At 52.7% G+C, this 54,725-nt stretch carries 59 protein-coding genes (2 of these 59 running past the window's edge); 32 read left to right on the top strand and 27 right to left on the bottom strand.

Going from position 1 to position 54,725, the window contains the following annotated elements; genetic code table 11:
- The 6 genes from J4E70_RS19280 to J4E70_RS05275 all read right to left on the bottom strand — a co-directional run.
- Positions 1 to 478: the 5' portion of a MerR family transcriptional regulator gene (locus J4E70_RS19280; RefSeq protein ID WP_246531617.1), read on the bottom strand. Its footprint begins 236 nt before the window's first position; the window shows 478 of its 714 coding nt (coding positions 1–478); it begins with the start codon at positions 476 to 478; its stop codon lies off the left edge, out of view.
- A gap of 15 nt (positions 479 to 493) precedes the next feature.
- The gene (ihfA, locus tag J4E70_RS05295; RefSeq protein ID WP_213888043.1) at positions 494 to 796 is read right to left on the bottom strand and encodes an integration host factor subunit alpha; all 303 of its coding nucleotides are present in this window, start codon (positions 794 to 796) and stop codon (positions 494 to 496) included.
- Between the two features lie 88 nt (positions 797 to 884).
- Positions 885 to 1,856, bottom strand: a complete 972-nt coding sequence (locus J4E70_RS05290; protein WP_213888042.1) for a beta-ketoacyl-ACP synthase III — start codon at positions 1,854 to 1,856, stop codon at positions 885 to 887.
- Complete coding sequence (gene plsX, locus J4E70_RS05285) at positions 1,853 to 2,977, bottom strand: phosphate acyltransferase PlsX (RefSeq protein WP_213888041.1); 1,125 nt, start codon at positions 2,975 to 2,977, stop codon at positions 1,853 to 1,855. The genes J4E70_RS05290 and plsX overlap by 4 nt, the downstream gene beginning before the upstream one ends.
- Before the next feature lie 23 nt (positions 2,978 to 3,000).
- Positions 3,001 to 3,210 carry a 50S ribosomal protein L32 gene (gene rpmF, locus J4E70_RS05280; RefSeq protein WP_213888040.1) on the bottom strand — a complete coding sequence of 70 codons (210 nt, stop codon included), beginning with the start codon at positions 3,208 to 3,210 and terminating at the stop codon, positions 3,001 to 3,003.
- A gap of 177 nt (positions 3,211 to 3,387) precedes the next feature.
- On the bottom strand, positions 3,388 to 3,948 hold the full coding sequence (locus tag J4E70_RS05275) for a YceD family protein (protein WP_213888039.1): 561 nt from the start codon (positions 3,946 to 3,948) through the stop codon (positions 3,388 to 3,390).
- Between the two features lie 87 nt (positions 3,949 to 4,035).
- Between J4E70_RS05275 and J4E70_RS05270 the strand changes: the two genes are divergently transcribed.
- From J4E70_RS05270 to J4E70_RS05260, 3 genes are all read left to right on the top strand, one after another.
- On the top strand, positions 4,036 to 4,497 hold the full coding sequence (locus J4E70_RS05270; protein WP_213888038.1) for an outer membrane protein assembly factor BamE: 462 nt from the start codon (positions 4,036 to 4,038) through the stop codon (positions 4,495 to 4,497).
- Between the two features lie 99 nt (positions 4,498 to 4,596).
- Complete coding sequence (locus tag J4E70_RS05265) at positions 4,597 to 5,379, top strand: GNAT family N-acetyltransferase (protein ID WP_213888037.1); 783 nt, start codon at positions 4,597 to 4,599, stop codon at positions 5,377 to 5,379.
- Positions 5,380 to 5,410: 31 nt separating this feature from the next.
- Positions 5,411 to 7,225, top strand: a complete 1,815-nt coding sequence (locus J4E70_RS05260; RefSeq protein ID WP_213888036.1) for an ABC-F family ATP-binding cassette domain-containing protein — start codon at positions 5,411 to 5,413, stop codon at positions 7,223 to 7,225.
- Between the two features lie 6 nt (positions 7,226 to 7,231).
- Here J4E70_RS05260 and J4E70_RS05255 read toward each other — a convergent pair whose 3' ends face one another.
- From J4E70_RS05255 to J4E70_RS05225, 7 genes are all read right to left on the bottom strand, one after another.
- Entirely contained in the window at positions 7,232 to 7,987 is a 756-nt protein-coding gene (locus tag J4E70_RS05255) for an SDR family NAD(P)-dependent oxidoreductase (protein WP_213888035.1), read from the bottom strand.
- Positions 7,988 to 8,074: 87 nt separating this feature from the next.
- Complete coding sequence (locus J4E70_RS05250) at positions 8,075 to 9,382, bottom strand: branched-chain amino acid ABC transporter permease (RefSeq protein WP_213888034.1); 1,308 nt, start codon at positions 9,380 to 9,382, stop codon at positions 8,075 to 8,077.
- Positions 9,379 to 10,389, bottom strand: coding sequence for a branched-chain amino acid ABC transporter permease (locus tag J4E70_RS05245; RefSeq protein WP_213888033.1), 1,011 nt, complete (start codon positions 10,387 to 10,389; stop codon positions 9,379 to 9,381). The genes J4E70_RS05250 and J4E70_RS05245 overlap by 4 nt, the downstream gene beginning before the upstream one ends.
- A 3-nt stretch (positions 10,390 to 10,392) precedes the next feature.
- The gene (locus J4E70_RS05240) at positions 10,393 to 11,106 is read right to left on the bottom strand and encodes an ABC transporter ATP-binding protein (RefSeq protein ID WP_213888032.1); all 714 of its coding nucleotides are present in this window, start codon (positions 11,104 to 11,106) and stop codon (positions 10,393 to 10,395) included.
- On the bottom strand, positions 11,103 to 11,891 hold the full coding sequence (locus tag J4E70_RS05235; RefSeq protein WP_213888031.1) for an ABC transporter ATP-binding protein: 789 nt from the start codon (positions 11,889 to 11,891) through the stop codon (positions 11,103 to 11,105). The genes J4E70_RS05240 and J4E70_RS05235 overlap by 4 nt, the downstream gene beginning before the upstream one ends.
- A 98-nt stretch (positions 11,892 to 11,989) precedes the next feature.
- Positions 11,990 to 13,177 (bottom strand): ABC transporter substrate-binding protein, encoded by a 1,188-nt coding sequence (locus J4E70_RS05230; protein ID WP_213888030.1) that lies wholly within the window; start codon positions 13,175 to 13,177, stop codon positions 11,990 to 11,992.
- A gap of 237 nt (positions 13,178 to 13,414) precedes the next feature.
- The gene (locus J4E70_RS05225; protein ID WP_213888029.1) at positions 13,415 to 14,419 is read right to left on the bottom strand and encodes a GlxA family transcriptional regulator; all 1,005 of its coding nucleotides are present in this window, start codon (positions 14,417 to 14,419) and stop codon (positions 13,415 to 13,417) included.
- Between the two features lie 189 nt (positions 14,420 to 14,608).
- Between J4E70_RS05225 and J4E70_RS05220 the strand changes: the two genes are divergently transcribed.
- Positions 14,609 to 15,979 (top strand): class II 3-deoxy-7-phosphoheptulonate synthase, encoded by a 1,371-nt coding sequence (locus J4E70_RS05220; RefSeq protein ID WP_213888028.1) that lies wholly within the window; start codon positions 14,609 to 14,611, stop codon positions 15,977 to 15,979.
- A gap of 41 nt (positions 15,980 to 16,020) precedes the next feature.
- Here the strand turns inward: J4E70_RS05220 and J4E70_RS05215 are convergent, their stop codons facing one another.
- The gene (locus J4E70_RS05215; RefSeq protein WP_213888027.1) at positions 16,021 to 16,689 is read right to left on the bottom strand and encodes a PAS domain-containing protein; all 669 of its coding nucleotides are present in this window, start codon (positions 16,687 to 16,689) and stop codon (positions 16,021 to 16,023) included.
- 157 nt (positions 16,690 to 16,846) lie between these two features.
- On the opposite strand from J4E70_RS05215, the gene J4E70_RS05210 reads away from it, so the two are divergent.
- Genes J4E70_RS05210 through J4E70_RS05195 form a run of 4 tightly spaced genes read left to right on the top strand, consistent with a single transcriptional unit; the run spans position 16,847 to position 20,121 of the window.
- Complete coding sequence (locus J4E70_RS05210; protein ID WP_246531616.1) at positions 16,847 to 17,725, top strand: YicC/YloC family endoribonuclease; 879 nt, start codon at positions 16,847 to 16,849, stop codon at positions 17,723 to 17,725.
- Between the two features lie 2 nt (positions 17,726 to 17,727).
- The gene (gene gmk / locus J4E70_RS05205; RefSeq protein WP_213888025.1) at positions 17,728 to 18,381 is read left to right on the top strand and encodes a guanylate kinase; all 654 of its coding nucleotides are present in this window, start codon (positions 17,728 to 17,730) and stop codon (positions 18,379 to 18,381) included.
- Positions 18,381 to 18,899: a gamma carbonic anhydrase family protein gene (locus J4E70_RS05200; RefSeq protein ID WP_246531615.1), complete on the top strand. Its 519-nt coding sequence runs from the start codon at positions 18,381 to 18,383 to the stop codon at positions 18,897 to 18,899. The genes gmk and J4E70_RS05200 overlap by 1 nt, the downstream gene beginning before the upstream one ends.
- Before the next feature lie 28 nt (positions 18,900 to 18,927).
- A complete protein-coding gene (locus J4E70_RS05195; protein WP_213888024.1) occupies positions 18,928 to 20,121 on the top strand; it encodes a trans-sulfuration enzyme family protein in 1,194 nt (397 codons plus the stop codon).
- A 72-nt stretch (positions 20,122 to 20,193) separates the two neighbouring features.
- Here J4E70_RS05195 and J4E70_RS05190 read toward each other — a convergent pair whose 3' ends face one another.
- Positions 20,194 to 20,496, bottom strand: coding sequence for a hypothetical protein (locus J4E70_RS05190; RefSeq protein WP_213888023.1), 303 nt, complete (start codon positions 20,494 to 20,496; stop codon positions 20,194 to 20,196).
- Positions 20,497 to 20,668: 172 nt separating this feature from the next.
- Here J4E70_RS05190 and J4E70_RS05185 point away from each other — a divergent pair, with 172 nt between their 5' ends.
- From J4E70_RS05185 to phoB, 7 genes are all read left to right on the top strand, one after another.
- Positions 20,669 to 21,721, top strand: a complete 1,053-nt coding sequence (locus J4E70_RS05185) for an ATP-binding protein (RefSeq protein ID WP_246531614.1) — start codon at positions 20,669 to 20,671, stop codon at positions 21,719 to 21,721.
- A 148-nt stretch (positions 21,722 to 21,869) separates the two neighbouring features.
- Entirely contained in the window at positions 21,870 to 22,898 is a 1,029-nt protein-coding gene (locus J4E70_RS05180) for a substrate-binding domain-containing protein (RefSeq protein ID WP_213888022.1), read from the top strand.
- 62 nt (positions 22,899 to 22,960) lie between these two features.
- Complete coding sequence (gene pstC, locus J4E70_RS05175) at positions 22,961 to 24,442, top strand: phosphate ABC transporter permease subunit PstC (RefSeq protein WP_213888021.1); 1,482 nt, start codon at positions 22,961 to 22,963, stop codon at positions 24,440 to 24,442.
- Positions 24,439 to 25,776 (top strand): phosphate ABC transporter permease PstA, encoded by a 1,338-nt coding sequence (pstA, locus tag J4E70_RS05170; protein WP_213888020.1) that lies wholly within the window; start codon positions 24,439 to 24,441, stop codon positions 25,774 to 25,776. The genes pstC and pstA overlap by 4 nt, the downstream gene beginning before the upstream one ends.
- An 11-nt stretch (positions 25,777 to 25,787) precedes the next feature.
- Positions 25,788 to 26,585 (top strand): phosphate ABC transporter ATP-binding protein PstB, encoded by a 798-nt coding sequence (gene pstB / locus J4E70_RS05165; RefSeq protein ID WP_213888019.1) that lies wholly within the window; start codon positions 25,788 to 25,790, stop codon positions 26,583 to 26,585.
- Positions 26,586 to 26,596: 11 nt separating this feature from the next.
- A complete protein-coding gene (gene phoU / locus J4E70_RS05160; RefSeq protein ID WP_213888018.1) occupies positions 26,597 to 27,316 on the top strand; it encodes a phosphate signaling complex protein PhoU in 720 nt (239 codons plus the stop codon).
- Positions 27,316 to 28,005 carry a phosphate regulon transcriptional regulator PhoB gene (phoB, locus tag J4E70_RS05155; protein WP_213888017.1) on the top strand — a complete coding sequence of 230 codons (690 nt, stop codon included), beginning with the start codon at positions 27,316 to 27,318 and terminating at the stop codon, positions 28,003 to 28,005. Before phoU ends, phoB begins: the two co-directional genes overlap by 1 nt.
- A 24-nt stretch (positions 28,006 to 28,029) precedes the next feature.
- On the opposite strand, the gene J4E70_RS05150 is transcribed toward phoB, so the two are convergent.
- From J4E70_RS05150 to J4E70_RS05130, 5 genes are all read right to left on the bottom strand, one after another.
- Positions 28,030 to 29,382, bottom strand: coding sequence for an MmgE/PrpD family protein (locus J4E70_RS05150; RefSeq protein WP_213888016.1), 1,353 nt, complete (start codon positions 29,380 to 29,382; stop codon positions 28,030 to 28,032).
- A gap of 117 nt (positions 29,383 to 29,499) precedes the next feature.
- The gene (locus J4E70_RS05145) at positions 29,500 to 30,252 is read right to left on the bottom strand and encodes a CDP-alcohol phosphatidyltransferase family protein (protein ID WP_213888015.1); all 753 of its coding nucleotides are present in this window, start codon (positions 30,250 to 30,252) and stop codon (positions 29,500 to 29,502) included.
- Complete coding sequence (locus tag J4E70_RS05140) at positions 30,249 to 30,941, bottom strand: phosphatidylserine decarboxylase (protein ID WP_213888014.1); 693 nt, start codon at positions 30,939 to 30,941, stop codon at positions 30,249 to 30,251. The genes J4E70_RS05145 and J4E70_RS05140 overlap by 4 nt, the downstream gene beginning before the upstream one ends.
- A 22-nt stretch (positions 30,942 to 30,963) precedes the next feature.
- Positions 30,964 to 31,368 (bottom strand): diacylglycerol kinase, encoded by a 405-nt coding sequence (locus J4E70_RS05135; protein ID WP_213888013.1) that lies wholly within the window; start codon positions 31,366 to 31,368, stop codon positions 30,964 to 30,966.
- Positions 31,369 to 31,572: 204 nt separating this feature from the next.
- The gene (locus tag J4E70_RS05130) at positions 31,573 to 31,935 is read right to left on the bottom strand and encodes a coenzyme F420 hydrogenase/dehydrogenase beta subunit N-terminal domain-containing protein (protein ID WP_213888012.1); all 363 of its coding nucleotides are present in this window, start codon (positions 31,933 to 31,935) and stop codon (positions 31,573 to 31,575) included.
- Positions 31,936 to 32,511: 576 nt separating this feature from the next.
- On the opposite strand from J4E70_RS05130, the gene aroQ reads away from it, so the two are divergent.
- Together aroQ and J4E70_RS05120 are read left to right on the top strand one after the other, a co-directional pair.
- Entirely contained in the window at positions 32,512 to 32,955 is a 444-nt protein-coding gene (aroQ, locus tag J4E70_RS05125) for a type II 3-dehydroquinate dehydratase (protein WP_213888011.1), read from the top strand.
- On the top strand, positions 32,955 to 33,713 hold the full coding sequence (locus tag J4E70_RS05120) for a LuxR family transcriptional regulator (protein ID WP_213888010.1): 759 nt from the start codon (positions 32,955 to 32,957) through the stop codon (positions 33,711 to 33,713). Before aroQ ends, J4E70_RS05120 begins: the two co-directional genes overlap by 1 nt.
- Positions 33,714 to 34,018: 305 nt before the next feature.
- On the opposite strand, the gene tsf is transcribed toward J4E70_RS05120, so the two are convergent.
- A complete protein-coding gene (gene tsf / locus J4E70_RS05115; protein ID WP_213888009.1) occupies positions 34,019 to 34,894 on the bottom strand; it encodes a translation elongation factor Ts in 876 nt (291 codons plus the stop codon).
- A 76-nt stretch (positions 34,895 to 34,970) separates the two neighbouring features.
- Positions 34,971 to 35,813 (bottom strand): 30S ribosomal protein S2, encoded by an 843-nt coding sequence (gene rpsB, locus J4E70_RS05110; RefSeq protein WP_213888008.1) that lies wholly within the window; start codon positions 35,811 to 35,813, stop codon positions 34,971 to 34,973.
- A 224-nt stretch (positions 35,814 to 36,037) separates the two neighbouring features.
- Here rpsB and J4E70_RS05105 point away from each other — a divergent pair, with 224 nt between their 5' ends.
- The 4 genes from J4E70_RS05105 (at position 36,038) to J4E70_RS05090 (ending at position 38,977) form a co-directional block, all read left to right on the top strand.
- A complete protein-coding gene (locus tag J4E70_RS05105; RefSeq protein WP_213888007.1) occupies positions 36,038 to 36,373 on the top strand; it encodes a cupin domain-containing protein in 336 nt (111 codons plus the stop codon).
- A complete protein-coding gene (locus J4E70_RS05100; RefSeq protein ID WP_213888006.1) occupies positions 36,374 to 37,267 on the top strand; it encodes a PfkB family carbohydrate kinase in 894 nt (297 codons plus the stop codon).
- Entirely contained in the window at positions 37,264 to 38,178 is a 915-nt protein-coding gene (locus J4E70_RS05095; protein WP_213888005.1) for a pseudouridine-5'-phosphate glycosidase, read from the top strand. Before J4E70_RS05100 ends, J4E70_RS05095 begins: the two co-directional genes overlap by 4 nt.
- A gap of 82 nt (positions 38,179 to 38,260) precedes the next feature.
- Positions 38,261 to 38,977 (top strand): DUF502 domain-containing protein, encoded by a 717-nt coding sequence (locus J4E70_RS05090; protein ID WP_213888004.1) that lies wholly within the window; start codon positions 38,261 to 38,263, stop codon positions 38,975 to 38,977.
- Between the two features lie 74 nt (positions 38,978 to 39,051).
- Here J4E70_RS05090 and J4E70_RS05085 read toward each other — a convergent pair whose 3' ends face one another.
- The gene (locus tag J4E70_RS05085) at positions 39,052 to 39,825 is read right to left on the bottom strand and encodes a 3-hydroxybutyrate dehydrogenase (protein WP_213888003.1); all 774 of its coding nucleotides are present in this window, start codon (positions 39,823 to 39,825) and stop codon (positions 39,052 to 39,054) included.
- Between the two features lie 268 nt (positions 39,826 to 40,093).
- Here J4E70_RS05085 and J4E70_RS05080 point away from each other — a divergent pair, with 268 nt between their 5' ends.
- From J4E70_RS05080 to J4E70_RS05065, 4 genes are all read left to right on the top strand, one after another.
- Positions 40,094 to 41,908: an extracellular solute-binding protein gene (locus J4E70_RS05080; RefSeq protein WP_213888002.1), complete on the top strand. Its 1,815-nt coding sequence runs from the start codon at positions 40,094 to 40,096 to the stop codon at positions 41,906 to 41,908.
- Positions 41,909 to 41,910: 2 nt separating this feature from the next.
- Positions 41,911 to 42,024: an entericidin, EcnA/B family gene (locus J4E70_RS05075; RefSeq protein WP_213888001.1), complete on the top strand. Its 114-nt coding sequence runs from the start codon at positions 41,911 to 41,913 to the stop codon at positions 42,022 to 42,024.
- 104 nt (positions 42,025 to 42,128) lie between these two features.
- A complete protein-coding gene (locus J4E70_RS05070) occupies positions 42,129 to 42,605 on the top strand; it encodes an arsenate reductase ArsC (protein WP_213888000.1) in 477 nt (158 codons plus the stop codon).
- On the top strand, positions 42,602 to 43,252 hold the full coding sequence (locus tag J4E70_RS05065) for an MIP/aquaporin family protein (protein ID WP_213887999.1): 651 nt from the start codon (positions 42,602 to 42,604) through the stop codon (positions 43,250 to 43,252). The genes J4E70_RS05070 and J4E70_RS05065 overlap by 4 nt, the downstream gene beginning before the upstream one ends.
- On the opposite strand, the gene J4E70_RS05060 is transcribed toward J4E70_RS05065, so the two are convergent.
- Positions 43,249 to 43,872 carry a helix-turn-helix domain-containing protein gene (locus tag J4E70_RS05060; protein WP_213887998.1) on the bottom strand — a complete coding sequence of 208 codons (624 nt, stop codon included), beginning with the start codon at positions 43,870 to 43,872 and terminating at the stop codon, positions 43,249 to 43,251. The two genes, J4E70_RS05065 and J4E70_RS05060, sit on opposite strands and share 4 nt — an antisense overlap.
- 67 nt (positions 43,873 to 43,939) lie before the next feature.
- Here J4E70_RS05060 and J4E70_RS05055 point away from each other — a divergent pair, with 67 nt between their 5' ends.
- The 3 genes from J4E70_RS05055 to J4E70_RS05045 are packed head-to-tail and all read left to right on the top strand — an operon-like array spanning position 43,940 to position 47,320.
- Positions 43,940 to 45,472 carry a class I adenylate-forming enzyme family protein gene (locus tag J4E70_RS05055; protein ID WP_213887997.1) on the top strand — a complete coding sequence of 511 codons (1,533 nt, stop codon included), beginning with the start codon at positions 43,940 to 43,942 and terminating at the stop codon, positions 45,470 to 45,472.
- The gene (locus J4E70_RS05050; RefSeq protein WP_213887996.1) at positions 45,459 to 46,097 is read left to right on the top strand and encodes a DsbA family oxidoreductase; all 639 of its coding nucleotides are present in this window, start codon (positions 45,459 to 45,461) and stop codon (positions 46,095 to 46,097) included. The genes J4E70_RS05055 and J4E70_RS05050 overlap by 14 nt, the downstream gene beginning before the upstream one ends.
- Positions 46,098 to 46,102: 5 nt before the next feature.
- Positions 46,103 to 47,320: a multidrug effflux MFS transporter gene (locus tag J4E70_RS05045; protein WP_213887995.1), complete on the top strand. Its 1,218-nt coding sequence runs from the start codon at positions 46,103 to 46,105 to the stop codon at positions 47,318 to 47,320.
- Here the strand turns inward: J4E70_RS05045 and J4E70_RS05040 are convergent.
- Positions 47,317 to 48,033: a helix-turn-helix transcriptional regulator gene (locus tag J4E70_RS05040; RefSeq protein WP_213887994.1), complete on the bottom strand. Its 717-nt coding sequence runs from the start codon at positions 48,031 to 48,033 to the stop codon at positions 47,317 to 47,319. The two genes, J4E70_RS05045 and J4E70_RS05040, sit on opposite strands and share 4 nt — an antisense overlap.
- Positions 48,034 to 48,145: 112 nt before the next feature.
- Here J4E70_RS05040 and J4E70_RS05035 point away from each other — a divergent pair, with 112 nt between their 5' ends.
- On the top strand, positions 48,146 to 48,682 hold the full coding sequence (locus J4E70_RS05035; RefSeq protein ID WP_213887993.1) for a peroxiredoxin-like family protein: 537 nt from the start codon (positions 48,146 to 48,148) through the stop codon (positions 48,680 to 48,682).
- A 4-nt stretch (positions 48,683 to 48,686) separates the two neighbouring features.
- Here the strand turns inward: J4E70_RS05035 and mfd are convergent, their stop codons facing one another.
- Together mfd and J4E70_RS05025 are read right to left on the bottom strand one after the other, a co-directional pair.
- The gene (mfd, locus tag J4E70_RS05030) at positions 48,687 to 52,148 is read right to left on the bottom strand and encodes a transcription-repair coupling factor (RefSeq protein ID WP_213887992.1); all 3,462 of its coding nucleotides are present in this window, start codon (positions 52,146 to 52,148) and stop codon (positions 48,687 to 48,689) included.
- A gap of 36 nt (positions 52,149 to 52,184) precedes the next feature.
- Positions 52,185 to 52,742: a component of SufBCD complex gene (locus tag J4E70_RS05025; RefSeq protein ID WP_246531613.1), complete on the bottom strand. Its 558-nt coding sequence runs from the start codon at positions 52,740 to 52,742 to the stop codon at positions 52,185 to 52,187.
- A gap of 82 nt (positions 52,743 to 52,824) precedes the next feature.
- Between J4E70_RS05025 and hemB the strand changes: the two genes are divergently transcribed.
- From hemB to J4E70_RS05010, 3 genes are all read left to right on the top strand, one after another.
- Entirely contained in the window at positions 52,825 to 53,823 is a 999-nt protein-coding gene (gene hemB, locus J4E70_RS05020; protein ID WP_213888153.1) for a porphobilinogen synthase, read from the top strand.
- 130 nt (positions 53,824 to 53,953) lie between these two features.
- Entirely contained in the window at positions 53,954 to 54,514 is a 561-nt protein-coding gene (locus J4E70_RS05015; RefSeq protein WP_213887991.1) for a lipid-binding SYLF domain-containing protein, read from the top strand.
- 192 nt (positions 54,515 to 54,706) lie between these two features.
- On the top strand, positions 54,707 to 54,725 hold the 5' end (the start) of the coding sequence (locus tag J4E70_RS05010; protein WP_213887990.1) for a penicillin acylase family protein. The gene runs 2,444 nt beyond the window's last position; only the first 19 of its 2,463 coding nucleotides appear in the window; the start codon lies at positions 54,707 to 54,709; its stop codon lies off the right edge, out of view.

The raw sequence follows: 54,725 nt of genomic DNA, 5'->3' as shown, positions 1-54,725 counted from the left end.
TGGCGACTTTTGTTTCCGGCTCAATATCAACGACGTGTTCTGACGCAGTCTCTTCAGAGGCATCGGATGGGTCTTGTTTGGTTTCCGCTTTCGTTGCCGGTTTCACGACAGGCTCTGTTGTTTCGGCCGGCGTGGCTTTTGTCACCGGCATATCGATGACATTATTGTCAGAGCTTGAGGATTTTGAGATTTGGGTCAAATCGTCCAAAGGTTGAGACTTGGCGGCGACTGATTTCACGCCTTCGGCTTGCAGCAGTTTCTGCACACCTTTGATCGTCATCCCATCTTCATGCAATAACCGCTTGATACCGCCTAGCAGTAACATATCGTTTGGTCGGTAATAACGCCGTCCGCCAGCACGCTTAACAGGTTTGACCTGTGAAAACCGGCTCTCCCAAAAACGAAGAACATGCGCAGGCGTATCTAACCAATCAGCGACTTCACGTATTGTTCGAAAGGCGTCAGGCGATTTTGCCATGCCTGGGAATCCTACCTAGCGCTTGTTCCCGGAGGCGACCCTGTCCTTCATCAAATGTGAAGGGCGAAAAGTCATCACGCGGCGCGGATGAATCGGAACTTCCTGGCCAGTTTTGGGATTGCGTCCTATTCTGGCCGCTTTGTCACGGATGCTGAATGTTCCAAATGACGAAATCTTTACAGACTGACCTGCAACCAAAGCGTCCGACATATGGGACAACACACTTTCGACGAGCTGTGCAGAGTCATTACGGGAAAGACCAACCTCACGAAAAACGGCTTCGCTCAGATCCATACGTGTAAGTGTTTTGTCGCTCATTACGCCCCCCTTTGGTTTCGGCCAGCATAGAGGGAGGTAAATTTCCGAGTCAATATCAATGGCTTGTGGGATGCCCTTAAAACAGCATTTACCAGCGGATTACCACCGATCCCCACGCCAAACCGCCGCCAATTGCCTCTGTGACCACCAAATCACCCTGTTTTATCTGCCCGCGCTCTTTGCCGACCGACAAAGCCAAGGGAATCGATGCGGCGGAGGTATTGCCATGATCCTGAACAGTTACAACCACACGGTCCATCGGAACCTGCATGCGTTGGGCCGTGCCTTTGATGATCCGCAGGTTGGCTTGGTGGGGTACGATCCAGTCAACGTCACCACTGCTTAAGCCGGCTTTTTCAAGCGCTGCGTGAGCGGTTGCAGCCAGCTTTTCCACTGCGTGGCGGAACACTTCTTTGCCCTGCATCCGCAAATGGCCGGTTGTGCCTGTTGACGTTCCACCGTCCACATAAAGCAAGTCTTTGTACTGACCGTCAGAATGTAAATCTGACGACAGAATGCCGCGATCATCCGGAGTGCCCTTGCCATTCTCAGCCACTAAAACCAACGCCCCCGCACCATCACCAAACAGAACGCTGGTCGTGCGATCAGACCAATCCATCAGACGGCTGAAGGTTTCTGCGCCGATAACCAAAACCCGCTGCGCCTGGCCTGATACGATCAGCGCATTGGCATTGGACAATGCGTAGACAAAGCCTGCACAGACCGCCTGGACATCAAAAGCGTACCCCCGGGTCATTCCCAGAGAGGCCTGAACCATCGTCGCAGTGGAAGGAAAGGTGAAATCTGCGGTAGATGTCGCAAGAACCAACGCGTCGATATCATCGGGCACTAGGCCCGCGTCTTCCAGAGCTGCCTTGGCGGCCCGTGTTGCCAAGTCTGAAGTTGTTTGCCCTTCAGCAGCAAAATGCCGCCGTTCAATGCCCGAACGGGACCGAATCCATTCGTCGCTTGTGTCGATTGTTTTTTCAAATTCGCTGTTCGGGACTACTCGTTCAGGCAAATAATGCCCAACGCCCTTTACGACGGCGCGTATTGTCATTCGGTCCTACCGTTATTGTCCCCAATTGAAGGGTTATCTTGTCTTTCAACCAACACGGATGCAACCCGCGCCGCGATTTTCTCTGAAAATTCGGACTGCGCGAGCGTGAATGCAAGCTTTATCGCTGCTGAAACGCCGGTTTCATCCGCTGCACCGTGCGATTTGATCACAGTGCCGTTCAGACCGAGAAATACACCGCCATTCACGCGGCGCGGATCTATGCGTTCTGTCAGGCGGCGCAAAGACGTCAGCGCGAAAAGAGCGCCGAGACGTGACAGGGGGCTGTGCCTGAACGCAGCATTCAGAAATTCGCGGATCAAGGTGGCCGTCCCTTCGCCGGTCTTAAGGGCGATGTTTCCGGTAAAGCCGTCTGTCACAATCACATCAACCCGGTTTGAGGGAATGTCGCCGCCTTCAACGAAACCGACATACTCAAAATTTGCGCCTTTTGACGCTTCGCTGATCAGGTCGTTTGCAACTTTCAGTTCTGCACGACCTTTGTGTTCTTCTGTCCCGACGTTCAGCAAACCGATTCGGGGTCGCTTGATATCCATACCGTTACGGGCATAAGACGCGCCCATAAGCGCATATTGAAGCAGGTCTTCCTGATCGGCGCGAATATCCGCTCCGACGTCCAGCATGATGTTAAAGCCGCCAGGGTTGCGAGACGGCCAAAGACAGGCGATTGCAGGTCTGTTTATGCCGGGGAGTTTGCGCAACCTGATCATCGACAACGCCATGAGCGCACCGGTGTTGCCACAGGAAACTGCAACGGTCGCTTCGCCATTTCGGACAGCTTCGATCGTTGACCACATGGAACTGTCTTTGCCGTTGCGGACAACGTTGCTGGGTTTGTCATCCATCGTGACAACGCTGTCAGAATGGCGAACCTCACAGACATCAGCAAGTCCGTGGCGCTTGCTGATCAGCTGTTCCAGCTGTGTCTTATCGCCGTGTATGATAAAGCCGATTTCTGGATTTTTCTCAGCAGAAAGCGCAATACCGGCGACAACTGCCGCCGGTCCATGATCTCCGCCCATAGCGTCAACAGAAATAACTGTGAGCTGCGAAACGGTGCCTGAGGCACCCGAGCTAGTTTGATTGGAAGTTTCCGTCACCATGCCCGGTCTGCCAGAAGACGGGCTTAAGCCGCGTCTTCTTCGTCCAGGTCAACTTCGTCTGCCAGTGCGACAACTTCACGGTCAGCATAGTGACCGCAAGCACCACATACGTGGTGTGGACGTTTCAGTTCGCCACAGTTTGGGCATTCCGCTGGGTTGCCAGCAACCAATGCGTCGTGCGAACGGCGGTTGTTGCGGCGCGACCGCGTAATTTTACTCTTTGGGACAGCCATGTCACTACCTCAGTCATTTGGGGTAAAACCCCGATGTTTCCTGGCGATCAGGTGTTTCTACGCACGTGCGCATCACTGCCAAACCTACCGTATAAAGAGGCCGGGAACATACTGCGTTTCCCAGCCTGCGCAAGACTTTTCTTGACCTAATTCAAAGCTTCGTTACCTGCATCTGTCTTAACTGTCTTTTTGCAGTTTGTCACGCAATGCCGCAAGCCCTGCAAATGGCCGGGCTTCTTCATCGCTCATTGCTTGTTTGCCAGGTTCTGTAAATGCCGATTCTTCAAGTTTTGCGTCAGCCACTTTGGGATATAACGGTAGCGCGAGGGTCAGTGCCTCCTGCATAACCAAGCCAATATCTATGTGGTTGCCAAGTTGCTCAATGGAATCATCTTCCGGGGTCTCTTCAATACTTTCCGCCTCAAAATCCGGAAGCGTTGACATGAAGACCCGTGTTACAGGTTCGTCAATTCGCGTTACGACAGGCGCGAGAGTAAGAATACAAGGTTGAACAACCGTTGCTCCAAGCATCGCTTCCAGTCGCCAGTCAGATTTTCCCTGCGGACTTAGCCGCCCCAAAAGGCGCAGCTTTCGAACTTCGGTAATTCCAAGTGCTTTTGCCAGAGATTTAAGCTCCGGCCCATTGGGCCGAAGATCAAAATGAGTGGGCTTGCGTGTCGGAAGATCAGCCACGCGCAAAAGATGTTCAACCGGCTGAGTATCTGAAAGTTCATTCATAGAGATTGTGCATCCTTTCTTGAACCAAGGCCATTCCTTCTGTAAGCGGGATACGAGGCGAAGACTGGCGTGGCAAGGGGCTCTTAAATGTCAAACATCAGTACCCTGATGAAAAGTGTAATGATCGGGTTGGTTCTTTTGGCACTAGGTGCCTGTGCTGCAACCTATCGAAACCACGGTTATATTCCGACTGATGGTGAGCTTGACCTGATCCTTGTCGGGGTCGACACGCGCGAAACTGTCGCCAGTTCAGTCGGGCGTCCAACGTCGACCGGTGTTCTGGCGGATGGCGGATGGTATTACGCACAAAGCCGTTGGCGGCACCATTTGTACAAAGCGCCTCAGGAAATAGAGCGGCAGCTGGTCGCAATCAGCTTTGATGGAGACGGCGTTGTCGAGAACATAGAACGATTTGCCCTCGAAGACGGGCAGGTCGTGACCTTGTCGCGCCGTGTAACGGAAAGCAACATTCGTGGCGTCACGTTTATCGGCCAGATCCTGAGCAATATCGGTAACTTTGATGCCGGACAGGTCATTGGCGAAAACTAAAAGACGGGCCCTTTGATTTGCGATGGATTTCAACTAGCATCTTGCGCCGGCAACTGTCGTGCACATCTATGAGCTTTAAGGAAGGCTTCGGAGCAAGTGATGGCGACAATCGACAAGGCCCGCTTTACCGCACGTCTGGCTGTTTCAGCGCAGGATGTCAGGGATGCGCAGAGCCTGCGGCATCTGGCCTTTATTGAAGGAACCGGTGCGCCGATGCGGGTCGGTGGGCTAGAGCAAGACAAGTTCGATGATCGGTGCCGGCATGTTCTGATCGAAGAAACCGCAACAGGAAAACTGGTTTGTTGTTTTCGGTTGCTTCCGCTGAAAGACGGCAGTGAGATTGACAAAAGCTATTCTGCGCAATTTTACGAATTGTCAGCGCTGCGGGTTTTTACGCGCCCAATGACAGAGCTGGGTCGGTTTTGCATCCATCCTGATATTAGTGATCCAGATATTTTGCGGGTCGCCTGGGCGGTTTTGACGCGCTTCGTCGATGATGAAGGGGTGGAAATGCTGTTCGGCTGTTCATCGTTCAAAGGAACTGCGGCCGAAAATTATAACGATGCTTTTGCCCTATTAAGGGAACGCCACCTCGCCCCGAAATGCTGGCGCCCAAAGGTAAAGGCGCCAAATGTTTTCCAGTTTGCAAAAAGATTAAGGCGCAAGCCTGATGCCAATCGCGCCTTGTTGGGGATGCCACCATTGTTGCGCAGTTACCTTGCTATGGGGGGATGGGTTAGTGATCACGCCGTCGTTGATCGTGATATGAACACGCTGCACGTCTTTACCGGCCTCGAAATACAGGCGATATCGCCTGCGCGAAAACGCCTTTTACGCGCCGTTGCGGGTCAGGATGTGAATAAGACCGCTTGCAGTGGTTGACCTGCACGAACTCTCAGAGTAGCCCGCTGCCATGGCACGCGCACCTCTTCTTCAGCTTTCGGATATCTCCCTGACTTTTGGCGGAGACCCTATCTTCAAAGACCTCAATCTAATCGTTCAGCCGGGCGACCGCGTTGCGCTGGTCGGGCGCAACGGATCAGGTAAATCTACCTTGATGAAGGTTATGGCCGGATTGGTTGAGCCTGATATGGGTTCAAGGGCTGTGACACCCGGAATTCAGGTAAGTTATATGGAACAACATCCTGATTTGTCCGCATTTAGGACGCTCGGGGAATTTGCATCAAGCGGGCTGGAGCCAGATCAGACTTACCGCGTTGAAATGGCGGCGGAAGGGCTCAAATTTGATCCGACAACGCCTGTTGGCATCGCATCCGGGGGGGAGCGCAGGCGCGCCGCACTTGCGAAACTCCTGGCAGAATCGCCCGATCTCATGCTGCTTGATGAGCCAACCAACCATCTGGATATCGAGGCGATCCAATGGCTTGAATCTCAACTCAAAGAAACACGAACTGCCTTTGTCTTGATCAGCCATGACCGTGCTTTTTTGAATGAACTGACGCGTGCAACACTCTGGATCGACAGGGGAAAAACACGCAGACAGGAAAAAGGGTTTGCCGCATTTGAAGCGTGGCGCGACAAAACCTGGCAAGAGGAAGATGAAGCCCGCCACAAGCTTGATCGAAAACTCAAGGCAGAAGCACGCTGGGCCGCAGAAGGCATTAGCGCGCGCCGCACGCGAAATCAGGGGCGGCTGCGGGCTTTCAAGGAAATGAAAGCAGGGCGTTCCGAACATGTAATGCGGCAGGGCGCCGCGGCGATGGAGCTTGATTCTGGTCAAAAATCCGGCAAACGCGTAGTTGATGCCCAAGATATCTCCAAGATCTTTGATGGGCGAAACATCCTGTCAAACTTCTCTCTCAGAATCGAACGGGGTGATCGTGTTGCTTTGGTTGGGCCAAATGGCGTGGGCAAAACAACATTGCTGAAGATTCTGATCGGAGAGATTGAACCGGACACCGGAAGCGTTGCGCTTGGCACCAATCTTGAGGTTGCAGTTTTTGATCAGAATCGCTCAAAGCTCAGTCCGGAAATGACACTATGGGACAGCCTGACCGGCGACCCTGAAATGCGTGTTTCAGGCAAAGCTGATCAGATTATGGTGCGCGGAACCCCACGGCATGTGGTTGGGTACCTGAAGGATTTTCTGTTTGATGAAAGACAGGCCCGTGCCAAAGTGAAATCGCTCTCCGGCGGCGAAAAAGCGCGACTTTTACTTGCAAAAATTATGGCGAGGCCTTCGAACCTGCTGGTGCTCGATGAACCTACCAACGATCTGGATGTGGAAACGCTTGACCTATTACAGGATATTTTGGCGGACTATGACGGAACGGTGCTGCTGGTCAGTCACGACCGGGATTTCCTGGACAGAGTCGCAGCCACGACAGTAGCAATGGAAGGCGATGGTAAGGCCACGGTCTATGCAGGCGGTTGGTCTGACTACCAAAATCAAAGAGTGGTCAAGGAAAGCCTGACCCACACAAAGCCAAAACCAGCAGAGCTGAAGGCATCCAAGAAAAGCAAACAACAGCCAACAAGGCTTTCCTTTACAGAACAACACCGGCTGGATGCCTTGCCGGAGGAGATTGCGCGGCTTGAGGCTGAGATTGCGAAGCTGGAAGATTATCTTTCAACGCCAGAGCTTTTCAGCACTTCACCTGCGAAGTTCAACAAGGCCACAGAAGCGCTTGTAGAACGTCAGGCTGCGCTTGCTGCAGCAGAAGACGAATGGCTTGCGCTGGAAGAAAAAGCCGCTGAGCAGGCCTAGCGTCTTTTACTGCATTCTGAGAGCACCATCGATGCGAATGACTTCACCGTTCAGATAGGGGTTCTCGACGATGAACTGCGCAAGGCGCGCATATTCGCAAGGTTTGCCCAAACGCTTTGGAAAGGTCACGTCGGCAGAAAGCCCGCTGATAATTTCTTCGCCAAGAGATTCCAGCATTGGCGTCAGGAAAATACCCGGCGCGATCGCCATGATGCGCACTCCGATCGAGGCCAAATCGCGGGCAACGGGCAGGGACAGCCCCGCTATACCAGCCTTGGAGGCCGCATAAGCCGCCTGGCCTTTTTGTCCGTCAAAGGCCGCGATAGAGGCTGTGTTGATAATAACACCGCGTTCGCCATCTTCATTTGGTTCATTCTTTGCCATCTCGTTTGCAGCAAGCCGCAATACGTTGAAGCTGCCAATCAGATTGATCGAGATCGTGCGCTGGAAACTATCAAGCGCATGTGGGCCGTTGCGGCCAAAGGTTTTCTCGCCCGTGGCAATTCCTGCGCAGTTCACACAGGCGTTGATGCGCCCCATTTCAGCGCTGGCCTGTGCAACACCTGCCGTAACAGATGCCTCGTCAGTCACATCCACAATGGCAAATCCTGCGCCAATCTCGGCTGCAACGGTTGCGGCGCGTTCCGCATCCCGGTCAAAGATTGTCACCTGAGCACCCGAGTCGCGAAATGCGCGTGCCGTCGCCTTGCCAAGGCCCGAGGCGCCCCCGGTAACAATCGCTTTGGTATCAGTGATCAGCATGGCAGGTCTCCGAAGAATTGAACATGTGTTCAGATATTCCGTCAAAGCCCATCTGTAAAGGTGTTTGCGTTTGCTCTTTAGCGCGCGCTATTTTTCCGGAATCAGGCCCTTGGGGCTGAATCTGAGAACAAGGATCAGGATCAACCCCATGGTCAGCAGACGCATATGGGCCACTGAATTTTGCAGATGATCCTTTAGCCAATAGCCGTCATTCAGCGGTGCCGTTATCAGTTCCATCAATTTGGCGCCCATTGGCTCTACCTCGACCCAAAGGAACCAGATCAGAAAGCCACCGAGGACGGCCCCCCAGTTATTGCCCGAACCGCCAACAATCACCATCACCCAGATAAGGAAGGTAAAACGCAGTGGTTGATAGGTGCCAAGCGTAAGCTGACTGTCCATAGTTGTCATCATCGCGCCGGCGATGCCGCAGATCGCGGACCCAAGGATAAATATTTGCAGATGTCGCGCGGTTACGTCTTTGCCCATCGCTTCGGCAGCAATTTCATTATCGCGGATGGCGCGCATCATCCGACCCCAGGGCGAATTCAGCGCTTTTTCCGCAAGCCATAGCAGGATCACCAGAACGACAGCGAACAAGCCAGCATACGCGAGCTTTACATAAAGCGTAGAGGCCATGACCGGATCATGGAACCCAAAGCTGGCCGCGCGGTTAAGGAAGGCTTCTGAGGCTTGCAAGTCCACCTCGTAAGGCACAGGGCGCGGAATGCCGACAACGTTTTTAACACCGCGTGTCAGCCAGTCTTCGTTTTTCATGATGGCGATGATGATTTCCGCAATGCCGAGTGTCGCGATCGCCAGATAGTCCGACCGAAGACCAAGCGCGGTTTTACCGATGACCCATGCAGCCCCTGCCGCAAACAACCCGCCAACGGGCCAGGCCAGTAAAACTGGCAGGCCAAGCCCACCCAGATACCCGGTTCCGGCAGGGTTTACCTTTTCGATTGCCAAAACAGCTGGGTCAAACAGGAACCTGAACAGCAGAAAGCCACCAATCAGGAAGACAATCATCGCGAGGGTTCTTTTGTTTCCGGGCGCCATACGCCGATAGAGATTCCCGGCCCCAACAATAGTCGCGACACCGGTAAGCAGTGCAATCCCCATACGCAGACCGCCCACAGCCCACGCCTCGGTTGTGGGGGGCATTGAGACAAGCACAGCGGCGAGACCACCAAGCGCAACAAAGCCCATAACACCAATGTTAAATAGCCCCGCGAAACCCCATTGCAGGTTCACGCCAAGCGCCATGATGGCCGAAATCAGCCCCATGTTTAGGATCAGGAGCGCCGTGTTCCACCCCTGCACAAAGCCAGATCCGAAAATTAAGGCGCCAACGATCAAGAAAAGAGTGATATTTCTCATGCTGATACTCATGCTGTATTCCCCTTGAAGAGACCTGTCGGCTTAAACAAAAGGACGATGATCAGGATCGCAAAGGAAACTGCGAATTTGTAATCGGTCGACAAAAGCTGGACGAGCGTGCTTGGCTCCAGACTTTCCGGAAGCAGATAAATCAGAACCTTCTTGTAGGCGTAGGTAACCGTGACCTCGGAAAAGGCGATCACAAATCCCCCGGCAATTGCACCCAGCGGATTGCCAAGTCCACCCACAATCGCAGAGGCAAAGATTGGCAGCAAAAGCTGAAAATATGTGAAGGGCTTAAACCCTTTATCAAGGCCATAAAGCACACCTGCAATGGTGGCGAGCGCTGCAACGATGATCCACGTATAGGCCACAACGCGTTCCGGGTTGATGCCCGACAGCAATGCAAGGTCTTCGTTGTCAGAAAAGGCGCGCATGGATTTTCCGGTGCGGGTTTTGTTCAGAAACCAGAACAACAGCGCCACCACGATTACAGCTGTGACAATCGTGATTGCCTGACTGGTCCGGAACGCGAGCCCCTCGCTAAGCCCGGTCATTGTCTTAAAATTACGTGCTGAAATGATGAACCGTTCGCCGTCTGCAAACTGCTGACCATCGGGGCCGATGATGAACCGGACAAGCCCGTTCATCACGAACATGACGCCCATGGAAACGATCACAAGGATCACCGGGGCCGCCTTTTGTGCGCGGTAGAAACGGTACACCATACGGTCCGTCGCCAGCACCAGCAATGCAGCCCCAGCAATGCCAAAGGGCAGGGCGAGCAGGGCAGTTGGCATCGGCCCAAGGTTAATACCCATCGACTGGAACCACCATGTCACAAGTATGGTAACCATCGCGCCAAAGGCCATCGTGTCGCCGTGCGCAAAGTTCGAAAACCTGAGGATGCCATAAATCAGCGTGACCCCAAGCGCGCCAAGCGCAAGCTGGCTGCCGTAGGCAATAGCGGGAACGATGACAAAGTTTGAGAATGCCACGAAGGCGTTTAGGAATTCCATCGGTCAGCCCCCCAAAAACGATTTGCGGACTTCTGGGTCGGCCAGCAGGGCCTTTCCGGAGTCGGTGAAACGGTTACGGCCTTGGACAAGGACATATCCTTTATCTGCGATCTCAAGAGCTTGCCGGGCGTTCTGTTCAACCATCAGTATCGAAATTCCGCTCCGTGCAACCTCGATAATCCGGTCAAACAGCTCATCCATCACAATCGGGCTGACCCCGGCAGTAGGTTCATCCAGCATCAGAAGTTTTGGCTTTGTCATCAGCGCGCGGCCCACGGCGACCTGCTGGCGTTGCCCACCTGAAAGCTCGCCTGCCGCCTGATAGCGCTTTTCCTTTAATATCGGAAACAGATCATAAACCTGCGACAAGGTGTTTGAAAAATCGTCGGTACGAATGAATGCGCCCATCTCGAGGTTTTCCTCGACCGTCATTGAGGTGAAGATGTTTTGGGTCTGCGGCACGAACCCCATACCCTTGGCAACACGGGCCTGAGGGGCGAGCTTGGTAATGTCTTCACCGTCCAGTCTTACGCTGCCTTTGTGCAGGTTCAGCATGCCAAAGACTGCCTTCATAGCGGTAGATTTGCCAGCACCATTGGGCCCCACGATTACGGCAATCTCGCCTTTAGCAACAGAGATCGTGCAATCGTGCAGAATATCAGCGCCACGCCCATATCCACCGGTCATGTTTTCACCAATCAGGAAGGGGTTGCTCATACGCCGACCTCTGCTTTGACTTTGTTCTTAAGGCCTGTGCCCAAATAGGCTTCGATCACTGCATCATTTGATTTGATTTCGTCGATCGTGCCTGTGGCCAGCACTTTGCCTTCGGCCATGCAGATCACCGGATCACACAGACGTGCGATAAAATCCATGTCATGTTCGATTACGACGAAGGTATACCCACGCTCTTTGTTCAATCGGATGATCGCATCACCAATTGTGTTCAGCAGGGTGCGGTTCACCCCGGCGCCGACCTCGTCCAGAAACACGATTCTCGCGTCAACCATCATCGTGCGGCCAAGTTCGAGCAGTTTCTTTTGACCGCCGGACAGGTTGCCGGCTTTTTCGTCCTTCAGATGATCGATCGTAAGGAATTCAAGAACTTCATCAGCTTTCTTCAACAGCGCGGATTCTTCTTCTGCAACGCGTGCGCGGTGGAACCACGCATTCCAAAGTGTTTCGCCGGATTGTGCGCCGGGTACCATCATCAGGTTCTCGCGCACCGTCATGGAGCCAAACTCATGCGCGATCTGAAAAGTGCGCAGCAGACCTTTGTGGAAAAGTTCGTGTGGAGGCAGGCCGGTAATGTCCTCGTTTTTCATGAAAACGCGCCCGGATGTGGGTTTAAAAATACCGGCTATCACATTGAAAAGCGTTGTTTTACCTGCGCCATTCGGGCCGATTAGACCCGTTATCGAACCTTCTTCTATGGCAAGGGATGCCCCGTCCACCGCATGGAAACCGCCAAATGCCTTGACGAGGTCGTCTACGACGATCATTCCCAAAATCCCCCTCATTTACGGCTGTTTTTTTCGCCGTATTTTTGCAAGAACAGCCCGGGAAAAACCCGGGCTGCCTGAGTTATCGCTTTGTCAGATTAACGGAAACGTACGGTGACGTTTTTACCATCCTGAACTTCGATTTCACGGTAAGTTCCAGCGCTTTCGCCTGGTCCGATCAGTTCAACAGCTGATCCACCGACATAGTCGATATCACCGCCATTGCGCAGAATTTCGAGACCTTTGGCAAGCTCACCCGGGTAGATTTCTTCGCCCGGGGCGTTCGCAACTTCCAGGATTTTGCCAACGTAGTCGCCTGGTTCTGCTGAACCTGCGGCTTCCATTGCGAAAGCAAACAGGGCAACTGCGTCATAGCTTTCGGGTGCGTATGGCGATGTGCCTTCAAAGCCGTTTGCCGCCCCGAACTCAGCCATGGTTTCCGCGCCGCGGCCGCCGGAACCTGCTATCTGTCCGTAAGACCCGTTAAGCGCTGGTCCAACATTCACCGGAAGCGAGTCACCAATCATACCGCCCGGCAGGACGAATTGATCAAACGCACCTGAATCAAGCGACGCGTTGATTATACCAAGTCCGCCCTGATCAAGATAGCCTGCAACAACAAGAATATCGCCACCCGCTGACGCGAGCGCGCCGACCTCAGCCGAATAGTCCGCTTTCCCATCTTCATGCGCTGCGTTGATAGTGATTTCGCCACCCTCAGCCACAAAAGATTCTGCGAACGCGTCTGCCAGACCCTTGCCATAGTCATTGTTTGTATAGGTCAGTGCGACCGATTTGACGCCGCGGTCCATAAGAATCTCGGTCATCACCTGACCTTCGCGTGCATCCGATGGCGCCGTGCGGAAGAACAGACCCTGATCCTCAACAGTAGAAAGGGCAGGGGATGTTGCGGAAGGTGAAATCATCACCATCCCATTCGGAATGGCAACGTTCTGCAGAACTGCTCCGGTAACACCCGAACAGTCACCACCAACCAGACCTTTGATACCCTCAGCGGCAATCAGGCGTTCAGCGTTAGAGGTTGCGAGGCCGTTGTCGATACAACCGGTGTCGGCGCGAACGCCAGCCAATGTAGAACCACCAAGAATACCACCAGATTCGTTTATTTCAGCGATGGCCAGATCCGCAGCACTCGCCATGTGGCCCGTCAGTGATTCAATAGGACCGGTGTAGCCGAGCAGAAGGCCGAGTTTAATTTCGTCCGCGGATGCAGCATTAGCCGCCATAATGGCAGTGGCGGCAGTCGCCATAAGCAGTTTTTTCATTTTATTCTCCCTGTGAGTGATGGATTGGAATCCAACTGCACAAAAGACTACGCGCGCATTTTTCAAATAGGAAGAGGCATTTTCCTGGGTGCATTTATCGTTGGACCAGATTATTCGTTCCAGACAAATCCACGCAAAAGGTTACTAAATCGTTAACGATCATGGATCGTTTAACATTTTTATACATTGCCTCTTTTGCAGCCTGAACACAGGCTTCAAGGAAAACCAATCAGGGTGTCAGATCGACAATCGAACAGATTGGGCACCGCGTTCGCGGTATGGTGTTGTGCTATAATGTGCGCGATAGCATTTTGAAAAATGCGAGGGCGAAGCGAACCCGCAGGCAAGCGCGATATTGATAACACTCATGTCGGTTTGCATCAGCAGGTTGCGCGCTTTTTGAAGACGAAGCTCCATATAGTATCGCTTAGGAGAGCGATTCAGGTAGCGGCGAAAAAGTCGTTCAAGCTGGCGTGTGGACATGCCAACTTTTTTCGCGAGCACTGACGGTGAAATAGGTTCCTCGATATACTGTTCCATCATCTGAATAACAGCCGACAATTTCGGGTGGCGCACGCCGATGCGTGACGGAACAGAGAGCCGCTGTGTATCCTGATCTGTTCTGATGGATGAGTAGATCATCTGATCGGCGACCGCATTTGCAAGGTCTTCACCGTGATCATTTGCAATCACTTTGAGCATCAGGTCAATCGACGACGTGCCGCCAGCGGTCGTATACCTATTTCCATCCATTACAAAGATCGATTTCGTAAGTTCTATATCGCCGAACTCCTCGACAAAACTATCTTGGTTCTCCCAATGGATTGTTGCTTTCTTTCCTTCCAGCAATCCGGCCTTGGCTAGCGAATAGCTGGCAGTACAAAGCCCAGCGATTATTGCGCCCCGGCGTGCTTCGCGACGCAGCCAGTTGATGAGTTTCTTACTGGTCGTTGCCTGAATACCGACACCACCGCAAACGAGTATCGTGTCATCCCGCAAAATTTCCTCAAAGTCGCCGTCGACTTTCAGCTCTGTCCCAGCAGAGCATTTTACGCTTTCGCCACCCTCTGTCAGAAGTTTCCACTCATAAAGCGGCTTGCCTGACATGCGATTTGCAATGCGCAATGAATCCATTGCTGAAGCAAAACTCAACATTGAAAAATCATTCAGAAGGACGAATACAAAACGCCGTGGTTTTGCTGCGTTAAACTCTACATCAACAAGTTGTCTTGAGTGCGGCATTTAAGCCAACCTTCCGATAATTCGAATTCCCCGAATACAGGTTTCTATCGACCGTTCAAGGGCAATTCAGATCATATTTTGACTATATACACGCAGAAACAACGAATTTGGAGAATTTCTGCTGTTGGCAATGTGCCGAATTAACAGATATATACAAATCTCTCTATTCTCAAAGCTGGAGCTATGACAATGACACGGGTTTGGAACAAGTCTGACTGGCGCACAAAGCCCAGAGTTCAGATGCCCGATTATACGGATGATGCCGCACTAAAAGCAGTGGAAGCGCAGCTTGCGAAATATCCGCCTCTTGTCTTTGCCGGCGAAGCAAGAAAGCTGAAACAATCGCTTGGGGCCGTTTCCCGTGGAGAAGCCTTTTTGCTGCAAGGCGGGGATTGTGCTGAAAGCTTTTCGCAGTTTTCGGCTGATACAATTCGCGACACCTTCAAAGTCATGCTGCAAATGGCGATGGTGCTGACCTATGGCGCGAAGGTTCCTGTGGTCAAAGTGGGCCGTATGGCCGGTCAGTTCGCAAAACCGCGCTCTGCACCAACCGAAGTAAAGAATGGCGTCGAATTACCAAGTTACCGCGGTGATATCATCAACGAGTTGGATTTCACCTCAGGTGCCCGCATGCCTGACCCGCAGAAAATGCTGCAGGCTTACATGCAATCCGCCGCAACGCTCAATCTTGTGCGCGCTTTCAGCCAGGGTGGCTATGCGGATGTGCATCAGGTCCATGCCTGGACGCTTGGGTTTACAGACCGCGACGAGTCGGAAAAATACCGTGATATGGCAAACCGCATTTCCGACACGCTCGATTTCATGACAGCGGCGGGCGTGGACAGCAATAATTCGCATACGCTTCAGACTGTAGACTTTTACACGAGCCACGAGGCGCTGCTGCTTGAATATGAAGAAGCACTTTGCCGGATTGATTCTACGACCGGTCTGCCGGTCGCTGGATCAGGACATATGATCTGGATTGGTGACAGGACTCGCCAGCCTGACGGTGCGCATGTCGAATTTGCACGCGGTGTGCAAAATCCAATAGGTATGAAATGCGGCCCGACAACAACGGCGGAAGACCTCAAGGTGCTAATGGAAAAACTGAACCCGGAAAATGAAGCGGGTCGTTTGACACTGATCGCTCGTTTTGGTGCCGGTTCTGTCGGAGACCACTTGCCGCGACTCATAAAGGCAGTTCAGGAAGAAGGGGCCAAGGTTGTTTGGACCTGCGACCCGATGCATGGCAATACGATCAAATCATCGTCCGGGTACAAAACCCGACCATTTGATTCTGTGCTGCGCGAAGTGCGCGAGTTTTTTGCCCTTCACAAAGCAGAAGGCACGATCCCCGGTGGTGTACATTTTGAGATGACAGGTCAGGACGTAACAGAATGCACCGGTGGTGTACGCGCTGTGACAGACGAGGATTTGTCTGATCGCTATCACACAGCATGCGATCCGCGTCTGAACGCGAGTCAGTCGCTTGAATTGGCGTTTCTGGTTGCAGAAGAGCTTTCGGAAAACCGTAAAGAACAGCAAGCAGCAGTCGTTTAAGATTTCTGATCAGAGCCGCAGCAATACACTTGGCGGCTTTATCAGGTATCTGATTTGACCAATCTAAGGGCCGGGTGCATAGCGTCTGGCCCTTTTTGTTTGTAGGGCATTTGTGTTTCGGTAAAAGCTAGGGCATTTGGGTTCGTTGCGGGGTTTCGTTTCTCGTCAGAAATTATTCGCCTTCTGCTGATCTTCCCGATATGAAAACGGCGTGGCGTGCGCCCCGTTGTGCCTTCGCTGACCAAACACCCTAACACGCGTGAAATTTCTCCAAGATCGCTTTTCATGGGTAAAAGCATTAGCTGCCCATCAATCGGTGGTTTGCCGATCCCTCGTTCGGCAGAAAGCGAGAGCGTGGCTTTTTCAGGTTCCGTAAAAACCTGTTCCAAGGTGTCAGATAAAGGTTTTCTCGCCTTCGGCACAAACAATGTAGCGAGTGGCATTCCGCGCACTTCCATTCCCATTAACGTTACAAGGTGCATACCTGCGATGCGGAAACGTGCGTGCCCCGGCGCAACGCGTTCCAGAATAAATGCGTATTCCAGCGCCTTTTCAATTCCACGTGGGTCAACATCCGCGCGGAAAGGCGCAAGCCGGTTTTTTCGTAAGGCTTCCCAATAGGCATCGACCTGTTGCAGCGCAGGGTGTTTCACCTCCTGAACATAATCGGAAAACGGAATAATATTTTGCCCTTCTGAAAGGTTTTTCATGGTGCCGCACTCTCTATCGATTTACACCCCTGTTATCGGGGTTTGTTGTTCATAGGGGATGGCTCTGTTAACCCTATGTCCACAATGGTTACTCGTAAGTTAACATCGCATAGGTTGCGCAGGGTTTGGGGGATAAAGTTGTTAAATGGTTAACTCTATGACGGGCTTTGCCACGGGACGAGGACAAAACGAGACCTACAGCTGGACCTGGGAATTGCGCAGCGTGAATGCAAAAGGACTGGATCTGAGGTTGCGCGTTCCGGACTGGATATCCGGTCTTGAACAGGCACTGCGTGGTATTTTGAGCAAGCGTATCGCACGCGGTAGCGTGAACCTGACGCTTCGCGTCCTGCGCGAAGATAGCGCTGAAACACAAAGCCTTAATCAAGACCAGATGCGCCGTGTCCTTGCACAAATTGCCGAGGTTGAAATCGCCGCCGCTGAAGCAGATATTTCGCTTGTGCCGACACGGGCCAGTGATGTCATGGCCCAGCGCGGTGTTTTGGAAATGAGTAGTGCCGAAGACGACAGCGGCGCGCTAATGGCGGCTCTGCTAGCTGATTTTGAGCCACTGGTTGCAGATTTCAGCAAGATGCGTGCCTCAGAAGGTGCAGCACTTCAATCTGTGATTTCCGGGCAAATTGACCATATCGGAGAATTGACAAAGCGCGCCAAGGTCGTCGCGGAAGATCGCAAACCAAAGGTTGCTGAACAACTGCGTGCTAATCTTGCGCTGGTGCTTGAAAACATGCAGGGCGTTGACGAAAGCCGCCTGGCGCAGGAACTAGCGCTGCTCGCGGTAAAGGCGGACGTGACCGAAGAAATTGACCGCCTGATGGCCCATGTCGACGCTGCAAACGAACTGCTTAAAACCAAGGGAAGCATTGGGCGTAAGCTCGATTTTCTGATGCAGGAATTTATGCGCGAAGCAAACACGCTGTGCTCAAAATCGCAGTCGGTTGATCTGACCTCTCTGGGCCTTGACCTGAAAGCGACCATCGATCAGATGCGCGAACAAGTTCAGAATGTGGAGTAGGCATGAGCGAGTCAAAACCCAACAGACGTGGTATCCTGATTATTCTTTCATCCCCGTCCGGGGCTGGTAAATCGACACTGGCAAAAAGATTGATGGCGTGGGATCCGAGCCTCAAGTTTTCAGTTTCAGCAACTACTCGCGCACCGCGACCCGGTGAAGAAGACGGGCGAGAATATTATTTCAAAACACATGATGAGTTCCAGAAAATGGTTGAAGAAGGCGAAATGCTGGAGCATGCGCAGGTGTTTGACCATTTTTACGGGTCTCCGAAGGCCCCTGTCGAAGACGCAATCAAAGCGGGCCGCGATGTGCTGTTTGATATTGATTGGCAAGGTGGGCAGCAAATCAGAAATTCAACTTTGGCAGATGACGTCGTGTCGATCTTTGTTTTGCCACCTTCGATAGCCGAACTTGAAAGCAGGCTCCGCTCGCGCGCGCAGGACAGCGACGAGGTGATCGCCGGACGTATGCGCAAAAGCCGTGACGAGATCAGCCACTGGGCCGAGTATGACTACGTTCTGGTCAATACTGATGTGGATAAGGCGGAGCTGCAAATGATCTCGATCGTTTCAGCAGAACGTCAGAGGCGCAGCCGCCAACCCGGGTTGGTTGAACTGGTGCGCGGCCTGAACACAGAATTTGAGGAGCGGACATAATGCTCTATTCACTGGATGGCATATCGCCGGAACTGGATGATGATAGCTGGGTTGCCCCGGATGCAAACCTGATTGGACATGTCCGGCTGGACGCAGGGGCATCCGTCTGGTTCGGGTCCACTTTGCGCGGTGACAACGAACTGATCCATGTCGGTGAAGGCAGCAATATTCAGGAAAATTCAGTGCTGCACACGGATATCGGATATCCGCTGACAATTGGTAAGAACTGCACGATTGGCCATAAGGCAATGCTGCATGGCTGCACAATAGGCGAACAAAGCCTGATCGGTATGGGCGCGATGGTCTTGAATGGCGCGCGGGTCGGCCGAAATTGCCTGATTGGGGCAGGGGCGTTGATCACGGAAGGTAAGGAAATCCCGGATGGCTCACTTGTGATGGGTGCGCCCGGCAGGGTTGTTCGTGCTTTGGATGAAGAGGCAATCGCGGGCCTGCTGGCTTCTGCCCAAGGCTATCAGCAAAACATGCGCCGTTACCGTGACGGGCTAAGCAACGCCTGAACAAATCCCGTCCGAAAGGAACCCCCTAATGTCAGAGTCAAAGTCACCCTCCCTCGTGCGCCGCACACCCTGGCCAGAAAGCACAAGCCGTCCTGTTGGCACACCCATTCAGCCGTCAGTCGTCTATGCGTCTGACTGCCCGGATGCGCTTGACGATCAATATGAGGGGCGGACGTCCGGCTATGCATATTCGCGCGAAGGCCATCCGAACGCCAGCGTTCTTGCTCAAAAGATTGATGGTATGGAAGGTGTGAGCGGCGGCATCATTACATCGTCTGGCATGGCCGCCGTAACCGCAGCGGTTCTGGGGCTTTTGAACACCGGCGACCACATCATTGCGGGGGATCAGCTTTATGGCCGCTCCCTACGTATGATGAACGAGGATCTGCCAAGATTTGGCATCGGATTCACTTTGGCCGACCCGACGGATACCGCAGCCTTCGAGGCCGCTATTCGCGCGGAAACAAAAGCAATTCTGGTAGAGGTTGTTTCAAACCCAACGCTGCGGGTTGCGGATATGGAAGGGATCGTTCGGCTGGCAAAGGCGCATGGCCTGATCCTAATGATCGACAATACGTTTACAACGCCGCGTGGGTATAGCCCGTTTGAGCATGGTGCCGATGTTGTCATCCACTCTGTCACGAAACTGCTTGCTGGTCATTCCGACGCGATGCTTGGCTATGTCGTCGCACGCGACGAAAACTTGCAGGAAAGAATTGCGACTACGGCAATCACTTGGGGCATGACCGGCAGCCCGTTTGACTGCTGGCTTGCTGAACGCGGGCTTTACTCGTTCGAATTGCGCTATGATCGGGCGGCAGAGAGCGCAGCGCGTCTTGCAGACCATCTGGCCGGGCTAATGGGTGTAAAGCGTGTTGTTTATCCGATGCGTTCTGACCACCCGGACCACAACCGTGCCGTTGCTTTGTTGTCTGGTCGGGGGGGTAACATGGTCAGCTTTGAAATCAATGGCGGGCGTGACGCTGCAAACACATTGGCCCGAGCTGCGAAGAACATCGCTTTTGCGCCAACTCTTGGCGACATCGGAACAACGCTAAGCCATTCAGCATCGTCTTCCCACAGGGCGTTGTCAGAAGACCAACGGCTTGCCCTGGGCATTTCACAAGGGTTTTTCCGTGTGTCTGTCGGTGTCGAAGACATTGATCTGTTAAAAGAAGAATTCACCGAAGCGATTGAGGCGGCTAACGCTACTCGGTCTTGACTGTTGGATTATCATCGATTTGCAGAAGCTCAAAATCAAGCTTGGGCGCGAGGGTTTTGAACTCTTTCAGAATCATCTTTGGTGTTGGCAATGCTGGGCAAAGAACACGAAACTTCCCTTTGAAGCTGAATTCGCAAAGGACCTTCGCAAGATCCAGCGCGTCAAAGCGCCTCGCGATGAGGGGGCAAGCACAACACAAGGGTTCAACCGCTGCAACAAATCAGCGGTGATTTCGTTGAATTTGACAAATTCAATCAGTTCAACCTTGGGAAGCTCTCTGCCGTTGCTAAGCCAGTCCTGAACATCGCCAACGACCAAAATCAATCCGGTGTTTTGGTTGTTTGATGGAGTATGCGTTTGCCCTGTCGTCGTCATTCTTTTCCGCTCTTCCACTGACTGTGGAATGAGATCCCCTCATCGGAATAGTTTTACAAGCATCTAGCGGCAATATAGGTCGGATACGAAGGGTCGTAAATCAAGATGTAGCGGTAAATCGTCGCAAAAAGACGACAGGACGTAGCGTCAATTTTGGGTAAGGCGCGGAAAAATGATAAAAAACGAAGCAATGCAAACTGTTTTGACTGGTGTTCCAATTCCATTGGTCCTGGTCGCTGCGGATGAGCACGTTCAAATCTTGAACCCGGAAGCTGAAAAACTGCTTGGCTATGGCCTTACCGGGCGGCATTATATTTCGGTCTTGAGACAACCCATTCTTTTGGATTGTGTTGAGGCGGTGCTGCGTGACGCTGCGCCGGGTGAAACGCGCTATATCAGTAACGAAGCAGGCCGTGAAACGACGTATCTGGTGACCTGTGCCCCTGTCACGCTGGAAACCCCTGGTACAGGGGCGATCATCAGTTTTAATGACGTAACACTGAGGGAAGAAGCAGGGCAGATGCGGCGTGATTTTGTCGCGAATGTGAGCCATGAACTGCGTACGCCTCTGACAGCCCTTTTAGGGTTCATTGAAACGTTGAGTGGTGCTGCGAAAGATGATGCAGCCGCGCGGACCCGTTTTCTTGAAATCATGGAGACCGAAGCGACCCGGATGAACCGGTTGGTCGGGGACTTGCTTTCCTTGTCGCGCGTGGAGAGTGAGGAACGTATTCGCCCGAACGACATGGTCGATGTAGAAGTCCTTGTCAGATCAGCGGTACAATCCTTGTCTGCATTGGCGTTGGCCGAGAATGTCCAGATAGTCGTAAAGGTTGATGAATCCTCAATGAAAGCACCGGGAGATTCTGATCAGCTCTTGCAGGTTTTTACGAACCTGATCGAAAACGCGATCAAGTACGGCGGTCGCAATAAAACAGTCGAAGTGAACTTATCAATCAGTACAAATGAAAACAGTTTGCGTGGTCCGGGCGTGCGCGTTGAAGTCATCGACCATGGCGCGGGCATCGACCCGCAGTATTTACCACGCTTGACCGAGCGGTTTTATCGCGTTGATAGCCACCGGTCGCGTGAAATGGGTGGGACGGGGCTTGGGCTTGCGATTGTGAAGCACATTATCAACCGGCATCGCGGACGTCTTAGAATCTCTAGCGCCACAGGCGAGGGCAGCAAATTCTCGGTCGTTTTGCCCATACGAAAAGCCTAGACAGCCGAAGTTTCTGACTTTTCCACGAAAAGTCTTGTTCTGTCATAAAACTGTTACGCAACTGTCACAAAAGCATTGTGCACTGCGCTTAGGAGGGCGCTGTCGGTTACCCGGATTGGAAACCGAAAAGCTAACTAGGAGCTCTCTAATGTCTTGTCTCAAACTGACTGCATCGACCATCGTGATCGCGGCTGTTTCTGCCACCGCCGCTGCGGCGCGTGACCAGGTGCAGATTGCCGGGTCATCCACTGTTCTTCCATATGCAGCAATTGTTGCAGAGGCCTTTGGTGAAAATTTTGATTTCCCGACACCCGTTGTTGAATCAGGCGGGTCTTCCGCCGGTCTGAAAAAATTCTGTGAAGGAGTTGGTGAAGGTACGATCGACGTTGCAAACGCCTCGCGCCGCATCAAAGATGCTGAAGTTGCAAAATGCGCTGAAAACGGTGTGACCGATATCATCGAAGTTCGTATCGGTTATGACGGTATCGTTTTCGCGTCTGACATCAATGGCAATGCTTTCGAATTTACACCAGAAGACTGGTATCGTGCACTGTCTGATACAATAGTCGTTGACGGTGAAGTCGTGGCCAACACAGTGACGATGTGGAACGAGGTAAACCCTGATCTGCCAGCGCAAGAAATTCAGGCGTTCATCCCGGGCACCAAGCACGGTACCCGTGAAGTGTTTGAAGATAAGATGATCCTCGCTGGTTGCGAAGCTGTTGGGGATTATGACGTCTTTTTTGAGGCAAACGGCGGCGACAAAAAAGCTGCACAAAAACAGTGCATCAACCTTCGTACAGATGGCCGTACCGTAGACATCGACGGTGACTACACGGAAACCCTTGCGCGGATTGAAAGCAACAAAGACGGTATCGGCGTCTTTGGCCTCGCATTCTACGAAAACAACACCAACCTGCTGCAGGTTGCGACCATGTCGGGTGTTGTGCCTTCGACCGAGACAATTTCGACCGGTGAATACCCTGTGTCACGTCCGCTCTTCTTCTACGTAAAAGCGGCACATATCGGTGTGATCCCCGGCCTGAAAGAATATGCAGAGTTCTTCGTTTCTGAAGAAATCGCAGGCCCGGATGGCCCATTGGCTGAGTACGGTCTGGTTGCTGATCCGGAACTTGAAGCAACTCAAGCTGCTGTTTCAAACGAAAACAATATGTAGTCAAACGGAAGGCGGCCTTCTAAGGGCCGCCTTCACCCTTCTTGATAAGACTGGCTGACCTGATGTCCCTGATCTGGATTCTGACCCTCATACTCGCCTTCGCGGCGGTCGGTTACTTCGCTGGTAAGGCGCGTGCGCTTGCCTCAAGTGGTGGAAAGATACGTGATCTGCATTCGCTTCCGTCCTACTACGGAGCAAATGTTGCACTAAGTTCTCTTGTGCCATCACTTGCGGTATTGGCAGTTTGGCTGCTGGTTCAACCGATACTTCTTGAATCTCTGGTCGTTAAGCTCATACCGGATAACGCCATTGCTGAAGGCAGCACGCGCGATCTTGTGATGAGCGATGTGCACCGGGTTGCAGACGGACTTGATATGGCGGTGTCCAACGGTCTTCTGACGCTGGAAGAGTCTGAAGAAATGCGCGCAGAGTCTACAGATGTGCGCAAACAACTGGGCGATCTTGGTATTGCCCTTGGGGCCAAGGTTGGCCCCGAAGTTCTTGCTGCCGCGCAGGAATATCGCATCATGCGCAAAACTGGCTCACTCTGGATGATGATGATCGTTCTTGCCCTTGCGCTTGTTGGGGCTTTTTACAGCTACTCGCGAACCCACAAAGATTTTCGCGCGCGAAACGTGGTTGAGCGTGTGATTTTAGCCCTGCTTATCGGCGCTGCCTTAATCGCGATCCTGACAACACTGGGTATTGTTTTTTCAATGCTCTTTGAAACCCGCAGTTTCTTTAGCCAATTCCCTGCCGCCGACTTTTTCTTTGGTACGGTCTGGTCGCCTGACTTTCGCGGAGACTCTGAGCTGGGATTGTTACCTTTGTTATGGGGCACGCTTTTCATCAGCATGGTTGCTTTGCTGGTTGCCGTTCCAATCGGTCTGTTTGCGGCGATTTACTTATCAGAATACGCGGGGCCAAAAATGCGCGCCGTGGCGAAACTGATGATCGAAATTCTCGCGGGCATTCCGACCATCGTTTACGGTTTGTTTGCTCTCATAACCGTTGGGCCGATGCTGCGCGATCATTTTGCCCAGCCTTTGGGACTAGGTGAAAGCGGATCTTCCGTTATGACCGCTGGTTTGGTTATGGGGGTTATGTTGATCCCATTTGTGAGCTCATTGTCGGACGATATCATTAACGCAGTGCCACAGGCGATGCGCGATGGCTCTTTAGGTCTTGGTGCAACCCATTCTGAAACGATCCGCCAGGTTGTTGTTCCGGCGGCGCTTCCGGGGATTGTTGGCGCGATCCTGCTTGCGGCATCGCGGGCGATTGGCGAAACAATGATTGTGGTGCTTGGGGCAGGGGCCGCAGCGGCGCAAATGCATTCTGGCCTTGGTGCACTGGTTAATCCGTTTGAGGCGATGACGACCATCACCGTGAAAATTGTGAGTCAGCTTACGGGGGACACCGATTTCGCAGCACCTGAGACACTGGTTGCCTTTGCTTTGGGCCTGACACTGTTTTGTATCACACTGGGGCTGAACATCATCGCGCTTGTCATCGTGCGGAAATATCGGGAGCAATACGAATGAGCGATGCAACACGACACAGCGCTCCGCGAACCTCGCTTTATACCTTGAGCCCGCTTACGAAACGCAGGAACGCCACTGAAAAGCGGTTTAAGGTCTACGGATTGATTGCGATTTCAATCGGTATATTGGCTTTGTTGGTGCTGCTGACCTCGATCTTTAGCAATGGTCGCAGCGCGTTTATGCAGACTTACGTGACGCTTGATGTCCTGTTGCCTGCAGAAAAGCTCGACAAAAACGGAAATCGCGATATCGAAGAGATGAAAGCTGTTTCCACTTTCGGTTACGCGCCGCTGATCACGAATGCATTGATAAGCCGCCTTGATGAAATTGGTTTTGCGACGGACCTGAAGAAAAAAGAGATTGGTGCAATCGTTTCAAAGGAAGCCGCTGCCCAACTCAGAAATTTTGTTCTCGCGAACCCTGACTCACTGGATACCACAGTGACGTTCGAGTTTCTCGCAGGTGGGCGAATAGACGGGTACATGAAAGGGCGCGTAGATCATGAAAGTGCCGCGCTGGACAATAAGGTCAGTCCCGAACAGCTTGATATCGTTGATGCGCTTATCGAGACTGGTTCCTTGGAGAAACGTTTTAACTGGGCTTTTTTAACCGCACCCGATGCATCCGGACAGCGACCTGAAGCAGCAGGCCTTGGCGTCGCTTTCCTGGGGTCGCTTTACATGATGGTCGTTGTGTTGTTCCTTGCGCTTCCTGTCGGGGTAGCGGCGTCGATCTATCTGGAGGAGTTTTCCAAACAAAGCCGTCTGACAGACATTATCGAAGTCAATATCTCGAATCTGGCTGCGGTGCCGTCGATTGTGTATGGTATTCTTGGCCTTGCGATTTTCATCAACTTTGCCGGCCTGCCACAATCAGCGCCCATCGTTGGTGGCTTGGTTCTGACGCTTATGACACTGCCGACGATTATAATCTCGACCCGCGCGTCATTGAAATCCGTTCCACCCAGCATCCGAGATGCCGCACTTGGTGTTGGGGCGAGCAAGATGCAAACCGTGTTTCACCACGTTCTGCCGCTTGCCGCACCCGGTATTCTGACAGGTACGATTATCGGACTGGCGCAGGCGCTTGGCGAAACTGCACCACTTTTGCTGATCGGCATGGTGGCATTTGTGCGCGAGTATCCGGCGGGGCCGCCTGAGGGTTTTTTTGATCCGGCGTCGGCATTACCGGTGCAGGTCTATAACTGGACGCAACGCGCCGACCCAGCATTTGTTGAACGCGCCTCGGGTGCGATCATTGTGCTGCTGATTTTCCTGATACTGATGAATGCGGTTGCTGTTTTGCTGCGCCGTCGATTTGAACGCCGCTGGTAAGGGTACCTGCTATGAATGATATGCGATTTATGGAGAGAGCCGTGGACACCGATGAAATTAAATTTTCAGCCAGAGGAGTGCAGGTTTATTATGGCGACACCCATGCCATTAAGGACGTTGACGTTGATATCCAGTCAAAAACCGTGACGGCGTTTATCGGGCCATCGGGCTGCGGCAAGTCAACGTTTCTGCGGTGCCTGAACCGGATGAATGACACGATTGATATCTGTCGTGTTGAAGGTGATATTCGTCTTGATGGTGAAGATATTTACAATCAAAAAGTAGATCCGGTGCAGTTGCGTGCGAAAGTCGGCATGGTTTTTCAGAAACCAAACCCATTTCCGAAATCAATCTTTGATAACATTGCTTACGGCCCGCGCATTCATGGTTTGGCGGCATCAAAAGCCGAGCTTGATGACATTGTCGAGAAATCGCTGAGACGCGGTGCAATCTGGGATGAAGTCAAGGACCGGTTGCAAGCACCTGGTACAGGGCTTTCTGGTGGGCAACAGCAGCGGTTGTGTATCGCTCGTGCCATCGCAACAGAACCCGAGGTTTTGCTGATGGATGAGCCCTGTTCAGCGCTTGACCCGATTGCAACGGCGCAGGTTGAGGAATTGATTGATGAACTGCGCACGCAGTATTCTGTTGTGATCGTAACGCACTCCATGCAGCAAGCAGCGCGTGTTAGTCAGAAGACTGCATTTTTTCATCTCGGGAATCTCGTCGAGTTTGGTGAAACCGGACACATATTTACCAACCCCGTCGATCATCGTACGGAAAGCTATATTACGGGACGGATCGGCTGATGGAGCATATCATGCAAGACCAACACATAGCCTCAGCTTTTGATCGTGATCTGGAAGCTATTCAAGCCATGATCATGAAGATGGGCGGCCTGGTAGAAGTTGCGATTGTTGATAGTGCTAAGGCGCTTGCGACCCGGGACCTTGAGCTTGCGGAAGACGTGCGCGCGAAAGACAAACAAATCGACCTGCTTGAAGAAAAGGTAAACGAGGAAGCTGCGCGGCTGATTGCCCTGCGCTCCCCAATGGGGTCTGATTTGCGTACCGTGCTTTCAGTGATGAAAATCTCGGGCAATCTGGAGCGCGTTGGTGACTATGCGAAAAACCTCGCAAAACGGACGGAAGTCTTGGTTCGGATACCTGCCATCGAAGGCGCATCTGGTGCGATCAAGCGAATGGCGCGTGAGGTGGAACTGATGCTGAAGGATGCGCTCGACGCATATATTCAGCATGATGTTGATATGGCCCATGACGTGCGCGCGCGAGATCACGATGTAGACCAGATGTATAATGCACTGTTTCGCGAGTTCCTGACATTCATGATGGAAGACCCGCGCAATATTACCGCCTGTATGCATTTGCATTTCATCGCGAAAAATATCGAACGCATGGGCGATCATATTACGTCGGTTGCAGAACAGGTAATTTATCTGGTGACGGGTGAAATGGCAGAAGAGGCACGCAAAAAGGTGTCGAGCGTTTATATTGAACCACCGGTTCAAGGGAAAGAATGATGTCTGTCGATAAACCTCTTGTGATGGTAGTCGAAGATGAACCCGCTCAGCGCGAGGTGCTGGCCTATAATCTCGAGTCAGAAGGGTTTCGCGTAACAAAAGCCGAAAACGGGGAAGAGGCCCTGTTGTTGGTTGCGGAAGATACCCCGGATGTCATTTTGCTCGACTGGATGTTGCCGAATGTAAGCGGCATTGAAATTTGCCGGCGCCTCAAAACGCGCCCGGAAACCCGTGGTGTGCCGATCATTATGCTTTCTGCCCGTTCGGAAGAAGTGGACCGGGTGCGCGGGCTTGAAACTGGTGCCGACGACTATGTGATCAAGCCGTATTCGCTGGTGGAGCTTATGGCGCGTGTGCGTGGGCAGCTTCGTCGGACACGTGCGGCCGCAGTTGGCGAACGGATTGAATTTGATGACATCGTGCTGGACTCGGAAAGCCATAAGGTGTTTCGGGACGGGAAAGCGTTGAAACTGGGGCCGACAGAGTTTCGCCTGTTGGCCACATTCATGGAAAAGCCCGGGCGTGTCTGGTCACGCGAGCAGTTGTTAGACCGGGTCTGGGGACGCGATATCTATGTCGACACGCGCACAGTCGACGTTCATATCGGACGATTGCGCAAAGCCCTGTCAAAGCATGGTGGCACCGATCCGTTGCGAACCGTTCGCGGTGCGGGATACTCTTTAGGTTAAGTGCCGGCCTTTCGCTGAAGACGTTCAGGTGGACGCCGTGCAAAGAGAGATCAAGCGCGCGAATTCACTTGTGCCAAGCGTGTCAAACTTGGACGACAGGCTCTCGATCTCGAGTGCGCGATCCCGGCCAATAACCGGATCAGAAAGCATGTGAAACTTTTCCGAAATTTCTGCGTCTGTCAGTGGAGAATCCGGGTCCCCACGCGGTGACCGGGGCGGGGATCGAAACCGCCGACCATCCTTTAGAACCAGGGTCACATCCGCCCAGCGTTTGTCTGTGCTGATCTTTGTGTATTGATCATCTTCAATAAGTTGCGTTGCACGGCTAATTCGCAAAATATCCGGGTCGCGCAGCGATTGCTCGGTCAGTTCCTCTACGCCCACCTGACCGCGCACAATCATGGCGGCAACCGGGAAGGCGATTGCGTAGGAAAAATCGTCGAGCGTTTGTGGCGCATGACCTGCAAGGCGTGTTGCATAATGAAAGGTACGTATTTCGACGGCCTCGATCTCTGTGTGGTTCAGCGTATTTTCCGACATCAGATCAGCGACTGCATCCAGAGACGGATGCGCCCATCGGCAACAAGGGTACGCCTTGTAATGTGTATCTTCAACGGTGCGCCATGCATCCCCAAGATCGTGCCAGAATTCTTCTGCTTCGTTGCTTTCGCAGGTTAATGCCGGAGCACCGGTGAAACCTTCGCGTGCAAGATAGGCTGCCGTCACGCCAGAGGGCGCACCCCAGCCAACGCCGTCCCGAACATTCGTTGGGAAATCGATGCAGCGCATCATTTGGCTTCTTGGCCCGTGATATTCGCCAATTCCGGCGGCGTGTCGTATCTGTTCTGTCGTGCACCCCAGCATTCTGGCCCCTGCGGTGGCGACACCAACAGCGGTCCAGGCACCGGAGGTATGGTAGTCGGCGCAGGTCGCGTGCTGCGTGCGCCCCGCGCGGTAGCTGACTTCATAACCGACAGCCAGAATTTCAGCGAACCGACGGCCATCAAGTGCACGGCCCTGTGATGCCTCTGAATCCGCCATAGCGAGCAGGGCGGGGAACAAGGCGGAACCTGCATGGCCCTTGCAGGGGGTTACACCATCATGGGCGTCAATACTGTCGATTGTGAATGCGCCAGCCATGGCTGCACCAGCAGGGCTAACCCGTCGACCGTCCATCAACATCCCGGATGCACCCGCAGTTCCAACGCCGAACATCGCGAGCGCGCCCTTTCGCGATATCTTTGAAAGCTGAGTTGTGGACCCGACAGCGGCGACACCAATCGTGTCAGTGAAACTTCGCCGTAAGATATGAAGCAGTTCGTCAGGCAGGTCACTATATGAAAGCCCCGTTGCGAAGTCAGAAAAAGAAGTTACCATGCCTTGCCTCGCCAAATTTGGTCAGATCAATTTCCCTTAGTATCTGCAAAACGCAAACTCAGAAGAATGCCGTTTTGAGACGAAAATGTCGTGTTCGCGACCAAAGGCGAATTTTTGTCAACGTTTTGTGCTGTTTCTGTTCATCCAGAACGAAACCGGAAGCGAAAACAGATACAGCATGTTCGCAATCGCAAGCGTGCGCCATGGGTAGACTGTGAGGCTGACGATCAGGATGACAGCAAAGATCATCACCGGAACTTGCCAGTTTACATTGATCGCAAGATGTTTGAGCGAAAAGGTCGGCAATGTGCTGATTGCAAGGTAACCTGTGAAGATCGTGTATCCGACCAGCAGATAGGCGTGCTCTCCGATCGTCGACCAACCCTGGAACAAAAGAAACAAGGGCATCAGCGCAAGACAGGCAAGGGCAGGGGCGGGAACCCCGACGAAGTATTTGTCTTTTGCGACCGAAGCGGCGTTATCATCAAGTGCAACGTTAAAGCGTGCAAGGCGCAACGCGCAGCAAACACATAATAAGAGAACGGCGAGCCACCCGATACTGGCGTATTCGGTCCCTGCGAAAAATACGCGATAAAGCAGGATTGCTGGCACAACTCCAAAATTCAGAAAATCTGCGAGCGTATCAAGCTCCGCGCCAAACTGACTTTCGCTTTTCAGATAGCGAGCGATTTTTCCATCTGCAGCATCTAAAAACATCGCCAGAACAATAAGGTAAAGCGCAGTCTTATAATGCCCATCCAAACCAACCCGAATTGCAGTCAGGCCCGCACACATCGCAAAAATTGTCACCAGATTTGGGATGAACTTGCGAAATGGGGTGCGTTTGTTTTTGGGCCCTGAAGCGCTCATATCAGCCGCCCTGTCATAGCCGAACCGGTATGACCCAGATCAGCTAGTATCGTTTCACCGGCGACAGCAGTTTGGCCAACGCTGACCAAGGGCTGAATTTCTGGTGGCAAATACACATCGAGGCGGCTGCCAAACCGGATCAGGCCAAATCTTTCGCCAGCGCGCAGTTGTTCGCCTTCCTGAACAAAACAGACAATACGACGTGCCACCAACCCCGCGATCTGCACGACTCCGACGCTCGCACCATTTGTGGTTTCAAGGGCCAGACCGTTACGCTCATTATGCTCGCTTGCTTTGTCCAGCGACGCGTTCACGAACTTTCCCTTGTGATAGACAATCTTGGTCACCTTGCCGTCAAAAGGCGCGCGATTAACATGGCAATTGAACACATTCATGAAAACTGAAACGCGCACGCGTAGTTCATCTCCAAGGCCAAGCTCGGGCGGGGCGGGCAGGGTAGAGATCAGCGATACCACACCATCCGCAGGCGAGAGGATCAGTCCGTCTTGCTGCGGGACCGAACGCTCTGGATCACGGAAGAAATAATAGCACCATACGGTCAGACCGGCACCAATCCAGAAAAGTGGCTCCCAAATCAATGCAAGCAGCAGGGTGATAATTGCAAAGACTGCTACAAATTTGCGGCCTTCCTTGTGCATCGGGACGGCAACAATCTTTAACATGTTCATTCAGGCTTAACCCCTGTTAGTGTTAGTGAACGGCCAGAAGATAGGTGTACGCCACGCTGACCAGAAAAGCCCCGTAACACAGCATTATACACAACACGGCCAGCGACCCGAGGTCTTTTGCATCGCGGGCAAACTCTGCCCAGTCGGGCGAGATATGATCAACGATGCATTCTATGGCGGTGTTGAGTGCTTCTACCGCAACCAAGACCATAAAAAGAATGAAAGCGGTCACATAGTCACCCATCGACGCTTCCAAAAGCGTCAATACACCGATCACAGCACAGAATGCCAGCAATTGATGACGAAAAGCCGTTTCTGCCCAAAGCCGCCGAAGACCGGCTATCGAAAACCTTGCGGCTGCAAACAGATGCCGTGGACCGGTGATGCGTTCGGGGCGTGGGCGGCGAGAGGAGCTAGGTTCGTTCATGGCTGCATATTAGTGGGGATGCGCCGCAATGCAATTTACAGTTTCAAGTTTCAACTCCGTGGCTCTTTCTGCTTTCCGGTTAACGCGCGTTCAAATGTCCCTTGTCTTTATTCAGAATTTTTTCCGGGGCCATTTGCGTCGCTTAGTTCTTCAATGCGTAGATTGACGGTTTTTGGTGTCAGCACACCGGCATCCTGTAAGCCGTCATATCTGGCTTTGACAAATTGCTTTTTGGTGAGCGGCATCCAAAATCCCCATTCCTGTTAACGTTCGCACGATAAGCGAATTCGTTCCGGGGTCTGTCAGTGATGCTTCTCTGTCCGAACTCGCGTTGGGCCATCTGTCTGCGGCGGCAATGTCGGCGCCGTCACCAATACCACCCGGTTCAAAGGCTTTTACATGCAGGATGAATTTAACACGTTCAGAGCGGAGCAGGTATTGGCCAAGAGCGGTCAAAACGCCGCCTGTTGATTCCTCATGACGCACCCGAGGCTCTGCGGCCCAACTCAGTACCAAACGGTGGTGCGGCCCCCAGTGCGCTGCTTTGTTAATCTCGTCGACTGGCAAGACTTCTACACGTGTGCCGGGGCAGGTGGCATAAATGCGTTCGACACCATCAACGGTCTAAGAGGCAACAAAGCGGGGTCGCAATTCACCATTTTTTGGCTTTTGAAACGCGGGTTTTTCTGGCGATGCAACCGATTGGCAAAGGCCCCAACCAATACATAAACCGTTTTCGACGATCTGATGGAACTTTTCCTCTACCGTCACGTTTGTTTTGGAGAGCCGAGTGAAACAGCGAAGCGCTGCCTGAAGTTCCTTAAAAGTTTTGCGTGATCGAAATTTGATTTGGTTATCACGGAAACGTGAAAGAAATTAATTTCATATCCCATAGGCTAATGGGGAACCCCTAATGCGATAAACGTATAATAGGTATTATGTAATTAAGATGCTGCCTAAAGAGCTAGACATTAATTAAAGATGACAAGCCGCAGTAACTAAAAGGTAAATGTAAGAAAGTCAATATGTTCAGATGCGCCAGATTGTATCAAAATTACCGTTTGACCCACCTATCCTTGCGGCTGATCTCGACAGATCACAATTGGAATGGTTAGGAAGACCGTGAACAATAAGGATTAGCTGATGACATCTCTTCTTATATTAAATGGCCCTAACCTTAACTTGCTTGGTACGCGTCAGCCCGAGGTTTACGGTGCAACCACCTTGGCAGAGATTGAAATACAGTGTCAGGATAAAGCGAATGCGCTTGGTATTGATTTGCAGTTTGAGCAAAGCAATCATGAAGGCGTTCTTGTCGAGGCGATCCACGGCGCGCGCGGCAAGTTTGATGGTATAATTCTGAATGCAGGTGCTTACACACACACATCGGTTGCGCTGATGGATGCGATCTCGTCTGCGGATGTGCCCGTTCTGGAACTTCATCTTTCAAATATTCACGCACGGGAATCTTTCAGACACAAATCTTACATCGCTCCGGTTGCGATTGGCCAGATCTGCGGCCTGGGCCCCGCAGGATATTTGCTGGCGATTGAGGGCATGGTGACCTATCTGGGTGAAAAAGCATAATGACAGCTGTTGAGGAATACCTGGAAGAACTGACAGAATCGGATTCTGTTGAAGAGGTCTGGGGACTCCACACAAAAAAAATGGCTGAATACGGGTTTGACCGTTTGCTTTATGGGTTTACCCGCTATTGCACGTCCGAGTCCTTTGGCGACCCCAAGGATTTTCTAATTCTAACCAATCATAGCTCTGATTATATTGACCCTTTCCTTGGAGAGAATATGTACGCCTGCGCCCCAATGGTGCGTTGGTCGATCGAAAATGAAGGGGCGTGCAGCTGGAGCTGGATCGAGGAAAAACAAAAAAATGGAGAGCTGTCGCCAACAGAGTTGAAAGTTTGTGAATTCAACAGATCAATGGGCGTTGTCGCGGGCTACTCAATAAGCTTCAAGAGCGTTTCTCAGCGAACCAAGGGGGCTATCGCGTTGACCGCGCGGGCTGGCCTGTCTCAAATAGAAACTGATGAGATTTGGAAGCGGCACGGAAATGAAATAATTCTGATAAACAATGTTGCGCATCTTAAGATTATCACCTTTCCTTACTCCGGCCAGCGGCCCGACCTGACAAAGAGGCAGCGCCAAGTGCTTGAATGGGTTGGTGACGGGAAAACGACACAGGATATTGCCTGCATCCTGGAGCTGACGCCAGCAACGGTAGAAAAACATCTTCGGCTTGCGCGTTTGGCGCTTGATGTCGAAACAACCGCGCAAGCCGTTTTGAAAGCATCCTTTCAAAATCAGATTTTCAGGTTCGACGTTTAATTAACGTTGAGGTCAACCTAAGGGTATGGAATACCATACTTTCTTTACCTAACGTAAACCTGCAAAATGAGGTTTGTTCCGTGAGTGGTGGCAATTAGCCTGGGAACTTCGGTGAAGGCTGTTTTGAATATTGCAGATTGGCCTGATCTGACCGGGAAACCGGAACGTCGGCCAAGGTGGGCAATTTTAGTCAAACTTGGTCGGCAACTTTATGAGCAACCGCCGTTATCCCCAGTATTGGCGGAAAGTAAAAACGGTGCGGCCTGAAAAGACCGCACCGTTTGTTTTTCGTATTTAAAGATGTCTTAGCCTTGTACCGCTTTGGCAACTTCTGCAGCAAAGTCTTCTTCTTTTTTCTCGATGCCTTCACCCAGTTCCATGCGGACGAACGAGAGAATCTCAACACCAGCTTCTTTCGCGGCGTCGCCAACTGTCAGATCAGGGTTCACGACAAACGCCTGACCAAGAAGTGTCACTTCAGAGAAGAATTTCTTCATCCGGCCTACAATCATCTTTTCGATAACTGCATCGGGTTTGCCAGATTCACGTGCCTGCTCGGTCAAAACAGATTTCTCGCGCTCAACCAGTGCCGGGTCAATATCAGCCTCGGAAAGTGACGCCGGGTTTGCTGCGGCAACATGCATAGCAATCTGCCGGCCAATGCCATTGTCAACGCCCTTCAATGCAACCAGCACAGCAATTTTACCCATGCCATCGGCTGCCTGGTTGTGGATATAGGACACAACACTGTCACCTTCGATTGCAGACATGCGACGCAGCGACATGTTTTCGCCAATGGTTGCGATCTTGTCTGTGATCGTTGCTTCAACAGATTTTCCACCGAGGTCGGTTGTTCTAAGAGCATCTACATCGCTTGCGCCCAGAGCGGCCTGTGAAATGGATTTAACCATATCCTGAAATTCCGCATTTTTCGCAACGAAGTCGGTTTCAGAGTTTACTTCAACAGCGACACCCCTGCCCCCATTGACTGCGACAGCAACAAGACCCTCGGCAGCGATCCGCCCGGATTTTTTTGCGGCTTTCGCAAGGCCTTTGGTGCGCAGCCAGTCAACTGCGGCTTCCATATCGCCCTCTGTTTCGGTTAACGCTTTTTTAGCGTCCATCATGCCTGCGCCGGTCGAGTCGCGCAGTTCTTTCACCTGTGCTGCGGTGATTGCCATATCGGCTCTCCTAATTTTTGTAAGAAGCTGGTTGCGGGCCATTTATAGCCCGCAACCAAAATTAGTTCTTGTTTGATCAGCTTTCGACTGCGGCTTTTTCTGCTGGTGCTTCAGCCGGCGTCTCTTCTGCAGCTGCTTCAGCCGGTTTTTCTTCTGCTGGTGCTTCTTCGGCAACCACAGGTTCGTCAAGCGCAGCTTCCATTTCACCCAAATCAACGCCAGCGGCGCCAAGCTGAGCGCTCATTCCGTCAAGCGCTGCACGCGCGACCAGATCGCAGTAAAGCGAAATAGCGCGGGCAGCGTCGTCGTTGCCGGGAATGATGTAGTCAATCCCTGAAGGCGAGCAGTTGGAGTCGACAATAGCAACAACCGGGATACCCAGTTTATTGGCTTCGGCGATTGCCAGATCTTCTTTGTTAACGTCGATAACAAACAAAAGGTCAGGTACACCGCCCATTTCGCGGATACCGCCAAGTGACGCTTGCAGTTTTGTTTGCTCGCGCTCCATGCCAAGACGTTCTTTCTTGGTCATGCCTTCCGCACCGCTTTCCATTTTCTCGTCAATCGCTTTCAGGCGGCTGATAGAGTTGGAAACCGTTTTCCAGTTGGTGAGCGTACCACCCAGCCAGCGGTGGTTCATGTAGTATTGCGCGCATTTCTCTGCGGCTTCAGCGATAGGGTTCTGTGCCTGACGCTTGGTGCCTACAAAAAGAACACGGCCGCCTTTTGCGACAGTTTCGCGGACAGCATTCAGAGCAGCGTCCAGCATTGGAACAGTCTGTGTCAGATCGAGAATATGAATACCATTACGGGCACCATAGATGAATTCGCCCATACGAGGATTCCAGCGTTGTGTCTGGTGGCCAAAGTGTACGCCAGCTTCCAAAAGCTGACGCATCGTGAAATCGGGAAGCGCCATTCCATTTCCTTTTCCGGTTTGCGCCACGGTGGGGGTAAAAGGGCATTTGCCCAACCGGCGGACCTTTTGGGATTTCTCCCCATTAGGCCCAAACCCCACCTGCGGATTTAAGTAGCCGCGCTTTAAACCAAAGTTTCAGTGATTGCAAGGCTGAAAGGGTTAGAAAACAGATGCGCTCGCCAACCCATATGCTAGGCTCCGGCCAAAATTACGGAGGTCCCTAAATGCAACTACCTGAATTCATCCAGAAATTCCCGAGCCTGGAGATTCCCTTTCCGGAGGATATAGTCAGTACAAAAGCTATTCGCTCGGATGCGGGCCTCGTCGTTTTCTTCCGTTTTCACAAAGATTTTGTTCTTCCGCCGCATTCACATCTTGGGCAATGGGGAACTGTGATCGAAGGATCTGTAAAACTGACCATTGACGGTGAAGCCAAAACATATGCGCCGGGTGACAGTTACAATATCCCATCCGGTGCGGTGCACGGTGCCGAAATAAAGGCCGGAACGCTCGTTATGGATGCCTTTGAAGAGCCGGATCGCTACCCGTTGAAACCCTGAATGACAAAAATACCGGAAATCCTTTGTATCGGCTCCGTTCTTTGGGATGTGATTGGCCGCTCTGCAAGTCCGATGCGTCTTGGGTCGGACGTTCCGGGTCGTATCGCGCGGATTCCCGGTGGTGTTGCGATGAATATCGCAATGACGCTGACCCGATTCGATCTGGTGCCCGCATTGCTTACGGCAATCGGAAAAGACGAAGAAGGTCAGGAACTGCTGGCTACCGCAACACGAATCGGCATGATCACTGACCATATCTATCTTTCTGATGATTTGCCCACAGATATCTACATGGCGGTCGAAGGTGCGAATGGTCTGATCGCGGCGATCGCGGACGCTCATTCGCTGGAAGCTGCAGGCGACAAAATCCTGCGTCCACTCGCGGATGGAACACTCGGCAACGTTCAGGCCCCATATCCGGGGCTTGTCGCGCTTGATGGCAATCTGACCGAAACATTGCTTGAGGACATTTCCCAAAATCCGCTGTTTGCTGCTGCAGACCTGCGGGTCGCACCAGCGTCCCCCGGCAAGGCAGAGCGATTGAACCCGTTGCTGAAGCATCCTCGTGCAACATTTTACGTCAATCTTGAAGAAGCAGGATACCTGTGCCAGCGCGACTTTGGAAGTACAGCTGAGGCCGCATTGGCACTGGTGAAACGCGGCGCATTTCGCGCGATGGTGAGTGATGGTGGCAATATGGCTGCACTGGGAGACAAGGAAACACTTTTGACGGCACAGCCACCGGAAGTCATGGTCAGTCGTGTGACCGGCGCCGGAGACACCTTTATGGCAGCCCATATCGCGGCGGAGCACCGTGGTGAAACGGGCACGACAGCCCTTGAGAGCGCACTTACTGCTGCAGCTCACTATGTGTCCGGAGAAACACCCTTATGACGCTCCCCCTTGTCTATGCACCCGAAGTTAGTAAAGCACGCGTCAATGGTGACCCGATTGTCGCGCTCGAGAGTACGATTATTACGCATGGCATGCCTTACTCGCAAAATGTCGAAACCGCGCGAAAAGTTGAAGCCTGCGTTCGCGAGAATGGCGCGGCGCCAGCAACCATCGCTGTGATCAAAGGAAAGCTCCACATCGGGTTAAGCGACGCTGAACTGCAAGCCCTGGGTCAGGCGAGAGATGTCGCCAAACTGTCTCGTGCGGATATCGCAGCCTGCATTGCAACAGGTGGCACTGGGGCGACGACTGTTGCCGCAACGATGATCAGCGCGCATCTTGCTGGCATCCATGTTTTTGCAACTGGCGGGATCGGCGGAGTGCACAGGGGCGCAGAAGACAGTTTTGATATTTCGGCGGACCTGCGCGAACTTGCGGAAACTCCAGTCACTGTCGTGGCCGCAGGTGCGAAGGCCATCCTTGATTTACCAAAAACACTTGAAGTTCTGGAAACGCTTGGCGTGCCGGTGATCTGTGTCGGGCAAGAAGAATTTCCGGCCTTCTGGTCACGCAGTTCCGGGCTTCCGGCACCGCTACGGATGGACAGCCCTTCTGAGATTGCGGCAGCGCATAAAATGCGAAGAGCAATGGGCCTTCCCGGAGGGCAGTTGATTGCAAACCCGATCCCGCAAGCGGCCGAGATATCGAAGGACCTATTGGAACCACTCATCAATCAGGCATTGAAAGAGGCCGAGCAACAGGGTGTCACTGCGAAAGCTGTTACACCCTTCCTGCTCGACAGAATATTTGAGCTCACCAATGGTCAGTCGCTTAGCGCAAACATTGCACTGGTCTTGAACAATGCACGATTTGCGAGCAAAGTTGCCCGCGCTTTTGCTTTAAATGATTAAAAACGGCGTCGAAGGACTTGTGCTTATTGTACGAAAGCGCAGAAAGACCTAAATTCCCTGCGTTGATAACAGGACACTTTGAATGAACCAAGACGAGCCACATATCCCGGAACGCCGCCCTCGCCGTTTGTTGTCGGGTTTTCGGGCAAGCTTTCTGACGGGACTCGTTGTTATCGCGCCAATCGGTCTGACGATTTGGTTGATGTGGACTGTCACAGGCTGGATGGACAGTTGGGTGTTGCCGTTGGTGCCATCCGATCTTCGCCCCGAACAATATATTGGCATCAATCTGCGTGGCCTTGGGGTGATCATATTTTTGATCTTCACCGTGATTGTCGGTTGGATGGCCAAAGGCCTTATGGGACGTTCGTTGATCAACTGGGGTGAAAGCCTGGTTGACCGGATGCCGGTTGTCCGCTCTGTCTACAATGGTCTGAAACAGATCGCCGAAACGGTTTTTTCCCAGGCGGAATCAAGTTTCGAAAAAGCCTGTCTTGTTGAATATCCACGCAAGGGGATTTGGGCGATCGCATTTATTTCTACAGATGCAAAGGGCGAAGTAGATAAGAAGATTCCAGTTGATGATCATCTCAGCTCGGTCTTTCTACCAACGACCCCGAACCCGACATCAGGCTTTTTACTTTTCGTTCCCAAATCCGACATCATTGAACTGGATATGACCGTGGAGGATGCCGCAAAACTGGTGATCTCCGCTGGATTGGTCTACCCGAATGGAAAAGATCCAACCCGCCCAATGGCAACCAAGAAAGAAAAAACAGCTGCCACTGCAGAGTCGTAATACCAAAGGCGTTGGCGGCAACGTCCGTCAGATCGGTTTAGCCGCCGCCGCAACGCATTCGGAATGCAGGTCTCTTACAACGCTGTCCAGCCACCATCCACGCTGATGGTAGTTCCGGTTATCTGCGCCGCCGCGTCAGAACAGAGGAAGACAACGGTTCCGCCGATCTGCTCAACCGTTGCAAATTCTTTGGACGGTTGGCGTGTCAGCATAACGTTCTTGATCACGTCTTCCCGGCTCATGTCATATTCCCGCATTGTATCGGGAATTTGCGCCTCAACGAGCGGTGTCAAAACATAGCCGGGGCAGATCGCATTTGCTGTTATCGGCTGTTCAGCGGTTTCCAGAGCAACCGTTTTTGTCATCCCAACCACCCCGTGTTTGGCTGCGACATAGGCTGCTTTAAAGGGAGACGCCGTCAGACCATGCGCCGAGGCGATGTTGACCACCCTGCCCCAGCCAGCATTTCGCATCATGGGTAGCGCAACAGCAGTGGTGTGGAACGCAGAATTCATATTGATTGCAATGATCGCATCCCATTTGTCGATGGGAAATTCATCAATCGGACAGACATGCTGAATGCCCGCATTGTTAACCAGGATGTCGCACTTGCCAGCCTGCTTTATCAGGCTGCGGCAGTCGTCCGCTTGGGACATATCTGCCTTGATGTAGCGTGCATTGATTCCATGCGTTCTGGCGATGCTTTCAGCCAGTGCATGATCTTCATCCCGATCCGTGAACGAGTTCAGAACAATATCCGCCCCGGCTTTGGCCAATTCCACAGCAACGCCCAAACCAATGCCGGAGTTGGATCCGGTGATAACCGCTGTTTTTCCTGATAGTGACATGACGACCCTTCTTTCTGATACTCGGCGAGACTATAATTGCTGCACCTGCAAAATCTACAGCTAGTGGTCATCAGAGACAAAAAAAACGCCAGCACGAAGCTGGCGTTAAGTTATTGAGGCAGGTTTCATACAGGCAAGAAACCTATCGAGCAGTGACTCTCTTATACGCAATCTACCGCCACTGGCCAAGCTAAAAGTTTGAATTGACAGCAAAGCATTGGTAGCGTCAGCGCTAGTCAAACAAGGGAACCCGAGGATTGTTGCCAAAATGAGATCAATTAATTTCCGTGCGTGTCGATGCCTTGGGACTGCAATTGTCATGTTCTGCAGCGCAGGAATCGGACTGGCTGAACCGCGTCATGGCATAGCTATGTATGGCGAACCGGCTTTACCACCTGATTTTGTGTCTCTGCCCTATGCGAACCCCGATGCACCAAAGGGGGGGCGCATCGTTGTTGGCGAATCTGGTGGCTTTGATTCGCTCAATCCTTTCATCCTGAAAGGCACTGTTCCCTGGCAGCTACAGTTCCTGACTTATGAAAGTTTGATGGGCAGAAGCTGGGATGAACCCTTCACGCTGTACGGTCTTTTGGCCGAATCGGTAGAGACAGGACCGAATCGGGAATGGGTGGAATTCACGCTGCGCAAAGAGGCACGATTCTCAGATGGCAACCCTGTCACGCTGGATGACGTCATATGGTCATACGAAACACTCGGCACGGTTGGGCATCCGCGCTATCACGGGGCATGGGCTAAAGTCGCCAGCACAGAGGTGGTTGGTGAGCGTACTGTAAGGTTCACGTTCAATGTTGAAGATCGTGAACTTGCCCTGCTGATGGGGCTTCGCCCGATCCTGAAAAAGTCACAATGGGACGGGCTAGATTTTACGCAATCCGGACTTGAGAATATTCCAATTGGAACTGCACCCTACGTTGTTGAGGAATTTGAAGCCGGGCGTTTTGTAAAACTCAGACGCAGCCCTGACTATTGGGGGCGTGACCTGCCCTTTCGGCGCGGAACAAATAATATTGATGAAATCCGTATTGATTTTTACACAGATGCCAGCCTGCTTTTACAGGCCTTCAAAGGCGGTGAGCTATCTCTCAAAAGGGAATTCAACGTCTCCGACTGGGAAACACAGTATGATTTTCCCGAGGTTCAGTCTGGCGATATCGTGAAATCAATTGTCCCGCATCAACGCCCTTCCGGCATTACCGGTTTCGTGATGAACACACGGCAAGACCAGTTCAAGGACTGGCGGGTGCGAGATGCGATGATTCACGTTTTTAACTTCGAGTTCATAAACGCAACCAAGACAAACGGTCAGCAGCCAAGGATCACGTCATACTTTTCAAACTCTGTTTTGGGAATGCGAGACGGGCCAGCAGAAGGTCGCGTGGCTGAACTTCTGGCGCCTTTCAGGGACGAACTGTTGCCGGGCGCGCTTGAGGGCTATTCGCTGCCGGTCTCTGATGGAACAGAACGCAACCGCAAAAACCTGCGCGCTGCGCTGCGTTTGATGGAGCAGGCTGGCTGGACAGTACAGGAAGGTGTGATGAAGAATGCCCAGGGACAGCCATTCACATTTGAAATTCTGCTAAAACAAGGCAGTGCTGAGAACCAGTCGATCATCAATATTTACACCCAATCCCTGCAACGGCTTGGCGTTACCCCAACCGTCACCGTGATTGACAGCGCGCAGTATCAGGAACGCACAACCACATATGATTTTGACATGACGTATTACCGGCGCGGCTTGTCGCTTAGTCCGGGCAATGAACAGAGGCTCTATTGGAGTTCAGAGGGAGCAACAGAGCCAGGGTCGCGCAATTGGATGGGAATGGAGTCTCCGGCTGCTGAAGCGATGATTGATGCCATCCTGCAATCAGAAAACAGAGATGAGTTTGTCGCAGCGACCCGCGCCCTTGATCGGGTTCTCACAACGGGCCGATATGTCATTCCGATATACCAGTGGAATATTTCACGTATTGCTCATGTGCGTCAGCTGCAGTATCCGGAGACTTTACCGATGTATGGCGACTGGGTTGGGTTTTTGCCCGACGTCTGGTGGTGGAAGGAATGAAAATGATCAGAGTTTTGCTAATCACCGCTCTTTTGGGGCTGTCAGCTTGTGCAACCGTCGAAGGTTTTGGCCGCGATGTTTCAGCCGGCGCACGAAAGGTTGGCGACGCATTCTGAGCCTGTGTAAGTCTTCGAGCTAACGAAGCGACCGACCGACGACAAAATGGCCTTGGTGTCGTTTTGTCGTGAAAGTGTTACAAAAATTGTCTATCGCGCAGCCTATGAATATACTTGTCCTATGCACCGGAAACTCGGCACGGTCTATCCTGCTGGAGTCCATTATTAACCACAGCAATATACCCGGTTTGCGGGCGTATTCTGCCGGTTCGCGCCCGTCCGGATCGGTTCACCCACAATCGCTACGGCTGTTGTCAAAGTTAGGGCACAATACGCGCGACGCCAGATCCAAAAGCTGGGATGAGTTCGCGGAACCTGACGCGCCAGAAATGGATATTGTGATCACCGTTTGCGGTTCCGCTGCCGGTGAGACCTGCCCGATCTGGCCCGGTGCCCCGGTGCGCACCCATTGGGGTGTCGAAGATCCTGCAGCAGCTGCAGAACGAGACTGGGAAAGGGCGTTTCAGGAGGCTTATGATATTTTGGCAAAACGCGCGGCTGCGTTGTTGTCTTTGCCCTTGGACCGGCTTGATGTTAACGAGCTAAAAGAAACGCTTGATCGCATCGGAAAACTGACATGATACGTAAACTGCTGGCGGAGTTTATTGGTACAGCATTTCTTCTGATTGGCGTCGTCGGTTCCGGGATTATGGCAGAGTCGCTTGCTGGTGATAATATCGCGCTGGCACTGCTTGCGAATGCAATTGCCACTGGCTGTATCCTTTACGCAATCATCACAACCTTAGGCCCGGTATCCGGTGCGCATTTTAACCCGGCAGTGACCTTGGCCTTTGCAATTCGCAGGGAACACGACGTGTCAGACGTGCTGCCATATGTTGTTGTGCAGATCGCGGGTGGCATTATCGGGGTTTGGGCCTGCCATCTGATGTTTGACCTGCCGATATTGCAGCTATCAAATACTGACCGAACCGGCGTTAACCAATGGGCAAGCGAAATAATCGCGACCTTTGGTCTGTTGCTGGTTATCTTTGGTGGTATCAAGCATCGCCCAGACGCCGTGCCACCGCTTGTGGGCCTGTACATCACAGGGGCTTACTGGTTCACGTCCTCAACCAGTTTTGCGAACCCCGCCGTCACGATTGCGCGTGGGTTTTCCGATACTTTTGCCGGGATCAATCCTGCGCATATCAGCATGTTCATATTGACGCAGATCGTTGGCGTGGGTGTTGCGGCAATTGTACTGCCTATTCTTTTTCCGAAGAACTAGTTTAGTGATGTTACCCAAAGGATCATAGCGTCTTCCGGGCTTGTTGAAATCACATTGTGTCCCATTGATGCGTCGTAATAGGCGCTGTCACCGCGGCGCATATCAACGGGTTCGTAAAACTCGGTGTAAAGACGCACCCCGCCAGTCAGAACGTACAGAAACTCTTCACCGTCGTGCCGCACCCAGCCGTCAAATTCTTCCGGGCTTCGCGCGCGCACTCTGGCGCGGTAGGGAAGCATTTGTTTTTTTACCAGCGATACCGCGAGAAGTTCGTGCTCATATGTAGTTGTTGCATGGCTGTTTCCCTCACCGGATTTTGTAATATCCATGCGCCCGTTAACTTGCTCGCGCAAGGGTGGGGTGAACAGTTGCGGCACTGATATCTGCAACCCCTCGGCCAGTTTTTTCAACGCCTCATATGTGGGTGACATCTGGCCATTTTCGATTTTAGAAAGCGTTGAACGCGCCAGCCCGGCGTGTTTTGCTGCCTGTTCAAGCGTCCAGTTTTTTGCTTTGCGTAACTCGCGGACGCGAACGCCAAGGTTAAGCGGTTCTGCGCGCGTTTCTTCTCCGTTCTCGCGTGCGATTCTTATGATACTTGGCTGACTTTTTCTTTCCATGGGCTGACGTATAGAACCAAGCGCAGTTGGCTTGCAACTTTTCCGATGCGGGCGTAGCAGACTATTCATGTTTTCTTTGTTTGACCAAGGCCCGCCAGCCCCCTGCCCTGACCCGTTCAACATGGCGGCTTATGTATTGGGTTCGGCGGCAACGCTGCCAGAAAAACCAGCGCTTGAAATTCTGTTTCCGGATCGTTCAGAGGTCTGGACATATTCAGAACTGGAAAAGGTAGTTCGCGCAACTGCAACAGGGTTGCAAGAGCTTGGCCTGAAGCCCGGAGACCGCGTTTTGATGCGGTTGGGCAATACTGTGGAATTCCCAATCGCCTTTCTCGCATGTATTGCAGTTGATTTGATACCGGTGCCGACAGCCGCGCAGCTTACCGAGTATGAGGTCGGCAAGATCATTCACGAGATTGAACCAAAGCTAATTATTGCGGCCTCCGGGGTCCCCTACCCGTCAGATCCACCCTGCAGGGTGGTAACTGAAGAGGTTATGGTTGCGATGCAGTCGTTACCCATGGCTGATTTCATACTGGGCGACCCCGAACGTCTAGGCTACGTCATCTACACGTCTGGCACATCGGGAAAGCCACGCGCGGTTTGCCACGCACACCGCGCTATATGGGCGCGTCGCATGATGTGGGATGGATGGTATAGTTTACGGCAGGACGACCGGTTGTTGCATGCTGGAGCGTTTAACTGGACTTACACGCTTGGCACCGGTTTGATGGACCCCTGGACAAAAGGGGCAACAGCGCTGATCCCATGTCCCGGGACGGACTCAACCACGTTTCCCCAATTAATACGGGCCCATAAGGCAAGTTTATTTGCAGCGGCCCCCGGGGTTTATCGGCAGTTGTTGAAAACAAACGAAACGATTGACGCACCTCAGCTGCGTCATGGGTTCTCAGCCGGTGAAAAGCTACCCATCAGCACCAAGGAACGATGGCGCACAGCCACGGGCACCGAAATTTTTGAAGCATACGGCATGTCGGAATGTTCAACCTTTGTATCGGGTTGCCCGGACCATCCACCTTCAAAACGCAGTTTCGGCTATCCGCAGCAGGGCCGCCGCATTGCGGTTTTGGATGAAACGGGTGCATTGGTGCCCTCAGATACACTAGGAACACTGGCAGTTTCAAATCGAGATCCCGGTTTGATGCTTGGGTATTGGAACGCCGAAGATGAAACCAAATCGCGATTTATAGGCGAGTGGTTTGTTACCGGCGACACTGTGTCTATGGCAAAGGATGGTGCAATCACCTATCTGGGCCGCGCGGATGATATGATGAATGCTGGCGGTTTCCGGGTTTCCCCGATCGAAGTTGAATCTGCGCTTAATGCTCACCCGGATGTGCATGAATCCGCAGTTGCAGAAGTTCGCGTAAAAGCAGACACTACAGTGATTGCGGCTTTTTATACCGCAGATAAACCCCTGACGGACGACGACCTGAACCGCTTTGCCGCGACCCGGCTGGCCCGCTACAAGACACCACGGCTATTTGTACGGGTGGAAACTTTGCCAAAAGGCGCAAACGGCAAGCTGCTAAGGCGCGCATTAAGACAAGAATATGAGGACCTCCATGGTCAAGCTTGATATCCTATCCGACCCGATCTGCCCATGGTGCTATATCGGAAAATCCTACCTGGATCGCGCACTTGAAGCGCATCCTGAGCACCCATTCAATATTGAATGGCATCCCTTCCAACTGAATCCGGATATGCCCGCCGAAGGCATGGATCGGCGGGAGTATCTGGAAGCAAAGTTTGGTGGCCAGGAAGGCGCGCTTCGTGTTTACGGACCCATCGCCAAAACGGCGGAAGAAGCCGGGCTTGATATTGATTTTGCTGCGATGACACGTACGCCAAATACGCTTGACGCACATCGACTCATTCATTGGGCAGGGCTTGAGGGGCGTCAGACACCCGTCGTATCCGCTCTGTTCCGCGCATATTTCAAAGAGGGGCGTGACATTGGCGACACTGATGTTTTGGTCGATGTAGCCGAAAAGGCTGGAATGGACCCTGCCATGGTGCGGCATTTGTTGTCCGGAGATGCGGACAGCGACGACATCCGCGCACGCGACGAACACGCGCGCGCACGTGGTGTAAGCGGGGTTCCCTGCTTCATCGTGGCCAATCAGCACGTTTTGAGCGGCGCACAACCTCCTGAACTCTGGGGTGAAGTTGTTGAAGAGATTCTTGAGCAGATAAAAGACTGAGATCTATGCCGCAGCGCCTGCCCATTGTAGAATTCGTCGCCTTGATGGCGATGTTGTTTGCGACCATCGCGTTTTCGATTGATGCGATGTTGCCGGCGCTGCCCGAAATCGGCAAAGAGTTGTCACCAACAGAACTGAACCGCGCGCAGCTTGTTGTGACGAGCTTCGTTTTCGGAATGGGAATCGGGACGTTTTTCACCGGACCGATTTCTGACGCCTTTGGTCGTAAACGTGTGCTTCTAAGCGGCTCGGCGCTTTACATTTTCGCGGCCTGGTTTGCCTGGCAAACCGAAAGCCTGGAGACAATGTTGGCCGCACGCGCCCTGCAAGGGCTTGGTGCTGCCGGGCCAAGAGTTGTTGCACTGGCAATTATCCGGGACCTTTATGCAGGCCGCCAGATGGCAAAAATCATGTCGTTTACCATGCTTGTCTTTTCGCTCGTTCCGGCGATTGCCCCGTCGCTAGGCGCTGTGATCATTCATTATTTCGGCTGGCGCGGAATCTATGCTGCCTTCGTTATCTTTGCGACGGCCACCGGGCTTTGGCTGGCGTTCAGGCAGACAGAAACATTGCCACGCACTGCACGCATTCCGCTTCGCATTTTCAACTTTAAAAACGCACTAAAGGAAGTGTCAGCCAGCAAGATGTTTGTTCTGTCAACGATGGTGCAAACCTTGACATTTGGCATTTTAATGGCGGTCATTTCGTCCACACAGCAGATCTATGATGTTACCTTTGGTGAAAGCACTTACTTCCCTCTGTGGTTTGGTCTAACCGCTGTGATTGCCTCATCCGCAAGCATTGTGAATGCAGTCTTGGTGGTGCGTCTGGGAATGCGCTACCTTATCGGCATCGCGCTTCTTGGTCAGGTTGCGTTTTCCGGAACGATGGCGCTGGTGACGGGGTTCGACCTCTGGCCGGTATGGGCTTACTTTCCGGCCTTCTTTATCTGGACGACATCGATTTTCTTTATGGTTGGTCTGACAATCGGCAACCTGAATGCTTTGGCGATGGAACCCATGGGTCATATCGCCGGAATGGCGGCATCAATTATCGGGGCTGTATCAACTGTGCTGGCCGTGGTGATTGCTGCGCCAATAGGATTGGCTTTCGATGGAACGCCATTGCCGCTGGCAATTGGCACGTTCGCTTGTTCCGTTCTTGCAAGCCTGCTCATGCGCCGGATGAAAAACCTGGAACGTGTAAAACACAACCATATCTAGGCGGCCTGTCTGCGCAAATCAGAGGGGGATACTCCCTCAGCTTTTCGAAATGCGCGTGCGAAGGCATCGGCCGAACCATAGCCGTAACGCAACGCGACCTCGTTCACCCGTGCTCCGGCAATAATCTCGTCACGCGCCCGCGCCAGACGCCATTGCCTGAGGTATCCCATAGGGGGATCACCCATCACCGCACGGAAACGTGCCATAAACACAGACCGCGACATACCAGCCACCGCTGCCAGATCATCGGTGTTCCAGTTTCGTCCCGGCTGATCATGGATAGCGACCAATGCCCGCGAAAGACGTGGATCAGACAAACCGGCCAATACGCCAACCTCGGCACGACCAAATTCTATAGCGCTGCGTAGGAAGTGAATCAGAAGCACCTCCGCATAGCCTGCCATCAAGGTTTCAGCCCCACATCTGGGCCTTTGCAGTTCCGCCTCGCAAAGTTCCAGAATGGGATAAATTGCATCTTCGGGCGCGACCGGATGGCTATGGCAGCCAACAGCCGTCAGCAGGGAATCGAGCGCGCCTGTGTTTGAGAACCGTACAGCAAGAATCGTGTCTGACCGTACGCCATGGCTGGATGTCGCAAGAACATATCCATCTTTATTCTTCAGAACAAAAAAACCTGCGTCCCGCAAAGGAGGCGCCGAAACAGTTTTGATCTGCAAGAATTTAACGAGCGAAGCGAGCCGATCAAGAGACATCTGAGCTACCCTTGTCAGGACGTATTATCGTATATTACGTCACTTTTACGACCATTAGTGGTCTATAGACAAGGAATGAATTCATCGAGACACAGCGTAGAAGGATAAGAAAATGCTTGTACCCCGCGAAAAAACCCCTGAACTTACGGTACCTCTTCTTGGGGGTGGCCAGTTTGATCTTGCGACCGACGGTGCAGATCTTGGAACTGTCGTTTGCTTTTACCGCGGACTGCATTGCCCGATCTGCACAGGTTATCTTGCCGAACTTGAGCGCCTGACACCAGAGTTTGAAGAGCGCGGTGTGAAGACGGTTGCGATCAGCTCAGATGGTGTGGAGCGCGCGCAAGACATGGCGGACAAAATGAAGACAAAAAACCTTCGCTTTGGCTATGACCTGTCGCTCGAAAAGGCGCGTGAATGGGGGCTTTATATCTCGACCTCTCGCGGCAAAACCTCGATTGGTATTGAGGAGCCTGCGCTTTTCTCTGAACCCGGCCTGTTCATGGTGAACAAGGATCAGTCGCTTTATTATATGTCCGTCCAGACCATGCCATTTGTGCGGCCTCATTTTAAAGAACTGCTTGGCGCAATCGATTTCGCAGTTGCCAACGGCTACCCTGCCCGCGGTGAATACACCGGCGCGGTCTAAAAACTCAGCGCGCCTTTGCGGCCTTTTCTTTCGCGACGACTTTTTCTGCCAGATCGCGGGCAATCGCAAAGGCGCCTTTAATTTTGTCGGCTTCACTTTTCCAGTCACGCCGCACGATAATCTTGTTGTCGCGTACTTTCGCCAGCCCGTTCTGGGCATGGATGAAATCTACCAATCCTTCGGGTGAGGCGAATTTATCGTTGTGGAACTGGATGGTTGCGCCTTTTGGACCACCGTCAAGCTTGGCAATACCTGCGCGTTTGCACATCGCTTTGATCCGCACAACCAGCAGCAGGGTGTTCACCTCTTTCGGCAGCTTGCCAAAACGATCAATAAGTTCGGCGGCGAAGCCTTCCAGTTCCACCTTTGTCGTTAGGCCAGAAAGACGTCGGTAAAGCCCGAGACGCACATCAAGGTCAGGAACAAATTTTTCCGGGATCAGCACGGGTACACCCAGGTTGATCTGAGGCGCCCATTGGCCGTCACCATCGACCACACCTTCCAGTTGGCCCGATCTGATCTTGGAAATCGCCTCTTCCAGCATGGATTGGTAAAGTTCATATCCAACGTCGCGCATCTGACCCGATTGTTCTTCACCCAGCAGGTTGCCCGCCCCCCGGATATCAAGGTCTTGCGAGGCCAGCGTGAACCCGGCGCCCAGTGCATCAAGGCTGCCAAGCACACGCAGGCGTTTTTCAGCGTTTGGTGTCAACGGGCTGCGAGGCTTGGTGGTGAGGTAAGCATAAGCCCGGGTCTTGGAACGCCCCACCCTGCCCCGTATCTGGTAAAGCTGTGCAAGGCCAAACATATCCGCCCGGTGAATAACCATCGTGTTGGCTGTTGGTATATCCAACCCGCTTTCTATAATCGTCGTTGCCAGCAAAACATCATACTTGCCGTCGTAAAAGGCGTTCATCCTGTCATCGAGCTCACCTGCTGCCATTTGCCCATGGGCGACAACAACGCTGACTTCAGGCACCTGGTCTGCCAGAAACGCCTCTATCTCTGGCAGGTCCTTGATGCGCGGTACAACAAAGAAGCTTTGCCCGCCGCGATAATGTTCCCGCAACAGGGCTTCTCTGAGCGTGATCGTATCAAATTCGCTGACGTAAGTGCGGATTGCCAGACGGTCGACAGGGGGCGTGCCAATGATGGAAAGGTCACGCACCCCGGACAGCGACATTTGCAAGGTTCGCGGGATCGGGGTTGCCGTAAGCGTCAGAACATGAACGTCACTGCGCATTTCCTTCAGGCGTTCCTTATGGGTCACGCCAAAGTGCTGTTCTTCGTCTATGACCAGCAAACCAAGGTTCTTGATGCGAATGGTCTTGGCAAGCAGTGCATGGGTTCCGATAACAATATCGATCGTTCCATCAGCCAGCCCGCTTTTTGTGGCGGCGGCCTCTTTTGCTGACACAAATCGCGATAACTGCCGCACCTCTACCGGAAAACCCCGGAAGCGGTCAGAAAAGCTCTTGTAATGTTGGCGAGTCAAAAGTGTTGTTGGGGTGATGACGGCAACCTGGACGCCGGAAAGTGCTGCGATAAACGCGGCCCGCATTGCGACCTCAGTCTTTCCAAAGCCTACGTCACCGCAAATGAGCCGGTCCATCGGCTGACCCGAACCCATGTCGTGCAGAACATCCTCGATCGCGCGCAGTTGGTCTTCGGTTTCCTGATAGGGGAAACGGGCTGAAAACGCCTCCCACATACCATGGGGTGGTTCCATGATCGGCGCACGGCGCAAGGCGCGTTCCGCAGCAAGCCGGATCAGCTTGTCAGCTATTTCACGAATACGCTCTTTAAGTTTGGCTTTCTTGGCCTGCCATGCGCCACCACCAAGGCGGTCTAACAACCCCTCTTCGTGGCCAAACTTTGAAAGAAGTTCAATGTTTTCAACAGGTAGAAACAAACGGTCGCCGCCTGCGTATTCAAGCGCGATGCATTCATGCGGCGCGCTCATCGCTGTTATGGTTTCCAAGCCCTTGTAGCGCCCAACGCCGTGATCGACATGGACGATCAAATCGCCCGGGCTGAGGCTTTGTGTTTCTGTCAGGAAGTTTTCCGCGCGTCTTTTACGTTTTGGCGCTCGGATCAGCCTGTCACCCAGCACGTCCTGCTCAGAGATGACGGTCAGCCCTTTCGCGACAAAGCCATGCTCAAGCGCCCAGACCGCAAGGTGCACACCGCCTGTTCCGTCAGGGACATCGCGGTAATCTTTGATAAGATTGGTGCTGGTCAGGCCCTCGTCAGCCATCAAGCCCTGCAGGCGCTCCCGTGCGCCCTCTGAATAGCTTGCGAGAATTACCTGGCTGTTGTGTCTGATAGCATTAATATGACCTTTTAAGGCGCTAAAAAGGCTTACATTTTCAAGTTGACGTTCTGGCGAAAAATTTCGACCGATCCGCCCTCCTGCATCGATGACGCCGGGCCCGGTCGCGCGTGGTAGCGGGTGCATTTCGATAACACGATGCCCATCAATCGCCGCGTTCCAGGCGGTGTCGTCCAGATAAAGCAATTCGGGCGGAACCGGTTTATAGACCGTATCCATCCTGCCTTTTTCACTCAGCGCCAGATGACGGGTTTCGTATTGATCTGCAATCGAGTCCCACCGCGCAAGGCGTGTTGGCGTTACCTGATCGTCCAGAAATACGCTGGCGTCCGGCAGGTAGTCAAAAAGGGTTTCTAGTCGTTCGTGAAAAAACGGCAACCAATGCTCTACACCATGATGTTTGCGCCCGGCGCTGATCGCTTCATAAAGCGGATCATCCGTTCCCGCAGCGCCAAATTCGATGCGATAGTTCTGTCGGAACCGGGTGATCGATGCATCATCCAGTATCACTTCGGACACCGGGGCCAGCTCGATCACGCTTAGCTTTTCAGTTGTGCGCTGCGTTGCGGGGTCAAATCGTCGTGCACCATCCAATACATCGCCGAACAGATCCAAACGTACCGGCCCACTTTCGCCCGGAGGATAGATATCGATGATTCCCCCCCGAATTGCGTAGTCGCCGGGTTCCATCACCGTTGGGGTTTGGCTAAACCCCATACGCGTCAGAAAGTTGCGTAAGGCAGACTCGTCTATCTGTTGGCCGACCTGTGCTGAAAAAGCGGCTTCTTTCAAAATGCTGCGCGCCGGAACCTTTTGCGTTGCTGCGTTTAAGGTGGTTAGCAGAATGAACTGCCTTGGCATGCCGTGGGCAAGCCCCGCCAGTGTTGCCATACGCGTGGCCGACACATCAGGATTTGGTGACATCCGGTCAAACGGAAGACAATCCCACCCGGGAAAATGGATAACTACGGCATCGGGCGCAAAGAACGCAAGCGCCGCCTGCATTGCGGCGACCCGCTTATCATCCCGTGCAATATGAAGAATCGGCCCGCCGGTTTTCGCCAGCTCCGAGGCGATGATCTGTGCGTCAAACCCTTCGGGGGCTCCGCCAGCGGTTATGTGATTGGCAGACATTCAGTGACCCTATTTTTGGTGCTGCTTGTTTCAGTCTCAGCCTAAAACACCGACCGAAACATTTTGGTACATACCCCAAAGCGACGTGACGAAAACGGACACCATACCAATAACCTGCGTCCATATCCTATGGCGGTGAAGCCTTTGGCAAAGCTCCTCGCCCGTCGGTTTAACATCTGCAATCAGGCGTGCGGTGGACAAGCTCAGCAACCCGACACCAGACATCGGGAACGCCAGCAGAAACACCGCCTGTGCGAATTCGATCCAGTAATAAAAACCGAGAATTGCAAGACTCGACAGAATAAAAAACCCGATCCCAAGAATCCACAAACCCGACACCCGTGCAATATAAAGCAGCCGTCTTGAGTTGATGCGCACCATATCTTCGAGATCAACCATTGCCTGATCACCATTGCGTTTCGCACGCAGGACCATGTCATATGGAACTCCCAGAATCCAATGGCTGGCAGACGACCAGACAACAGCAAGCGAAATCCAGAACCAGAGATTCGAGAAAGACCGCATATCAATCAGTTCAAAGACACTCAGATACCAGTTCACTCGCAATCCCTCATAGCGTGTTTCGGCGGACATTATCTGCGCTTTTGTCCGGATGCCACCCTTGAGATGCATGCCAATCCGTGCGACGCAGAAGAAAATGAAAGAAAGCAACCCCATGCGACCAACAATTGCACCGTTTCCAGCCGCACGACTGCGCCGTTCACGCAAATCTGAAGCGCTGCGCGCTTTGACCCGGGAAAACACTTTGACGGTCGATGATCTGATCTGGCCGGTTTTTGTGCGTGATGGTAAGGGCGAGCGTGACGCAGTCAGTTCCATGCCAGGTGTGGAACGACTCTCTGTCGATCAGGTTTCAAAAGCTGCAAAAGAAGCGGCTGCGCTTGGCATACCAGCGATTTGCATCTTCCCTTACACCGAAGCCGCGCAACGAACCGAAAGCTGCGAAGACGCGTGGAACCCGGATAATTTGTCGAACCGTGCAATTCGCGAGATCAAGAATTCGGTTCCCGAAATCGCGGTCATGACTGATATCGCGCTTGATCCGTACAATGCCAACGGACATGACGGGTTTGTGGTCGATGGCGAAATTGTGAACGACGAAACGGTCGAAGCGCTTGTGAAAATGGCTCTGGCGCAGGCAGAGGCCGGCGCGGATATACTGGGTCCGTCCGATATGATGGACGGGCGGATTGGTGCGATACGCAATGCGCTTGAGGCCGAGGGGCACAAAAACGTTTCGATTCTGTCCTACACCGCCAAATATGCCAGCGCCTTCTTTGGCCCGTTTCGGGATGCGGTGGGCGCCAGCAGCGCGTTAAAAGGTGACAAAAAAACCTACCAGATGGATCCCGGCAGCAGCGACGAAGCGCTTCGTCTGGTCGAACGTGATCTGATGGAGGGGGCCGACATGGTGATGGTCAAACCCGGTATGCCTTACCTTGATATTTGCAGGCGCGTTAAAGACACATTTGGCGTGCCCACGTTCGCCTATCAGGTCTCAGGTGAGTACGCGATGATCAAAGCCGCGGCCCAAAATGGCTGGCTTGATGGTGAAAAGGTTATGCTTGAAAGTCTTTTGGCTTTTAAACGAGCAGGTTGTAACGGTGTGTTGACCTATTTCGCCCCGGAAGCCGCGCGTATTCTTCAAGGCTAAGTATTAGTGCAATTTCTCGCCTAATTCCACAACATCTGGTGACAGACCACTATCTATGCCGTATAGTCACGTGCAGGATCGGCCAGAATAAGGCCGGCACATCGTCAGGCATTATCAAAGGCATCAAAAAATGAGCAGTTATTCACGTCGTAGCTTTATCGTCAGTGCAGGCGCCGTAGCGGCAACAACCGCTGCATGTGGAAATGGTATTGGCAGCAATGGTGCCGAGTCGATCGATGCGCGGGTCGCGGGTACACTCAACCATATGTATGCAACCTACCCTGGCACACGCGATCTCAGGGATAAATCCACCGGCATGCTGGTGATGCCTCTGATGACTGAGGCTGGCTTTGGTGTTGGCGGTAGTTACGGGCGTGGCGCGCTTCAGATCAACGATGTGACGGTTGATTACTATTCTGCCACGTCTGCTTCGATCGGCCTCCAGATCGGCGCACAGCAGTTTTCACATGTTTTGTTTTTCATGACAAATGAAGCGTTGGAGACCTTTCGCCGCTCGAGCGGTTGGGCCGCCGGTGCAGATATGGAATATGCCGCCATAGATCAGGGGGGCAACCTGGGTGTTGAGACTACAACCGTTCTTGATCCGGTGATTGCCGTGATCTTCGGGCAGGCAGGCCTACTTGTTGGGGCTACACTTGAAGGCACAAAATATACACGTATCATTCCGTAAGCCCGATGTCTTTTTTGCGCTTGGCGACGGCTTTCGCTGTAACTGTCGCCAAGGCAGTTGTGCCCAAATTCGAAAGAAGTAAAGCTTTTTGCAGAAGGACATATTATCCTTGTTTACTTGCTTGCGATTGCCTTCACTCCCTCTTTGTTTTAGTGAAATGAAGCCAGACTTGCGCCAACGCATGGATACCTGATGTCACGACTGTTTCGCT

The organism is Pseudohalocynthiibacter aestuariivivens, assembly GCF_018457175.1.
Taxonomy (GTDB): Bacteria; Pseudomonadota; Alphaproteobacteria; order Rhodobacterales; family Rhodobacteraceae; genus Pseudohalocynthiibacter; species Pseudohalocynthiibacter aestuariivivens.
Note: the sequence above shows the minus strand (reverse complement) of the source record. Positions and strands in the feature narration are given on the sequence as shown.

What these genes read in the sequence shown, in the direction of transcription:
- ihfA (WP_213888043.1), bottom strand. Translation starts at nt 796, where the DNA reads ATGAGCGACAAAACACTTACACGTATGGATCTGAGCGAAGCCGTTTTT.
- J4E70_RS05290 (WP_213888042.1), bottom strand. Translation starts at nt 1,856, where the DNA reads ATGACAATACGCGCCGTCGTAAAGGGCGTTGGGCATTATTTGCCTGAA.
- plsX (WP_213888041.1), bottom strand. Translation starts at nt 2,977, where the DNA reads ATGGTGACGGAAACTTCCAATCAAACTAGCTCGGGTGCCTCAGGCACC.
- rpmF (WP_213888040.1), bottom strand. Translation starts at nt 3,210, where the DNA reads ATGGCTGTCCCAAAGAGTAAAATTACGCGGTCGCGCCGCAACAACCGC.
- J4E70_RS05275 (WP_213888039.1), bottom strand. Translation starts at nt 3,948, where the DNA reads ATGAATGAACTTTCAGATACTCAGCCGGTTGAACATCTTTTGCGCGTG.
- J4E70_RS05270 (WP_213888038.1), top strand. Translation starts at nt 4,036, where the DNA reads ATGTCAAACATCAGTACCCTGATGAAAAGTGTAATGATCGGGTTGGTT.
- J4E70_RS05265 (WP_213888037.1), top strand. Translation starts at nt 4,597, where the DNA reads ATGGCGACAATCGACAAGGCCCGCTTTACCGCACGTCTGGCTGTTTCA.
- J4E70_RS05260 (WP_213888036.1), top strand. Translation starts at nt 5,411, where the DNA reads ATGGCACGCGCACCTCTTCTTCAGCTTTCGGATATCTCCCTGACTTTT.
- J4E70_RS05255 (WP_213888035.1), bottom strand. Translation starts at nt 7,987, where the DNA reads ATGCTGATCACTGATACCAAAGCGATTGTTACCGGGGGCGCCTCGGGC.
- J4E70_RS05250 (WP_213888034.1), bottom strand. Translation starts at nt 9,382, where the DNA reads ATGAGTATCAGCATGAGAAATATCACTCTTTTCTTGATCGTTGGCGCC.
- J4E70_RS05245 (WP_213888033.1), bottom strand. Translation starts at nt 10,389, where the DNA reads ATGGAATTCCTAAACGCCTTCGTGGCATTCTCAAACTTTGTCATCGTT.
- J4E70_RS05240 (WP_213888032.1), bottom strand. Translation starts at nt 11,106, where the DNA reads ATGAGCAACCCCTTCCTGATTGGTGAAAACATGACCGGTGGATATGGG.
- J4E70_RS05235 (WP_213888031.1), bottom strand. Translation starts at nt 11,891, where the DNA reads ATGATCGTCGTAGACGACCTCGTCAAGGCATTTGGCGGTTTCCATGCG.
- J4E70_RS05230 (WP_213888030.1), bottom strand. Translation starts at nt 13,177, where the DNA reads ATGAAAAAACTGCTTATGGCGACTGCCGCCACTGCCATTATGGCGGCT.
- J4E70_RS05225 (WP_213888029.1), bottom strand. Translation starts at nt 14,419, where the DNA reads ATGCCGCACTCAAGACAACTTGTTGATGTAGAGTTTAACGCAGCAAAA.
- J4E70_RS05220 (WP_213888028.1), top strand. Translation starts at nt 14,609, where the DNA reads ATGACACGGGTTTGGAACAAGTCTGACTGGCGCACAAAGCCCAGAGTT.
- J4E70_RS05215 (WP_213888027.1), bottom strand. Translation starts at nt 16,689, where the DNA reads ATGAAAAACCTTTCAGAAGGGCAAAATATTATTCCGTTTTCCGATTAT.
- J4E70_RS05210 (WP_246531616.1), top strand. Translation starts at nt 16,847, where the DNA reads ATGACGGGCTTTGCCACGGGACGAGGACAAAACGAGACCTACAGCTGG.
- gmk (WP_213888025.1), top strand. Translation starts at nt 17,728, where the DNA reads ATGAGCGAGTCAAAACCCAACAGACGTGGTATCCTGATTATTCTTTCA.
- J4E70_RS05200 (WP_246531615.1), top strand. Translation starts at nt 18,381, where the DNA reads ATGCTCTATTCACTGGATGGCATATCGCCGGAACTGGATGATGATAGC.
- J4E70_RS05195 (WP_213888024.1), top strand. Translation starts at nt 18,928, where the DNA reads ATGTCAGAGTCAAAGTCACCCTCCCTCGTGCGCCGCACACCCTGGCCA.
- J4E70_RS05190 (WP_213888023.1), bottom strand. Translation starts at nt 20,496, where the DNA reads ATGACGACGACAGGGCAAACGCATACTCCATCAAACAACCAAAACACC.
- J4E70_RS05185 (WP_246531614.1), top strand. Translation starts at nt 20,669, where the DNA reads ATGATAAAAAACGAAGCAATGCAAACTGTTTTGACTGGTGTTCCAATT.
- J4E70_RS05180 (WP_213888022.1), top strand. Translation starts at nt 21,870, where the DNA reads ATGTCTTGTCTCAAACTGACTGCATCGACCATCGTGATCGCGGCTGTT.
- pstC (WP_213888021.1), top strand. Translation starts at nt 22,961, where the DNA reads ATGTCCCTGATCTGGATTCTGACCCTCATACTCGCCTTCGCGGCGGTC.
- pstA (WP_213888020.1), top strand. Translation starts at nt 24,439, where the DNA reads ATGAGCGATGCAACACGACACAGCGCTCCGCGAACCTCGCTTTATACC.
- pstB (WP_213888019.1), top strand. Translation starts at nt 25,788, where the DNA reads ATGAATGATATGCGATTTATGGAGAGAGCCGTGGACACCGATGAAATT.
- phoU (WP_213888018.1), top strand. Translation starts at nt 26,597, where the DNA reads ATGCAAGACCAACACATAGCCTCAGCTTTTGATCGTGATCTGGAAGCT.
- phoB (WP_213888017.1), top strand. Translation starts at nt 27,316, where the DNA reads ATGTCTGTCGATAAACCTCTTGTGATGGTAGTCGAAGATGAACCCGCT.
- J4E70_RS05150 (WP_213888016.1), bottom strand. Translation starts at nt 29,382, where the DNA reads ATGGTAACTTCTTTTTCTGACTTCGCAACGGGGCTTTCATATAGTGAC.
- J4E70_RS05145 (WP_213888015.1), bottom strand. Translation starts at nt 30,252, where the DNA reads ATGAGCGCTTCAGGGCCCAAAAACAAACGCACCCCATTTCGCAAGTTC.
- J4E70_RS05140 (WP_213888014.1), bottom strand. Translation starts at nt 30,941, where the DNA reads ATGAACATGTTAAAGATTGTTGCCGTCCCGATGCACAAGGAAGGCCGC.
- J4E70_RS05135 (WP_213888013.1), bottom strand. Translation starts at nt 31,368, where the DNA reads ATGAACGAACCTAGCTCCTCTCGCCGCCCACGCCCCGAACGCATCACC.
- aroQ (WP_213888011.1), top strand. Translation starts at nt 32,512, where the DNA reads ATGACATCTCTTCTTATATTAAATGGCCCTAACCTTAACTTGCTTGGT.
- J4E70_RS05120 (WP_213888010.1), top strand. Translation starts at nt 32,955, where the DNA reads ATGACAGCTGTTGAGGAATACCTGGAAGAACTGACAGAATCGGATTCT.
- tsf (WP_213888009.1), bottom strand. Translation starts at nt 34,894, where the DNA reads ATGGCAATCACCGCAGCACAGGTGAAAGAACTGCGCGACTCGACCGGC.
- rpsB (WP_213888008.1), bottom strand. Translation starts at nt 35,813, where the DNA reads ATGGCGCTTCCCGATTTCACGATGCGTCAGCTTTTGGAAGCTGGCGTA.
- J4E70_RS05105 (WP_213888007.1), top strand. Translation starts at nt 36,038, where the DNA reads ATGCAACTACCTGAATTCATCCAGAAATTCCCGAGCCTGGAGATTCCC.
- J4E70_RS05100 (WP_213888006.1), top strand. Translation starts at nt 36,374, where the DNA reads ATGACAAAAATACCGGAAATCCTTTGTATCGGCTCCGTTCTTTGGGAT.
- J4E70_RS05095 (WP_213888005.1), top strand. Translation starts at nt 37,264, where the DNA reads ATGACGCTCCCCCTTGTCTATGCACCCGAAGTTAGTAAAGCACGCGTC.
- J4E70_RS05090 (WP_213888004.1), top strand. Translation starts at nt 38,261, where the DNA reads ATGAACCAAGACGAGCCACATATCCCGGAACGCCGCCCTCGCCGTTTG.
- J4E70_RS05085 (WP_213888003.1), bottom strand. Translation starts at nt 39,825, where the DNA reads ATGTCACTATCAGGAAAAACAGCGGTTATCACCGGATCCAACTCCGGC.
- J4E70_RS05080 (WP_213888002.1), top strand. Translation starts at nt 40,094, where the DNA reads ATGAGATCAATTAATTTCCGTGCGTGTCGATGCCTTGGGACTGCAATT.
- J4E70_RS05075 (WP_213888001.1), top strand. Translation starts at nt 41,911, where the DNA reads ATGATCAGAGTTTTGCTAATCACCGCTCTTTTGGGGCTGTCAGCTTGT.
- J4E70_RS05070 (WP_213888000.1), top strand. Translation starts at nt 42,129, where the DNA reads ATGAATATACTTGTCCTATGCACCGGAAACTCGGCACGGTCTATCCTG.
- J4E70_RS05065 (WP_213887999.1), top strand. Translation starts at nt 42,602, where the DNA reads ATGATACGTAAACTGCTGGCGGAGTTTATTGGTACAGCATTTCTTCTG.
- J4E70_RS05060 (WP_213887998.1), bottom strand. Translation starts at nt 43,872, where the DNA reads ATGGAAAGAAAAAGTCAGCCAAGTATCATAAGAATCGCACGCGAGAAC.
- J4E70_RS05055 (WP_213887997.1), top strand. Translation starts at nt 43,940, where the DNA reads ATGTTTTCTTTGTTTGACCAAGGCCCGCCAGCCCCCTGCCCTGACCCG.
- J4E70_RS05050 (WP_213887996.1), top strand. Translation starts at nt 45,459, where the DNA reads ATGGTCAAGCTTGATATCCTATCCGACCCGATCTGCCCATGGTGCTAT.
- J4E70_RS05045 (WP_213887995.1), top strand. Translation starts at nt 46,103, where the DNA reads ATGCCGCAGCGCCTGCCCATTGTAGAATTCGTCGCCTTGATGGCGATG.
- J4E70_RS05040 (WP_213887994.1), bottom strand. Translation starts at nt 48,033, where the DNA reads ATGTCTCTTGATCGGCTCGCTTCGCTCGTTAAATTCTTGCAGATCAAA.
- J4E70_RS05035 (WP_213887993.1), top strand. Translation starts at nt 48,146, where the DNA reads ATGCTTGTACCCCGCGAAAAAACCCCTGAACTTACGGTACCTCTTCTT.
- mfd (WP_213887992.1), bottom strand. Translation starts at nt 52,148, where the DNA reads ATGTCTGCCAATCACATAACCGCTGGCGGAGCCCCCGAAGGGTTTGAC.
- J4E70_RS05025 (WP_246531613.1), bottom strand. Translation starts at nt 52,742, where the DNA reads ATGTCCGCCGAAACACGCTATGAGGGATTGCGAGTGAACTGGTATCTG.
- hemB (WP_213888153.1), top strand. Translation starts at nt 52,825, where the DNA reads ATGCGACCAACAATTGCACCGTTTCCAGCCGCACGACTGCGCCGTTCA.
- J4E70_RS05015 (WP_213887991.1), top strand. Translation starts at nt 53,954, where the DNA reads ATGAGCAGTTATTCACGTCGTAGCTTTATCGTCAGTGCAGGCGCCGTA.